This is a genomic window from Novosphingobium sp. NFX11, assembly GCF_057376415.1.
Genome location: NZ_CP080386.1, coordinates 171000 through 227991 on the forward strand (window position 1 = coordinate 171000; position 56992 = coordinate 227991).

The 56992-nt window shown below is 64.4% G+C and carries 56 protein-coding genes and 5 pseudogenes (2 of these 61 only partly in view); 23 read left to right on the top strand and 38 right to left on the bottom strand.

Features of this window, described 5'->3' with window-relative positions; translation table 11 throughout:
- The 3 genes in view from KZO24_RS27340 to KZO24_RS27350 are tightly spaced (at most 35 nt apart) and all read right to left on the bottom strand, a layout consistent with a single transcriptional unit that may run on beyond the window.
- Positions 1-129, bottom strand: the 5' end (the start) of a protein-coding gene (locus tag KZO24_RS27340) for a DUF2255 family protein (protein WP_486488217.1). The gene continues 243 nt to the left of window position 1, outside the view; the window shows 129 of its 372 coding nt (coding positions 1-129); its start codon is at positions 127-129; its stop codon lies off the left edge, out of view.
- A 35-nt stretch (positions 130-164) separates the two neighbouring features.
- A complete protein-coding gene (locus KZO24_RS27345) occupies positions 165-770 on the bottom strand; it encodes an enolase C-terminal domain-like protein (RefSeq protein ID WP_486488218.1) in 606 nt (201 codons plus the stop codon).
- Positions 767-1297: an enolase-like domain-containing protein gene (locus KZO24_RS27350; protein ID WP_486488219.1), complete on the bottom strand. Its 531-nt coding sequence runs from the start codon at positions 1295-1297 to the stop codon at positions 767-769. Before KZO24_RS27350 ends, KZO24_RS27345 begins: the two co-directional genes overlap by 4 nt.
- A 323-nt stretch (positions 1298-1620) precedes the next feature.
- Here KZO24_RS27350 and KZO24_RS27355 point away from each other — a divergent pair, with 323 nt between their 5' ends.
- From KZO24_RS27355 to KZO24_RS27365, 3 genes are all read left to right on the top strand, one after another.
- A complete protein-coding gene (locus KZO24_RS27355; protein WP_486488220.1) occupies positions 1621-2148 on the top strand; it encodes a Dps family protein in 528 nt (175 codons plus the stop codon).
- Between the two features lie 67 nt (positions 2149-2215).
- A complete protein-coding gene (locus tag KZO24_RS27360) occupies positions 2216-3928 on the top strand; it encodes a thiamine pyrophosphate-dependent enzyme (protein WP_486488419.1) in 1713 nt (570 codons plus the stop codon).
- A 133-nt stretch (positions 3929-4061) separates the two neighbouring features.
- Positions 4062-5363, top strand: coding sequence for an Nramp family divalent metal transporter (locus KZO24_RS27365; protein WP_486488420.1), 1302 nt, complete (start codon positions 4062-4064; stop codon positions 5361-5363).
- 51 nt (positions 5364-5414) lie between these two features.
- On the opposite strand, the gene KZO24_RS27370 is transcribed toward KZO24_RS27365, so the two are convergent.
- The 10 genes from KZO24_RS27370 to KZO24_RS27415 form a co-directional block, all read right to left on the bottom strand.
- Positions 5415-6671 (bottom strand): sensor histidine kinase, encoded by a 1257-nt coding sequence (locus KZO24_RS27370; RefSeq protein WP_486488221.1) that lies wholly within the window; start codon positions 6669-6671, stop codon positions 5415-5417.
- Complete coding sequence (locus tag KZO24_RS27375; RefSeq protein ID WP_486488222.1) at positions 6644-7144, bottom strand: PAS domain-containing protein; 501 nt, start codon at positions 7142-7144, stop codon at positions 6644-6646. Before KZO24_RS27375 ends, KZO24_RS27370 begins: the two co-directional genes overlap by 28 nt.
- A 187-nt stretch (positions 7145-7331) precedes the next feature.
- Positions 7332-8693, bottom strand: coding sequence for an efflux transporter outer membrane subunit (locus tag KZO24_RS27380; RefSeq protein WP_486488223.1), 1362 nt, complete (start codon positions 8691-8693; stop codon positions 7332-7334).
- The gene (locus KZO24_RS27385; RefSeq protein ID WP_486488224.1) at positions 8690-9820 is read right to left on the bottom strand and encodes an HlyD family secretion protein; all 1131 of its coding nucleotides are present in this window, start codon (positions 9818-9820) and stop codon (positions 8690-8692) included. The genes KZO24_RS27380 and KZO24_RS27385 overlap by 4 nt, the downstream gene beginning before the upstream one ends.
- On the bottom strand, positions 9817-11331 hold the full coding sequence (locus tag KZO24_RS27390; RefSeq protein ID WP_486488225.1) for an MFS transporter: 1515 nt from the start codon (positions 11329-11331) through the stop codon (positions 9817-9819). The genes KZO24_RS27385 and KZO24_RS27390 overlap by 4 nt, the downstream gene beginning before the upstream one ends.
- Positions 11332-11610: 279 nt before the next feature.
- Entirely contained in the window at positions 11611-12195 is a 585-nt protein-coding gene (locus KZO24_RS27395; RefSeq protein ID WP_486488226.1) for an outer membrane protein, read from the bottom strand.
- A gap of 424 nt (positions 12196-12619) precedes the next feature.
- Positions 12620-13132, bottom strand: coding sequence for an OsmC family protein (locus KZO24_RS27400; protein ID WP_486488227.1), 513 nt, complete (start codon positions 13130-13132; stop codon positions 12620-12622).
- Positions 13133-13158: 26 nt separating this feature from the next.
- Positions 13159-13929: a sensor histidine kinase gene (locus tag KZO24_RS27405; protein WP_486488228.1), complete on the bottom strand. Its 771-nt coding sequence runs from the start codon at positions 13927-13929 to the stop codon at positions 13159-13161.
- 161 nt (positions 13930-14090) lie between these two features.
- Positions 14091-15716 (bottom strand): FAD-dependent oxidoreductase, encoded by a 1626-nt coding sequence (locus tag KZO24_RS27410; protein ID WP_486488229.1) that lies wholly within the window; start codon positions 15714-15716, stop codon positions 14091-14093.
- A 46-nt stretch (positions 15717-15762) separates the two neighbouring features.
- Positions 15763-16140, bottom strand: a complete 378-nt coding sequence (locus KZO24_RS27415; protein WP_486488230.1) for a response regulator transcription factor — start codon at positions 16138-16140, stop codon at positions 15763-15765.
- Positions 16141-16355: 215 nt separating this feature from the next.
- Between KZO24_RS27415 and KZO24_RS27420 the strand changes: the two genes are divergently transcribed.
- From KZO24_RS27420 to KZO24_RS27430, 3 genes are all read left to right on the top strand, one after another.
- Positions 16356-16712: a response regulator gene (locus KZO24_RS27420; RefSeq protein WP_486488231.1), complete on the top strand. Its 357-nt coding sequence runs from the start codon at positions 16356-16358 to the stop codon at positions 16710-16712.
- A complete protein-coding gene (locus KZO24_RS27425) occupies positions 16709-18214 on the top strand; it encodes a PAS domain-containing sensor histidine kinase (protein WP_486488232.1) in 1506 nt (501 codons plus the stop codon). Before KZO24_RS27420 ends, KZO24_RS27425 begins: the two co-directional genes overlap by 4 nt.
- A 104-nt stretch (positions 18215-18318) precedes the next feature.
- Positions 18319-20436, top strand: a complete 2118-nt coding sequence (locus KZO24_RS27430) for a TonB-dependent receptor (RefSeq protein ID WP_486488233.1) — start codon at positions 18319-18321, stop codon at positions 20434-20436.
- Here KZO24_RS27430 and KZO24_RS27435 read toward each other — a convergent pair.
- From KZO24_RS27435 to KZO24_RS27445, 3 genes are all read right to left on the bottom strand, one after another.
- The gene (locus KZO24_RS27435; protein ID WP_486488234.1) at positions 20348-21661 is read right to left on the bottom strand and encodes an MFS transporter; all 1314 of its coding nucleotides are present in this window, start codon (positions 21659-21661) and stop codon (positions 20348-20350) included. The two genes, KZO24_RS27430 and KZO24_RS27435, sit on opposite strands and share 89 nt — an antisense overlap.
- A 92-nt stretch (positions 21662-21753) precedes the next feature.
- Complete coding sequence (locus tag KZO24_RS27440) at positions 21754-21939, bottom strand: hypothetical protein (protein ID WP_486488235.1); 186 nt, start codon at positions 21937-21939, stop codon at positions 21754-21756.
- A 4-nt stretch (positions 21940-21943) separates the two neighbouring features.
- Positions 21944-22492, bottom strand: a complete 549-nt coding sequence (locus KZO24_RS27445) for a carboxymuconolactone decarboxylase family protein (RefSeq protein ID WP_486488236.1) — start codon at positions 22490-22492, stop codon at positions 21944-21946.
- Positions 22493-22610: 118 nt separating this feature from the next.
- Between KZO24_RS27445 and KZO24_RS27450 the strand changes: the two genes are divergently transcribed.
- Entirely contained in the window at positions 22611-23543 is a 933-nt protein-coding gene (locus tag KZO24_RS27450; RefSeq protein ID WP_486488237.1) for a LysR family transcriptional regulator, read from the top strand.
- Between the two features lie 17 nt (positions 23544-23560).
- On the opposite strand, the gene KZO24_RS27455 is transcribed toward KZO24_RS27450, so the two are convergent.
- The 4 genes and pseudogenes from KZO24_RS27455 to KZO24_RS27470 all read right to left on the bottom strand — a co-directional run.
- On the bottom strand, positions 23561-24391 hold the full coding sequence (locus KZO24_RS27455; RefSeq protein ID WP_486488238.1) for an SDR family oxidoreductase: 831 nt from the start codon (positions 24389-24391) through the stop codon (positions 23561-23563).
- A 107-nt stretch (positions 24392-24498) separates the two neighbouring features.
- Positions 24499-25512 (bottom strand): zinc-binding alcohol dehydrogenase family protein, encoded by a 1014-nt coding sequence (locus KZO24_RS27460; RefSeq protein WP_486488239.1) that lies wholly within the window; start codon positions 25510-25512, stop codon positions 24499-24501.
- 542 nt (positions 25513-26054) lie between these two features.
- Complete coding sequence (locus KZO24_RS27465; protein ID WP_486488421.1) at positions 26055-26729, bottom strand: LysR substrate-binding domain-containing protein; 675 nt, start codon at positions 26727-26729, stop codon at positions 26055-26057.
- Between the two features lie 63 nt (positions 26730-26792).
- Positions 26793-26957: pseudogene (locus tag KZO24_RS27470) on the bottom strand (helix-turn-helix domain-containing protein); the annotation flags it as partial.
- A gap of 225 nt (positions 26958-27182) precedes the next feature.
- On the opposite strand from KZO24_RS27470, the pseudogene KZO24_RS27475 reads away from it, so the two are divergent.
- A pseudogene (locus KZO24_RS27475) lies at positions 27183-28051 on the top strand (SDR family NAD(P)-dependent oxidoreductase).
- A 59-nt stretch (positions 28052-28110) separates the two neighbouring features.
- Here the strand turns inward: KZO24_RS27475 and KZO24_RS27480 are convergent.
- From KZO24_RS27480 to KZO24_RS27515, 8 genes are all read right to left on the bottom strand, one after another.
- A complete protein-coding gene (locus KZO24_RS27480) occupies positions 28111-28353 on the bottom strand; it encodes a glutathione S-transferase C-terminal domain-containing protein (protein WP_486488422.1) in 243 nt (80 codons plus the stop codon).
- Positions 28354-28468: 115 nt separating this feature from the next.
- Positions 28469-28603, bottom strand: a complete 135-nt coding sequence (locus KZO24_RS27485; RefSeq protein WP_486488240.1) for a thioredoxin domain-containing protein — start codon at positions 28601-28603, stop codon at positions 28469-28471.
- A 126-nt stretch (positions 28604-28729) separates the two neighbouring features.
- The gene (locus KZO24_RS27490) at positions 28730-30139 is read right to left on the bottom strand and encodes an aldehyde dehydrogenase family protein (RefSeq protein WP_486488241.1); all 1410 of its coding nucleotides are present in this window, start codon (positions 30137-30139) and stop codon (positions 28730-28732) included.
- Positions 30140-30232: 93 nt separating this feature from the next.
- Entirely contained in the window at positions 30233-31078 is an 846-nt protein-coding gene (locus KZO24_RS27495) for an aldo/keto reductase (protein WP_486488242.1), read from the bottom strand.
- 10 nt (positions 31079-31088) lie between these two features.
- On the bottom strand, positions 31089-32444 hold the full coding sequence (locus tag KZO24_RS27500; RefSeq protein ID WP_486488243.1) for an aldehyde dehydrogenase family protein: 1356 nt from the start codon (positions 32442-32444) through the stop codon (positions 31089-31091).
- Between the two features lie 47 nt (positions 32445-32491).
- Positions 32492-32845: an alpha/beta fold hydrolase gene (locus tag KZO24_RS27505; RefSeq protein WP_486488244.1), complete on the bottom strand. Its 354-nt coding sequence runs from the start codon at positions 32843-32845 to the stop codon at positions 32492-32494.
- Positions 32846-32850: 5 nt separating this feature from the next.
- The gene (locus tag KZO24_RS27510; RefSeq protein WP_486488245.1) at positions 32851-33483 is read right to left on the bottom strand and encodes a glutathione S-transferase N-terminal domain-containing protein; all 633 of its coding nucleotides are present in this window, start codon (positions 33481-33483) and stop codon (positions 32851-32853) included.
- An 11-nt stretch (positions 33484-33494) separates the two neighbouring features.
- The gene (locus tag KZO24_RS27515) at positions 33495-34589 is read right to left on the bottom strand and encodes a Zn-dependent alcohol dehydrogenase (RefSeq protein WP_486488246.1); all 1095 of its coding nucleotides are present in this window, start codon (positions 34587-34589) and stop codon (positions 33495-33497) included.
- Between the two features lie 223 nt (positions 34590-34812).
- Between KZO24_RS27515 and KZO24_RS27520 the strand changes: the two genes are divergently transcribed.
- The 6 genes and pseudogenes from KZO24_RS27520 (at position 34813) to KZO24_RS27545 (ending at position 40797) form a co-directional block, all read left to right on the top strand.
- Positions 34813-35469 carry a response regulator transcription factor gene (locus tag KZO24_RS27520; RefSeq protein WP_486488247.1) on the top strand — a complete coding sequence of 219 codons (657 nt, stop codon included), beginning with the start codon at positions 34813-34815 and terminating at the stop codon, positions 35467-35469.
- 139 nt (positions 35470-35608) lie between these two features.
- Positions 35609-36064: a (2Fe-2S)-binding protein gene (locus KZO24_RS27525; protein WP_486488248.1), complete on the top strand. Its 456-nt coding sequence runs from the start codon at positions 35609-35611 to the stop codon at positions 36062-36064.
- Positions 36057-38213 carry a xanthine dehydrogenase family protein molybdopterin-binding subunit gene (locus KZO24_RS27530; RefSeq protein ID WP_486488249.1) on the top strand — a complete coding sequence of 719 codons (2157 nt, stop codon included), beginning with the start codon at positions 36057-36059 and terminating at the stop codon, positions 38211-38213. Before KZO24_RS27525 ends, KZO24_RS27530 begins: the two co-directional genes overlap by 8 nt.
- Positions 38210-39544, top strand: a complete 1335-nt coding sequence (locus tag KZO24_RS27535) for a c-type cytochrome (protein WP_486488250.1) — start codon at positions 38210-38212, stop codon at positions 39542-39544. The genes KZO24_RS27530 and KZO24_RS27535 overlap by 4 nt, the downstream gene beginning before the upstream one ends.
- A gap of 23 nt (positions 39545-39567) precedes the next feature.
- The gene (locus tag KZO24_RS27540; RefSeq protein ID WP_486488251.1) at positions 39568-39915 is read left to right on the top strand and encodes a carboxymuconolactone decarboxylase family protein; all 348 of its coding nucleotides are present in this window, start codon (positions 39568-39570) and stop codon (positions 39913-39915) included.
- Between the two features lie 14 nt (positions 39916-39929).
- Positions 39930-40797 (top strand): annotated as a pseudogene (locus KZO24_RS27545) (SDR family NAD(P)-dependent oxidoreductase).
- 288 nt (positions 40798-41085) lie between these two features.
- Here KZO24_RS27545 and KZO24_RS27550 read toward each other — a convergent pair.
- The 7 genes from KZO24_RS27550 to KZO24_RS27580 form a co-directional block, all read right to left on the bottom strand.
- Positions 41086-41424: a cupin domain-containing protein gene (locus tag KZO24_RS27550; protein ID WP_486488252.1), complete on the bottom strand. Its 339-nt coding sequence runs from the start codon at positions 41422-41424 to the stop codon at positions 41086-41088.
- 202 nt (positions 41425-41626) lie between these two features.
- Complete coding sequence (locus tag KZO24_RS27555; RefSeq protein ID WP_486488253.1) at positions 41627-41929, bottom strand: putative quinol monooxygenase; 303 nt, start codon at positions 41927-41929, stop codon at positions 41627-41629.
- Between the two features lie 7 nt (positions 41930-41936).
- Entirely contained in the window at positions 41937-43070 is a 1134-nt protein-coding gene (locus tag KZO24_RS27560; protein WP_486488254.1) for an L-dopachrome tautomerase-related protein, read from the bottom strand.
- Between the two features lie 47 nt (positions 43071-43117).
- Positions 43118-43663: an ester cyclase gene (locus KZO24_RS27565; RefSeq protein ID WP_486488255.1), complete on the bottom strand. Its 546-nt coding sequence runs from the start codon at positions 43661-43663 to the stop codon at positions 43118-43120.
- A 432-nt stretch (positions 43664-44095) separates the two neighbouring features.
- Positions 44096-44866 (bottom strand): SDR family oxidoreductase, encoded by a 771-nt coding sequence (locus tag KZO24_RS27570; RefSeq protein WP_486488256.1) that lies wholly within the window; start codon positions 44864-44866, stop codon positions 44096-44098.
- Positions 44867-44889: 23 nt separating this feature from the next.
- Complete coding sequence (locus KZO24_RS27575; protein WP_486488257.1) at positions 44890-45744, bottom strand: alpha/beta fold hydrolase; 855 nt, start codon at positions 45742-45744, stop codon at positions 44890-44892.
- Positions 45741-46535: an SDR family NAD(P)-dependent oxidoreductase gene (locus tag KZO24_RS27580; protein WP_486488258.1), complete on the bottom strand. Its 795-nt coding sequence runs from the start codon at positions 46533-46535 to the stop codon at positions 45741-45743. The genes KZO24_RS27575 and KZO24_RS27580 overlap by 4 nt, the downstream gene beginning before the upstream one ends.
- Before the next feature lie 109 nt (positions 46536-46644).
- On the opposite strand from KZO24_RS27580, the gene KZO24_RS27585 reads away from it, so the two are divergent.
- From KZO24_RS27585 to KZO24_RS27595, 3 genes are all read left to right on the top strand, one after another.
- On the top strand, positions 46645-47598 hold the full coding sequence (locus tag KZO24_RS27585) for a GlxA family transcriptional regulator (protein WP_486488259.1): 954 nt from the start codon (positions 46645-46647) through the stop codon (positions 47596-47598).
- 380 nt (positions 47599-47978) lie between these two features.
- Positions 47979-49070, top strand: a complete 1092-nt coding sequence (locus tag KZO24_RS27590; RefSeq protein WP_486488260.1) for an L-dopachrome tautomerase-related protein — start codon at positions 47979-47981, stop codon at positions 49068-49070.
- Entirely contained in the window at positions 49067-49798 is a 732-nt protein-coding gene (locus tag KZO24_RS27595; RefSeq protein WP_486488261.1) for a glycine betaine ABC transporter substrate-binding protein, read from the top strand. Before KZO24_RS27590 ends, KZO24_RS27595 begins: the two co-directional genes overlap by 4 nt.
- Here KZO24_RS27595 and KZO24_RS27600 read toward each other — a convergent pair.
- Positions 49795-50628 carry an alpha/beta fold hydrolase gene (locus tag KZO24_RS27600; RefSeq protein WP_486488262.1) on the bottom strand — a complete coding sequence of 278 codons (834 nt, stop codon included), beginning with the start codon at positions 50626-50628 and terminating at the stop codon, positions 49795-49797. The genes KZO24_RS27595 and KZO24_RS27600 overlap by 4 nt on opposite strands.
- A gap of 362 nt (positions 50629-50990) precedes the next feature.
- Here KZO24_RS27600 and KZO24_RS27605 point away from each other — a divergent pair.
- The 6 genes and pseudogenes from KZO24_RS27605 to KZO24_RS27630 form a co-directional block, all read left to right on the top strand.
- Positions 50991-51812 (top strand): annotated as a pseudogene (locus KZO24_RS27605) (PAS domain-containing protein); the annotation flags it as partial.
- 197 nt (positions 51813-52009) lie between these two features.
- Positions 52010-53152, top strand: a complete 1143-nt coding sequence (locus KZO24_RS27610; protein WP_486488263.1) for a PAS domain-containing protein — start codon at positions 52010-52012, stop codon at positions 53150-53152.
- A gap of 13 nt (positions 53153-53165) precedes the next feature.
- Entirely contained in the window at positions 53166-53519 is a 354-nt protein-coding gene (locus tag KZO24_RS27615) for a sensor histidine kinase (protein ID WP_486488264.1), read from the top strand.
- Positions 53520-53617: 98 nt separating this feature from the next.
- A complete protein-coding gene (locus KZO24_RS27620) occupies positions 53618-54211 on the top strand; it encodes a cysteine hydrolase family protein (RefSeq protein ID WP_486488265.1) in 594 nt (197 codons plus the stop codon).
- Positions 54212-54478: 267 nt separating this feature from the next.
- Positions 54479-55308 (top strand): annotated as a pseudogene (locus KZO24_RS27625) (alpha/beta fold hydrolase).
- 257 nt (positions 55309-55565) lie between these two features.
- Positions 55566-55988 (top strand): hypothetical protein, encoded by a 423-nt coding sequence (locus tag KZO24_RS27630; RefSeq protein ID WP_486488266.1) that lies wholly within the window; start codon positions 55566-55568, stop codon positions 55986-55988.
- Here KZO24_RS27630 and KZO24_RS27635 read toward each other — a convergent pair.
- Positions 55976-56272 carry an ATP-binding protein gene (locus KZO24_RS27635; protein ID WP_486488423.1) on the bottom strand — a complete coding sequence of 99 codons (297 nt, stop codon included), beginning with the start codon at positions 56270-56272 and terminating at the stop codon, positions 55976-55978. The genes KZO24_RS27630 and KZO24_RS27635 overlap by 13 nt on opposite strands.
- A 199-nt stretch (positions 56273-56471) precedes the next feature.
- Positions 56472-56992, bottom strand: partial view of a TonB-dependent receptor gene (locus KZO24_RS27640; RefSeq protein WP_486488267.1) — the 3' end only. 1693 nt of this gene lie beyond the right edge of the window; only the last 521 of its 2214 coding nucleotides appear in the window; its start codon lies beyond the right edge, outside the window — the gene reads right to left on this strand; its stop codon occupies positions 56472-56474.

Below are 56992 nucleotides of genomic sequence, written 5' to 3' on the forward strand. Positions count from 1 at the left end.
TTCGCCATCGACCTGGACGCACCAGATCCACGTCGGTGTCCCGAAGGTCTTGCCGTCATCCCGAAGCGGGGCGACCTTCAGGTCGTCCGCTTCCACGATCCTGTCGAGGGTGCGTGCGGGCCAGTTCATCTCGGGTTCTCCTTGGTTTGCTGTGCCTGTGCCCATCAGAGCGAGGCCGTGATCTCGTATTTTGCGATGGCCGCCTCATCCCAGTTCACGTCGGTCCCCGGGCGACCGGACGCCGTCAGGTGGCCGTTCGCCGGGACGATCGGATCGGACAAGATCGGCAGCGCCCAATCGACCCACTCCAGCCAGTGGGCGGTGGGCGTGACACGCAGGACGTGCGCGGAAATCTCGGGATAGAGGTGGTTCGAGAGCTGCACCCCCGCGCTGTCGGCTATCGCGGCCGCACGCATCCACCCGGTCACGCCGCCAATGCGCATCAGGTCCGCCATCGCGTAGTGGACCGCCCCCGCCTGGACGAAGGTGAAGAAATCGCGCGGGCCGTAGAAGTTCTCGCCCACCTGGAGTGGCGTCCGGACCTTCGCCGCGAGGTCCACATATCCCCGGAGGTTGTCGTAAGCGATCGGCTCCTCGAGCCAGTAGAGACCAAGCGCGTCGAGGTCGCGGCACCGCCGGATCGCGTCACCGAGCCCGAGGGCCTGGTTGAAGTCTACCATCAGGTCGATGTCCGAACCCACGCCCTGCCGGACGGCGTCAATCGCGGCCAGATCGTCTGCGAGCTGCTCGTTGCCGAGACGCAGCTTCATCGCGCGGAAGCCCCCTCCGCAGCCAGGTCCGCCGCCTCTGCGCCCAGCGTTGACACCTCGTGGCGCCAGAGGCCGTTACTGTTGTAGGCGCGCACGGCGCCGACGCTGCCGCCGAGCAGGACCGCTAGCGGTTTGCCCGCCTCCTTGGCCAGGGCGTCCCAGATCGCCATGTCGATCGCGGCGATCGCGATGAGGGATATTCCGCCCACCCCGACGACGTTGAGCGCCTTTGCCTGGGTGAGGTAGCGGTCGTGCGGTGCCGCACTAGCTCCAGACAGGGTCGAGCCCAGATCGCAGATCTCGGCGAGGACCGCTCCGACCGACCCGGCTCGATACGGCGCGACATACCCCTGCCCTACCGTCCCGCCGCGCAGCGTCACGTCGACCAGCACAAGCGGCCATTCGTCAAAGCGGCCGATGCCGGCGATGACCGGGCGGCGTAACGGAACCGAGACCGCCCGAACGCGGACGCTCTCGATGACGGGCGGCGTCCGCACGGAATGTTCGGAAGTGGCGGCATGAAGCATGGGAGTAATATTCCTGCGACGGGCCATCTCTCGGACTGGATGACCTTGACCGGATTTGTGCCTCGTCGGCTCGATTACCGCATGCTGGACGCTGGTAGGGGCCGGATAGACCAGGGGCGAGGACATCCTCGGCGAGATGAACCCCGCGGCCCGGAGACTTTGGTCGGTCCCGGCCACACCTCAGTATGATACCGCCGCGACCGTCCCACAGGTTAAGTCTGCTTCAGCCCGAATGCCGGGAGACCACCCTTCCCGCGCTCAACGGACCACCCAAAGGCCTGCGCTCCGGTTTCTGGACGGCGCACGGATGAGGAGCACAACAGGTGACGAAGCAGACTTCCGGCGAGATTGAGGCAGCCCGGTTCCTCGGAACTCCCAGCGATCTCGGCGAGGACGCCACGCGCGACATCTCCGGTGCGCTTGGTGCCCTGCTCGCCGACGTGTTCGCGCTCTACCTCAAGACCAAGAATTTCCACTGGCACATGAGCGGCCCAAATTTCCGCGACTACCACCTGCTCCTCGATGAGCAAGCCGCCGAGATCTTCGCGATGACCGATCCCATCGCAGAACGCGCGCGAAAGATCGGTGGCCAGACTATCCGATCGATCTCCGACATCGCCGGTCGCCAGCGCCTCCTCGATAACAACGAACGGTTCGTGGATCCCCAGGACATGCTGGCCGAGCTGCATGGCGACAACAAGCAGGTCGTGACGGAGATGCGCCGCGTCCACGAACTGTGCGACGAGCATGCCGACATAGCGACCGCCAGCCTGGTTGAAGTGTGGATCGACGAGAGCGAGCGTCGTGGCTGGTTTCTCTGGGAATGCGCGCGGAGCCGTCAGAGCGTCTGAAGGGCGATCGTCGGAACACAGCCGCGCAGGACGCGTATCCTTTCAATTCCCGCTTTCAGGAGTTCCTATGTCCAGAACCGTAGCAGACGTGATCGTCGAGACGCTCGAGCAGGCCGGCGTCAAACGCTGCTACGGCGTGCCGGGTGACACTCTGAACCATGTGACCGACTCGATCCGTCGGAGCGATATCCGCTGGGTGCACGTCCGGCACGAGGAAGCCGGTGGCTTCGCGGCTGGCGCTGAAGCAATGCTCACCGGCGAACTCACCGCATGTGCGGGATCCTGCGGACCGGGCAGCCTCCATTTCATCAACGGTCTTTATGAAAGCCATCGGAACCGTGCGCCGGTCGTGCTGATCGCGAGCCAGATCGTGCGCGATGAACTGGGGTTTGATTTCCCGCAAGAAGTCGACTTCAAGCAGGTCTATGCGGGCTGCAGCGTGTTCTGCGAGGAGATCCGCACGCCCGAACAGGCGCGGCGCATGACGGCGATGGCCGCACAGGCGGCGCTGGCCAAGCGCGGTGTCGCGGTCCTCATCGTGCCTGCGGACGTTTCCTCGTCGAAGGCACCGGACGAACCCGCCTTCGCCGTCCATCGCACGTCTCCGCGGATCCTTCCGTCGATCGCCGAGCTGCAATCGGCAGCGGAACTGATCAACGCGGGTGAGCATGTCGCGATCTACGGTGGCTCGGGATGCGAGGAGGCGCATAAGCAGGTGATCGCCCTGGCGAAGAAGCTGCAGGCCCCGATCGCGCACACCTCCCGCGCCAAGGACTTCCTGGAGCACGACAACCCCTATGTGGTCGGCATGACCGGCGTTTTCGGATCCGAGGCCGGTTTTCACACGCTGATGGAATGCGACACGCTCATCCTGCTAGGCTGCGATTTCGCCTGGCGGCAGTTCTACCCGTCGGCCGCAAAGATCATCCAGGTCGACATCGAGGGCACGCATCTGGGGCGGCGCCATCCCGTCGACCTCGGCCTGGTCGGGACCGTGCGGGACACGCTCGACGCGCTCCTGCCTTTGATCGAAGAGCGCGACGACACCGAGTTCCTCGACGAGTGCCTTGATCACCACGAGCGGGCGGTCGAGGCACAGGGCAAGCATGCACGCCTCGACGACCGCAACCTGATCCATCCGCAGTATCTCACCGAGGTCATCGCCGCCAACGCCGAGCCGGATGCAGTCTTCACAGCCGATGGCGGTTCCCCGATGGTCTGGCTTCTGAGGCACGTCCCGTCGACTGGCCGGAACCGGACGGTCATCTCGCTCACTCATGGCACGATGGCGAACGCCATGCCGCAGGCGTTGGGCGCTAAGGCCGCCTTCCCCGAGCGGCAGGTCGTTTCGCTGTCCGGCGATGGCGGTATCGCGATGATGATCGGCGACCTGCTCACGGCCGTGCAGGAGAAGCTCGCGATCAAGGTCTGCATCTTCAACAACAGCTCGCTGGGCTTCGTCGAACTGGAGCAGAAGGTCGAAGGTCTCCTCGACAGCTTCACCGACCTTCACAATCCCGACTTCGCCGACGTGGCTCGCGCCATGGGCCTTTGGTCCCGCCGGGTCGAGAAGAGCAGTGATCTCGATGGAGCGGTGCGCCAATGGCTCGCCGAGCCGGGTCCGGCTCTGCTGGACGTCGTCACGGATCGCTACGAGCTGGTCATGCCGCCCAAGATCGAGGCCAAGCAGATCTTCGGGACGGCACTCTACTCGGCAAAGGCGATACTCGCCGGTCGGGGGGAAGAGGTCGTGGGACTGATCAAGAACGCAGTGACCTGAGCGGCACGTGGATCATGTCGCCCCCGGCATCCAGCAGGCCGCCGGCGCGCCGGAACCACCTGTGCCGATCCCATCCGATCGTCCGCACGCCCCCGACCTGAACGGGAGCTATGCGGATGATCGGTCCGAGCCCCTGCGCGACGACGTCTCCCTGCCCGAAGCCTTCCGCTCGATCCCCGTCCCCAAGGGCGCGATCGGGGTGCGGCGTCTTGCGGCCTTCATCGGCCCGGGCTTCCTCGTCGCCGTCGGCTACATGGATCCGGGGAACTGGGCGACGGACATCGCCGGTGGTTCGGCCTTCGGCTACTCCCTCCTGAGCGTCATTCTGCTTTCGAACCTCATGGCTATCGTCCTCCAGGCGCTCTCCGCACGCCTCGGGATCGCGACCGGACGAGATCTCGCCGCGGCCTGCCGCGAAGCCTATGGCCCCAGGGCCGCCATACCGTTGTGGCTGCTCTGCGAAGCCGCCATCGTCGCGTGCGATCTCGCCGAGGTGATTGGCACCGCCATCGGGCTTCAGCTGCTGTTCGGGATACCGCTGGTGTGGGGCGTCTGCCTCACAGCCCTGGACGTCCTCGTGATCCTGGCGCTCCAGCAGCGTGGGTTCCGGAAACTCGAAGCGGTCGTTATTTCACTCATCGGACTGATCGCCGTCTGCTTCGTCTACGAACTCGCGGCGTCGCGTCCGTCGATGACCGGCATTCTCGGTGGCTTCGTGCCACAAGCCGAAATCCTGTCGAACCCGGCCATGCTCTACATCGCGATCGGCATCATCGGGGCGACGGTCATGCCCCACAACCTCTACCTCCACTCGGCAGTCGTCCAGACGCGCGACTACGCGCGGGACGGCACCGGGCGCCGCGAGGCGGCGCGCTGGGCGACCATCGACAGCACCATCGCACTGTGCCTGGCGCTCTTCATCAACGCGGCGATCCTGATCTTCGCGGCCTCGGCGTTCCACACCACGGGACGAAACGACGTCGCCGAGATCCAGGACGCCTACAAGCTGCTTTCCCCGACGCTCGGCGCCGCGGCCGCCAGCACGCTCTTCGCAATCGCCCTCCTCGCGTCCGGCCAGAATTCGACGATCACAGGCACGCTGGCGGGTCAGATCGTGATGGAGGGCTTCGTTCGGATCAGGCTGGCCCCGTGGCTGCGGCGCCTCATAACCCGTGGGCTGGCGATCGTGCCGGCAGTGATCGTCGCCGGCATATACGGGGAGAGCGGAACGGCGCGCCTGCTGGTGCTCAGTCAGGTGGTCCTCTCGCTCCAGCTTCCGTTCGCCGTGGTCCCGCTGATCCAGTTCACCTCGGACCGCACGAAGATGGGTGACCTCGTCAGCCCGACGTGGCTCAAGCGCCTGGCGTGGCTCATCGCCGCGCTGATCATCGCGCTGAACGTAACGCTGCTGGTCGGAGTGTCCGGGCTGGCCTGATCGTGCAGCCGGCAGAGCCACCCACCGATCCGAACAGGAACACGCATCCGGTCAGTTGGCGGGCGTTCGTGGAGTTTGCGCCCGTGGCAGCCTGAACGAGATCTTCGCGCCGCCGAGCGCGGACGTGCCGTCGAGCGTCAGCGTTCCCTGATGGAGCGCGACGATGGACCTGCTGACCGTCAGGCCGAAGCCGGCACGACCGGCGGCGCCGGGGACCAGTTCGGTGAAGGCGTTGGCGACGTCGGACGCCGCTATGCCCGGGCCGCTGTCGCTGACCGAACACTCCACGCATCCATCGTCCACGAGGATGTCGACGGCGACCTCCCGCACGACGCAGGCCGAGCGATCGACGGCCTCGATGGCGTTCATGAGGAGGTTGACGACGACCTGCCCGATCTGCGCCCGGTCCATCGAGACGCAGTCGTCACATCCCACCAGCCTGGTCGCAATACTCACGCCCGCAGCCTTCGCGTCGCCTTCGACCAGCTGGATGGCGGCGTTGACCACCTCACGCATCCGCTGCGGCGCGAGGACCGGTGCATGGCTCATCGCCATGCTCCTCATGCGTTCGATGATGCCGCGTGACCGCACGGCCGAGGAGAGGATGCGGTCGAAAGCGTGCCGCGCCTCTTCGATCTGGGGTGCATCCTTGTCCAACCACCGCACACCGGTCATCGCCATAGCGGCGATCGCGACGAGCGGCTGACTGATCTCGTGGGCGAACCAGCTCGACAGCTCGGTCAGGAGCGAGAGCCTATAGGATTGTGCGAACTGCGCCTGGAGGCGGATGAGGTCGGTCTGGGCGGCGACGCGATCGCCGATATCGACCATCCCGATGATCGACGCCCGCCGTCCGTCCTCGCGCACGGAGGCGCTGGCGAGGATCACATCCCGCCTGCCACCGTCCAGCATGTCCAGCTCCGTCTCGCACTCGTGGTTGATCGCCTGCATCCCGGCGATCAACGTCTTGATGAAGACGTCGGGTCGGCTCCGCCAGGCGAACGCAACCGATCCTCCCACCAGCTCGGCTGCCGAACCGGCTCCCAGTATCCGCACCGCCTCGGGGTTGACGTCCTCGATGATGCAGAGATCCGCAGCGCGTTCGAGCAGCCCCGGGTTCTCTTCGAAGAAGGCGGCGAGATCCGTGTCGGAATCCACGCCGAGTTCCGCGTAGAAGGGCGACAACCGGTCACCGTTCACCCTGCAGAGGCCGAGAGGAAGATTCCGGAAAAGAGTGCGCTGCAAGGCGACGGTGTCCGCCGCCGCATCCTTGGCAGGCGTCAGCCCGCGCAGATCTGTGCATTGCACCGCGACGCGCACCTGCGACCCAACCCTCTGGGAGGCGCGCGCGGTGAAGATGACCGGAAAAGGGTCGCCGTCGATCCGACGCAGCCGACCCTCTCGCCGCACGACGCCGTCGCTTCCCCGGCTGCCGAGACGACATCGAGGAATAGATCGCGATCCGCATCCGGACAGATGGCCAGCGGGGTGAGACCGCGCACGGCGGCCTCCGGCCAGCCTATCAGCTCCAGAGCCGCCCGGTTGACCGAGACGAGGCGGGTGATGCCGAGAAACCACGCAGGATCACGGGCATCGGGATCGAGCCTCGGCGATCCGGCGAACTCCAGCAGTTCGGTGACGTCCAGCTCCATCGCGCAGACCGCCATACCGTCGTCAGACACGCGCGGCCCGACACGCTTGGTTCCCGATGCCCTGGCGGCAACGAGCGAAGTCACCGAAGGAGCACGTGGCGGCACGTCGGTTGAGAGCACCTGCGTCATGCCGTCCACGTCGTTCCCCGCAAGTATTCATTGAAGTCGGCGCACAGCCGCATCGTGTTCCTCACCTTGCCTCCACCTCTGCGGTCGGCGGAATCCCGTCACGAAGTCGGAAGCAGTGTATTCGGAGTGCAGGCCCGCGTCGTCCCATACACCGGTATGGGCGCGGAAGTTTCTTGACCTGACGCGTCTAATGGACCCAGCCACCTCCAAGGCTCCTGTAGAGCGCGATCACCGCCGTCACACGCGCAGACCGGTTCGAGAGCGCCTGCAGCCGGACCTCCAGCAAGGAGCGCTCGGCATCCAGCTGTTCGAGATAGGATGCGTATCCCGATCGGTAGCGACGTCGTGCCAGATCAAGGGCGGTTCTGGTCGCGACGACCTGCCGATCGAGGGCATCCTGCTCCTCGGATAGCCGGTCCACTCCCGTCATCGCGTTCTCGACTTCCTCGAAGGCCTTCAGGACGACGCCGCGATACGCGAAGGCCGCCGCGTCCCGGCGCGCCGCCGCCGCGTCAGATTGCGCACGGAGCTCTCCACCCTGAAAGAGCGGCGCCAGGATGGAACCGCCGAGTGAGAACAGGCTGATGGGATCGCCGAGGAGCGTGGACACCACGCCCCCGCCCGCCCCGCTGATCTGGAGTGTCGGGAGGAACCGGGCGCGCGCCGCGTCGAGACTCCGGTCGGTCGACGCCAGCCGCATCTCGGCCTCCGCAATGTCCGGTCGCCGCCTGACGAGTTCGGAAGGCAGCGCGCTCGGGATCGCGACGTCCAGCATAGCTTCCAGCTTCTCGCCCCGGGGTATGTCGCCTGGTATGTCCCCCACCAGCACGCTCAGCGCGTTCTCCTGCTGGGATATCGCCCGCTTGGTGGAAGGCACGAGACGTGCCGCCGCCTCGAGGGCAGATTGGGCCTGCGCCAGTTCCAGCTTCGAACCGTATCCCGCGTCGGTCCGCCGGCGGATCACTGCGAGCTCGAGCTCCCGCGACTTCACCGTCTCCTCGACGAGGAGCAGTTGCTCGTCCAGACCGCGAAGCAGCGCGTAACCGGAGACGACTGTCGCGATCAGCGAGATGCGCGTTGCGTCACGAGCGAACTCGCTCGCCTGGAACGCCTTGCGGCTCGCGTCGGACGTCGCGGAAATGCGTCCGAAGAGATCGACCTCGTAGGAGATCGTCAGCTCGCCCGTCGCCTGAGTCTGGTCCACGTCGACCCCGAACGGGTTGACGCTGCGAGATCTGCCTCCCCTTCCGTCGACACCGATCGAAGGCGCGAGGCGGCTTGCTGCGGATCTGAACTGGGCGCGTGCCTCGGCCACCTTCGTGCCGGCGAGCAGCAGGTCGGTGTTCCGCTCCAGCGTCCTGGCGACGAGACCGTCGAGCACGGGATTATGGAACTGCTTCCACCAATCGACATCGATCGCGGTCGGCACGCCGCCGCCACCGCGCCATGCCTCGGGAGCATCCACCCTCGACAGCGGAGGCATGGCCGGTCGAGGCCCGGCGCACGCCGCGAGGACCGAAGCGATGCAGAGCGCTCCGAAAGCCTTCATGGCGTGACCGAAAGTTCGACCCGCGCGTCCACTGACATGCCCGGCCTCAGCCGTGCAGCCAGTTGCTGGCCAGGATCGATGCGGATGAGGATCCCGAGCCTCTGCGGCACCTTCACGAAGTTGCCGGTGGCATTGTCGGGCTTCAGAATGGCGAACTCCCAACCTGTCGCCGGTGCGATGTGCGACACCCGGCCTGAAAGACGGCGGCCACCAAGGGCGTCCACCGCGATCGTGGCCCGCTGGCCGATCGCGATCCGGTCGGTCTGGCCCTCCTTGAACTGGGCGATCACCCACCGTTCCGGGGGCACGATCTCCAGCAGCGCGGTGCCGTTCGTCACGAACTGGCCGCGCCGCACGTGGATCTCCCCGAGCTGCCCGGCCTCGGGCGCCCGGATGATCGTGTGAAGGAGATCGATGCGGGCCAGCCGCAACTGGGCCTGTGCGACCTTCACCTGCGCTTCGAGGCCGCCCCGGCCAACGTCGACCGTCTTCAGATCCTGCCGCGCAATCTCCGACTTGGCGGTCGCCTGCCGCAGGCCAGCTTCCGCCTGCGCGAGCGCCGCAGCCGTCTGGTCGCGCTCCCGGATGGAGATCGAACCGTCGCCTACGAGATCCGTCGCGCGGGCCATGTCCGCCTTCGCGCGGAGAAGCTGCGCCGACGCATCCGCCGCAGCGGCCTCCTCGCCGGCTATGCCCGACGCCCGCGCCGCATGCGCCTGCCGGCTGTTGGCGAGCGCGGCGATCTGGACATCGAGGTTCGCCTCCGCCTGCTCGACGCGTGCGCGATAGATGTCGTCGTCGATGAGCGCGAGGACCTGCCCTGCCGCGACGGTGTCATAGTCACGGACCAGCACTCTGTTCACGTAGCCACTGACTTGTGGAGCCATGATGACGGTCCTGCCCCGGACCAGGGCGTTGTCCGTCATCTGGGAGTTCCCGGAGAAGGGCCCGATGCCCCAGACCTGAAGCACGATCGCGACCGCCAGCAACAGAGCGAGCGCCAGCAGGATCGTCACGACCGGCTTCTGCCGCGGCGGATGCCAGGGTCCGGTCGTGCCGGACGTATCCGGTTCGGGAGATGGAGCGCCCGACGCGGCCGCCACAGCTGGTTGCGGAACGTCCGTCATGCCGGGACCTGCGAGGCAGCAGTGCGGTTCCGAAGCCGATCGCGCAGGGTCACCCCGGCGATGAAGATGCCGATCCCGAAGGCGATCACTGTGACGACCCAGAAGGCGTCGTTCAACGCCAGGACGCTCGCCTGGCCGTTCAGCGCCTGTCCGAGCAAGGCGTTCGCCTGCTGAGATCGGGTGACCGGATCACCGATGCGCGGTGCGAGATGCTGGGCATAGCCGCCGACGCGCTCGATGAAGGCCGGGTCTCCGGTGGACAGAGCTTCGGCCAGACGTTCGGAATGAACTCTCGTGCGCATGACCTGGATGCTGCCGAGCAGCGCGGATCCCGCCAGTCCACCGACGTTCTGCGTGGTGCTGAACAGGACGACGAAGCTGACGAGGTAGTTCGGGCCGCGCTTGATGATGTGGCCGATCCCGAACATGAGCGCCGGACCCAGGAACAGCGTCGTGCCGAACCCGAGCAGCGCCTGGCTGAGATACAGCTCCGGAGGCCGGGTGAGGCTCGTGGAATGCGTGTCCAACCATGCACCCAGGCCGATGATGAAGGCGGCCGCCATGATCATCGTGACGATGCGCTCCGCCTTCAGCGTCAGCGCGACCGTGGCGATCCCCGCCGCCATCGCCACGAACACCGTCGCGAAGAGGGGGTGGAGCTGGTCGCTGGTGAGACCGCCGAGCGAAAGGAGCCCCACCGCGGCATAGGTCTGCTCGCTGAGACCGAGCCGAACGACGACGGCGATGAGCATGAAGAAAAGGATGTCGCTGGTGCCATACCAACGCACCCAGAGGAGAGGCCTGGCGCGCTTGTCCTCGATCAGAAGCGCGAGGCCGAGCAATGGGATCGAGGCCGCCAACGCCCAGCCGAGCCAGGCTGCATCGGTCCACCAGTAGAACCGGCCGAGGGAGAGCACGGAGCAGATCAGCAGCATCGCCGTGATCACCAGAACGGCGGTGACCGCATCCAGCGGCTCGAACGCCTTCCCGCGCTCCACCGGGGGCAACGGGATCAAATTGAGCATCGCCCAAGCGCCCAGCGCCATGGCGAACTCGATCATGTGAAGCCCCTGCCATCCCATCGGCGCGATGGCCGACAGCGGAAACATCCGGGCGAGCGGCACGGCCAGCTGCGGGAGGCTGAAGCCCACGACCGCCGCGATAGGACGCATCTTCACCGGGAATACCTGGAAGATGTTGTAGAGGGACAGCGTCGTGAGGCCGCCGGCGGCAATCCCGCTGATCGCACGCGCGAGGATGGCCGTGCCCAACGAGGGATGGAGGATCTGGCTAATCTGGGCCAGCATTAGAGCACCGAGGACCACGTGCATCGTCGCCGTGATGCCGAACTGCATCCTCGCCTTCACCAGCATCAGGTTCGCGGTGGCGTTGAAGGCGACGTAGACCGCCAGCAGGAGATTGGCTTCGGCGACGTAGAGACCCATGTCGCCAGAGATCGACGTCAGATTGGCCGTGATCATGCCGTTGCCGAGGCCGCTACCGAGCGCCATCACACCAGCCGAGGCGGCGTAGAGGACCCGATTTCGACGCGTGTGCCTCGCGGAGTAGGGAGCACCGGGGAAAAGAGGCTTCTCCTCCGGTGAAAAGCGATATTCGGAACGTGCGGCAGTCATGGACGTGGCCCCTCACACCTTTCGCACCGCCCGATGGACCAGGCGCTTCTATCGCGAAGGTCGACAGATTCCGGACGCGGACCGATATCGGCAATCTAGACGACGGTATGTCGGGGCCGGCACTTCGGACGGTGCCGCAGGCCGACCCCGGCCCGATCAGAAGCGGAAGCCGACGCCGCCGATCACCTGGTTGCGCGAGAAGTCGTCGGAATAGTTCGAGTAGCGATATTCGCCGGTGACGAAGAAGTTCTGGGTCAGCGCGTATTCGACGCCCGCGCCGAGCCGGAAGCCCGAACGGTTGTCGCGGCGGTCGAACGCGGCTGCGGCGCTACCCGTCGCGGGGGTGAAGCGATCGGTGAAGCGGGCGTTCGTGTAGCCCGCCTTGCCGTAGAGAAGGACGCTCGGCGTCACGACATAGCCGATGCGGCCACCGGCATAGAAATCGCGATCCGCACGCTCGCAGCGACGTCCAGCCCTCTCAGCGTAGCACGATTTCTGCGTGGTTCCCGTCACTTCGACCTCGGGGGCCAGGCGCACGTTCCCGATCGCCACGTCGTAACCGGCATTGCCGCCATAAACGAAACCCGAACCATTCTCGCCGTCATGATCGATGCGGTCCCAGCCGCCGATGACCGTGATGCGCGGACCGACGAACGGCTCGTCGGCCTGCTGTGCGAACGCCGGGGCGCTGAAGCCGAGGACGGACACCGCAGCCACGGCAACGAAAATCTTCTGATACATGGGAGACTCCTAGATGTGCCGAACGCCGGCCACTGGAATCAGATTAGCAAGTTGATCGACGGGATATTACAATACCAAGGTAATGGATATAACAAGTAACGCAGACAAACAGCGATCCTCCGTGAACAAAAGACTTCAGAACGGCTATGTACACATTTTCATATACCGAGGTAGCAACTCAGGAAACATTGGGATGTCACCGGACCACTACTCCGGCGGGCCAACTAATACGACGGTATGATGGCCAGCGCTGGTCTGACGCCGCATATCTGTCGTGCTCCTTCCCCTAGGAGCATCCTCTCCAAGACTAGGGGCGGCCCTCACAGGCCGCCCCATTTTTCCGTCGGATGCAAGATCGGGATCGCGACTTGGTGTCCGACCGAAATCCAGCACCGCGAACGGCTGCGCCTGCATCGCTGGCGGCTCAGGCAGTCTCGGTGAAGTCGAACGACCCCCGGCCGACGGCGATCAGCGCCTCCATGTCCGCCATGTGCTGGGTAGCGGGGGCGGCGGTGGGCATGTCGGCGTCCGTCGTCAGCACCCAGGCGCCTTTCGTCAGCGTGCGGTGCACGGGACAGCGGTCCGCGATCTCCAGAAGACGGCTCCGCTGCGCAGGCTCCACCTCGCCTTCGAATTCGATCCTGCGGGTGAACACGTCGGGCGGATCGCATACCTCGTCCCGGCGGTGCCCGACCGCCGTGCAGCGCACCTTCACGTCCCACCCCTTTCGCTCGATGTAGAGGAGCAGGGTCATGGTGGTGCACGCGGCTAGTGCGGACGCGAGAAGCTGATAGGGGCTGGGACCGGACCCTAGACCACCTGCGGCCACCGGCTCATCAGCCAGAAACTCAGCCCCTCCCGCCGAGACGGCGAGCTGGAACCGGCCCTCCGCCGTCTTCTCCGCGATGGCCTCGTCCAGACGCTGGTCGATCTTCATGCAAGCTCCCTTCGCAAGATCGCGGGTCATCCGCGGTCGCAGACCTGACCCATGATAGTAATCGCCGTCGACGAAAACGCGGTAGTCGGGCGTTCACCGGTCCACATTGTGAAGCGGGTGCCAGGGCTGGCGCTCTCCCAGGCATGCTGACCACCGAGCTTGCGCGACACGGCCTGGATGATGTGCGAGCCGAGCCCATGCGTCCCGCCGTGATGATGTCCGATGCCGACGCCGTCGTCCTCGACGGCCAGCATCCAGTCTCCGGAAGGGGCAACGTCGAAGATGACGCGGATCTCTCCAGGGACGTCGACCTTGTAGGCGTGCTTGCAGGCATTGCCGACCAGCTCCGTCACGAGGATGGCGAAGGCCGCCGCGTGCTCGTTCGGAAGGTCGAAGTCGTCGGCCCTCACCGAGATCGTTCGGCAGTCGCGGCTGTCGGTCACCAGTGCGCGAAGGGACTCCGCGAGATCATCCAGGAACACGCCCAGATTGATCGTCTCGAGTTCGACCTCCCGATAGAGGCGCCGATGGACGCTCGCCACGGCCTGGATGCGGCGCTGGGTCGCAGCGAGCACGCCGGCGGCGACCGGATCGTCCACACACCGGCTGTCGAGTTCGACGATTGCCGCGATCAGCGCCAGATTGTTGGCGATGCGATGGTTCATCTCGGACACCGCCAGGACGTCTTCGGCAAGGTGCAACGGGCGCGGGTTCATTGTCGTCACTCCACTCAGCCCGATCAGCAGTGGCCATCCGGGCGCGGGAAACCAGCGGACCCGATCCGCGTCGGGCGTCACCTCCTCGCACCTGTGGACTGGCGCCCCCGAAAGGCATTAGCTCACAGTGACTTCGATAGCGCGTCGGCGCCGAGGGGTGCACCGGAACACCGGCGTGGCCCCTCCATACATTGGTATGGCGTCGGGAACCCGGTTCGCCCGCAGCAAATAGGCGGGTGGACTTATCTGCCGATGTTAGGGTTCAGATAGTCCCAGACCTGCGAGATCACCACGGAGCCCTCGCCAACCGAGGATGCGACCCGCTTCACCGAGCGTGCGCGAACGTCGCCCACGGCGAAGATACCCGGACAGGACGTCGCGAACGAGGACGCCCCCTGCGCCGCCTCCCCGGTCACCACGAAGCCCTTGTCGTCGAGCTGGACGAGATCGGCCAACCAGTCCGTGTTCGGAGCGGCGCCGACCATGATGAACAACGAGCAGGCGTCGATGCTGCGCTCGGCACCGTCATCTGCATTGCGCACGGTCACTCGGTGCAAGCGCTCCTCCCCTTCCAGGGCCACGACCTCGGCTCCGTATTCGATCGTGATCGCCGGATCGGCCTCGAGCCTGCTGGACAGGTAGCTCGACATCGATGCCGCCAAGCTCCGTCCGCGGACGAGCAGCGTCACGTGACGGGCCGAACGGCTGAGATACATGGCGGCCTGGCCGGCGGAGTTTCCGCCGCCGATCACCACGACTGACCCGTCATGGCAACTGCGCGCCTCGTTCTCGGTCGCGGCGTAGTAGACGCCCGCGCCTTCGAGTTGCGCGAGCCCCTGGATCGGAAGGCGCCGATACTGCACCCCCGTCGCGACCACGACGGCCCGCGCTCGGACCCGCTGGCCGTTGTCGAACGTGGCGCAATAGTCTCCGTCGTCCAGCCATTCGAGCACGCTGACGCGCCGTGGCACGACGAACCTCGTGCCGAACTTCATCGCCTGCACTTCGCCGCGCCAGACTAGATCCGCCCCGGAGATGCCGGTCGGGAATCCCATGTAGTTTTCGATCCTGCTCGACGTCCCGGCCTGACCGCCAACAGCGGTATCCTCGACCACGAGAGCGCTGAGACCCTCGGCACCGGCATACACGCCGGCCGCCACCCCTGCCGGACCGCCGCCGATGATTACGACGTCGAATACCTCGTCATCGACAAGGTCACGCCCGAGCCCGAGCAGACGGGCGATGGCCTTGGGGGTCGGATCCTCGACGACCGTCCGGCCGAATATGACCATAGGGCCGGATGCCTCAATCGCGCAACTGCGGGCAGCGTGAGCCGCCTCCTCGCTACCTGCTGGGAGCGAGGCGAAGGGGATCCGGTTGCGGCTCGCGAAATCCTCGATGCGCCCGATCAGCCGATCCTCGCCCGCGCCGATCAGGATGAGCACGCTGTCCCTGGTGTCGAGCTGACGTCTGCGCCTGGCCGCGAACACCGTGATGATGATGTCCGACATCTCCGGGATGTGTGCCATCAGTCGCAGCATCTTGGCACGATCGACCTCGATGACCTGTGTGGGCTTCGAGGTCCGGAGCAGCATCGTCCAGTTGCCGCCGTCCAGGAAGGCGATCTCGCCCATGAACTGGGCGGGGCCCAACGTGGATGCGAGGTGCCGCTCCTCGGTGAGCGGATTGACGACCTCGATCTCGCCATCGATCACGTAGATGAAGCGATCGGCCGGCTCGCCCGGCCGCGCGAGGAACACGCCAGCGGGATATTCACGAACGGAGCCGGCTTCCCGCAGGGCATCGACGTGCGAAGGCAGCAGCGGGGTCCGCTGCATCTCCTGAAGATCTCGGCCTATCGTCTCCATTCAACCGTGCTCCCGGATGCAAGCCATTGGACGGAGCGGCATTGGACTATGCCTCCAACACATGCTCGATGCAGTCGATCAGCTCGTCCGGATCGAACGGCTTGCGAATGAAGCACCAGACGCCGTGCAGATGCGCCTGGCGCTCGATCTCGACGCTTGGAAATGCGGTTATCAGGATGATCGGAAGGCCCTCGGCCATAAGATGCTTCGCCAGATCGATTCCGCTTCTACCTGGCATTTGCACGTCGCTGATGACCAGGTCGAAGTCGCCCTTTCGATCCGAAAGAAACAGATCGGCCGACGCGAAAAGGGTCGCCTCGATCCCCATGCTCTCCACCAGGCTGCCAAGCGCCGACGCCACATCCTCATCGTCGTCCACGATCGCTATTTTTTGCGACCGGGCGCGCAGTAACGCTTCACTCAAAAGACGGTCTCCTTCGACCCTCGACCATCTCTGCAGATCGAATCACATGAAACACACCATCGGGCAGGCCCGACCGGATAACTCACGTCCTACAGTGCCGAACTCACCGACCCGACCCATACCGTGGTATTGGTTGTCGAGACATACGGCCGGGCTTACTGTATGCCATTGACCGTCCGGTCTTCCCTCTGCCTGGAGCCGCGATGTCACCATCCATGCGCATAGCCGTTATCGACGATGACGAAGAGATGAGACTCGCGCTCGACGACCTCCTCTCCAGCTTCTCCCATGTGGTGAAGTGCTACGTAGACAGGGCCTCGTTCCTCGATCGCTGTCGGGAGTTCCAACCAGACATGATAGTAACCGACTATCACATGCCGGGGCTGACGGGCATCGAGACGATCAGGAGGCTGCGCGCGAGCGGATCATCGACACCGGCCATCCTGATCACCGCGTTCGCGAACGAGGCCGCCCGCAAGGCCGCGATCGATGCCGGCTGCCTCGCGTTGCTGAAGAAGCCTTTCGATCCGGACGAACTCATGGATCTGATCGAAAAGGCGGCAGGCCGATGATCGCGCAGATGCGTCAGGACCCTGATCGGGAAGTGGGCGATCAGTCGAGCAGACGGATTGAGGGCCCAACTTGGCCCATGCTCCACGATGCGATGATCATATCCACGACTGACGGAGTGATCTCAATGTGGGACGCGGGCGCCGAACGGATCTTCGGCATTCCTGCGCAGCTCGCAATCGGTCGCAACCGTGACGAGATGCTCACATCGATCTTCAAGGACCCAGTCGCACAGGTCGAGGAGGATCTGGCCACAGACGGGAGGTGGGTCGGCGACGTAGTCTACGAGACCGCCGGCAGTGCGGCCCTCCAGGTGCGCAGCACCATGCGCCTAGTCCAGGACGGCGAGCAACGGATCCTCGTCGAAGGCCTGCTCATCCTGTCCAGCCGCCATCGAGCGCAGGCCGAGCGACGCAGGAACGAGATCGGATATCTTGAGGAGGCCCAACGACTCGCGAAGACGGGCGTGTTCAGCTGGAACATGGTCTCGGGCGAGATTTACTGGTCTGAGGAGACGTATCGCACGTGCGGGATTGCACCCGGCACGCCGCTGAGCATTCCCCTCATCGCTGAGAATGTGCATCCGGAGGACCTGCCGCAATTCCGGACTGCGGTGCGATCGATGATGGCCGACTGCGGAGGCATCGACAGCCAGCACCGCATGGTTCACCCCGATGGCACTATACGTTACATCCACATGATTGGCCACTTTCTCGCCCAGCAGCCGACACAGTTCGTGGGAGCCGTAATCGATGTGACCGAGCGCGAGGCCGCGCAGGAGGAACTCGAAAGGCTTCGGGCGGAATTCGCGCACGCCTCCCGGATCGCCACGCTTGGTGAATTGGCCGCTTCCATCGCGCACGAGGTGGACCAGCCTCTGGCCGCGATCGCCACAAATGCGGCCGCGGCTCGCCGGTTTCTCAGTAGCCCCGAACCAGACCGGGATCGCCTGAGGGGCTTGAACGAGCGCATCGGGCTGAATGCGAGCCGAGCTTCCGAAATCGTGTCGCGCATTAGGCGGATGGCGCGGCGCGGCGAGACGGATCTGGAGACCTTAGAGTTTGGAGTGGTCATACGCGAGGCGATCGCCTTCGTCAGTCACGATCTCTCAAACCATCAGGTCGCCCTGCGCCTGGACATCCCCGACGCGAAAACCTTGGTGGTGGGAGACCGCGTCCAGATCCAGCAGGTGATCGTGAACCTACTGATGAACGCTTCACAAGCCCTCGGCGGCGTTGAGGATGTACCAAAAGCGATAACCGTGGACTGCCAGTTCGATGACGGGATGCTCACCGTCGCCATCAGTGACAATGGTCCGGGGATAGCCGCAGACAATCTCGAGCGGCTGTTCGACGGCTTCTTTACGACCAAGAAGGCTGGGCTCGGCATCGGCCTCTCGATCTGCCGGACGATCGTGGAAGCGCATGGCGGGACAATTGTAGCCCGCAACCAGCCCGGTGGCGGCGCCCGCTTCGAGTTCACCTTACCGGTGAGCAACGGTTGATGGGCGCGCCAGGACGTCTGACGATCCGGTGCTGGCTTGCTGCATTTATCCTGGGTACAAGCAGCGCGTCCAACGCTCAAGAAACCAGCGACGGAGCCATAACGGTGACCGCACAGCGGCGCACCCAGCGCCTCATTGAAGTTCCGGTCGCGGTGAGCCTCGTCGACAATGACGCGATCCGTGACCAGGGGCTCCGTGAGATCTCGGACATCACCTCGAGAACACCCGGTCTTACGGGCGAAGCGACCGGCTTGACCGTGCCGACCTTCGCGATCCGTGGGGTCAGCACAGCTTCGCTCGGCGTCGGCGGGGAAGCGAGCGTTGGCGTATTCCAAGACGGCCAGTATCTCGGCCGGATTGAGAGCAGCAACGTCCCCTTTTTCGACATCGCTCACATCGAGGTGCTGAAGGGTCCGCAGAGCACACTTTTCGGTCGCAACGCATCGGCGGGGGCCATCTCCATCACGTCGCGCCGCCCCGGCTCGACGTTCTCGACGGACGCCGCGGTGCTCGCCGCGGATCCACGATGGACGGAAGGCAGGCTCGCCTTCGATTTGCCACTGTCTGACAGCGTGCATACGCGGTTTGCCTACCTCCACCGATCGATCAGGGGCACAGAGTTCAACATGGTCAACGCGCGGCACGAGGGCGGCGACGTCGTCGACGCAGTCCGCGGGACGGTGGTCGCGCAGGCCGGACCGCTAACGGCGACGTTCATCGGAAACTACGTCTCGGACAATGGCGGCGGCTTCCCTTCCGAGACGCTGGCGCCAACGCTCTCCGCGATCGGATCGCTCCCCGCCGACCCATTCGACGGCCGGCACGCGACTGACGCGCCGACCTACGAGCGTCGCAGGATCAGCACCGCCAACCTCCAACTGGCACTGCGGTTTGGGTCGTCGCTGACACTGGAGACCATCACCGCCTATCAGCGCACCAAGCTCAACCGCCAATTCGACATAGACGGGTCCTTGCTTCCGCTGTTCACCGCCCGCTACCGGGGATATCGGGACGAGAATATCGAGCAACAGGTGCGTCTACAGATCACCACGCCGTTGGTGACGGGTTTCGTCGGTGGGAGCTGGTCCCGAGAGTCAGTCCATAGGGGCACTGACGTGATGTTCTCCGACGAGGCGCTCCTCGCCGGAGTGACCTTCCCAGCCGATAGCATCTATCCGGGTCAATCGGCTTTCGCCGCTTGCGACGTCCCCGCATCCGAGGCGGTCCTCGGCCAGCCCTGCAATCCAGACGCTAAGGAAACGAGCGTCGCCAACGGAAAATACGACACGCTATCGGCAATGGGCGACCTTCGATGGAGGGTAACGGATCGAATCGGTCTTACGACCGGGGGCAGGCTGTCCCTGGATCGTAAACGCTATGCCTACGAGACGATGATCGGCTCCAGCGTCGCAGCCCTGCTCTACGGCGGCAGCGTGTTCGTTTCGCCGACCAACGGCATCAGGCGGTATCACCGGGAATGGACCGCGTTCCAACCGAGGTTCGTGCTCGATTACCGTCTTGATGGCGGACTGATCTACGCCTCGGCGTCCAAGGGCTTCAAGGCAGGCGGGTTCGACTCCGCCCGCGACCCCACCCGTGTGCCGTTCGCGCCGGAAACGACATGGTCTTTCGAGGCAGGGTATCGCCACCACTCGCCCACCCTCACCTACAGCTTCGCCGGTTACCTCGCTACGATCGACGGATATCAGATGCAGGTCGTCAAGAATGGCATCACGGCGACGCTGAGCACCGGCAAGGTGCGCTCGCGTGGTGTCGAGGGAGAATTCCAATGGCGCCCGATCAGCCGCCTGGAAGTGTCCGGCGCGGCATCCTGGAACACCGCCGAGTTCCGCGACCTCGTGACCGACGCCGGCGACCTGAGTGGTAACCGCCTCCCCTATGCGCCCGGTCTGACAATCTCCGGGACCCTCAAGAGCACGTTGATTGAACGGCACGCTTGGAAGCTGTCCGCGCTCGCGTCGGTCCGGAGCTACTCCCGGCAATACTTCACGATGGCCAACGACCGGAACGAGGGACAGGCCGCCCATGCGGTCGTGGATGCCGGCATCATCGTCGATACCGACGACGTCCGCCTTCGCATATTTGCGCGCAACCTGCTTGATCGGCGATACATCATCTACGCGATCGATCAAGGCTTCGGGATCGTCGCGAACCGTGGAGCGCCAAGGACGATCGGCGCTGAGCTCTCAGCCAGCTTTTAGCGTTCAACTCGACTCCCCCTGGAATGATGATCGGCAACACGCTGACCGCCAAGCCCATTATCGCCACCGCGCTCCATCCGAAATGGGTCCAGATGACAGGCGTCAGGAACGACAGCATCCCGCCACCGATGAACGTGCCCGCCGAGTAGACAGCGTTCAATCGCATCCGGATATCAGGCGACAGACCGTATAGCGCAGTCCGGAGGGTGACATCGGTCCCGATCGCGCTGATCCCGACGAGCACCATGCCGGCGATGATCCCGACGTAGCTGTGCGGAAGGATCAGGAGGGCGAGCCAGCCGAGAGCCGCGATGACGAAGGACATGCGGACCGCCCGCTCCATCGGCATGCGGTCGGCCAGACGGCCAACGAACGGCGCCGCCATCGCGGACGTCACCGCCACCAGAGCCATTGTCCCGATCGCACGTGTATCCAGACCGAAGGGTGGCTGCTGCAGATGCAGGGTCAAGCCGACCCAGAAAGCGTTGAAGCCGCCGAACGCCAATGCCTGCATCAAGGTGGTGCGCCGGAGCAGCCGGTTCTCTCGCAACAGCCTCCACAGCGAGCCGAGTAGCACGTCATAGCGCTCGTCCCTGAGCCCCGGCGTCGGGGGCATGGACCGCTTCATCGCGGCCGCCATCATGAAGGTGACGAGCGCAGCGACGGCATACACCGCGCGCCATCCAACCTCGTAACCTGCGATCCCAGCTATCGAACGCCCAAGCATGATGCCGGTGAGAATCCCGGTTGCGAGCGTCCCGGTGACCGCGCCGCGTCTCGCGGCAGGGACAAGTCGCGTGGCATATGCGGGAAGGAGGTAGGTCACGATGCCGCACAACCCTGCGATCAGGCAGGCGATCATGAATAGCGTCCGGTCGGTCGTGGCCGCCATCGTCGCCATCGCGAGCGACTGGATCATGAGGAGAAGGACCACGATCCTGCGGTTGTCGATTCTGTCACCAAGGGGCAGCAGGAACACCATCCCCGCCGCGATCCCGATCTGCGTGATCGTGGGCACGAGGCCCGAGAGGGAGCGCGGCATCCCGAGATCTCGCGCGATGTCGATCAGAAGGGGCTGGCTGTAGTAGTTGTTCGCGACGCAGACCGCGCAGGTGATGCCGATGAGCGCGAGGACGGCGCCCCCGAGCCCCCGGCGGCGGACGAGGGTGTGCAGCCCACCTTGCCAGCCGCCGTCGAGGAAGCGACAGTCATGTCGCCGCCCCAAGGTTTACCGGGGCGACGAGCGGCGCGTAGCTGCCCGCCTTGATCGGGTAGATCTTGAGGCACATGCTGGGTCTCCTTTGGAAAAGCGAATTGTCAGCGTGCGAAAGCGAAGCGCATGCGGATGTCGAAGAGGACGGCTCTGGCCATCAGCGGGTCGATCCCGATCCAGTCCATTGCCACGGCTTCTACCGTCAGGAGGAGCCGGACGATGGTCGGGGACCAGCGATACGTTGATACGGTGTTCGACTGCGCCATGGGCTCGTCCAGCTGCGACGGCATCGGATCAGGCCGCCTGCATCGGTAATTCGATCGTCGGGAAGTCGACGTCGGTGCGCGCCACGTTATTAATAAGATTGGTGAAGAAGTTCTCCGCGACCACCGCGACGATCTCCACGATCCGGGCGTCGTCGAAGCCTGCGGCACGGACGGCATCGATGTCGGCGTCGTCCACCTTGCCACGCGTCTCCGCGACCTTCCTAGCGAATGCAACAGCGGCGGCGGCCTTGGGCTCGCCCGCCTTGCCAGTGCGCGCCAGCGCGATCTCGTCGGGGCTCAGATGGGCGTAGTTGTAGCCGGTGTAGCTATGGGCGGCGTTGCAGTATTCGCATCCGTTGACCGCCGCCACGGTGAGCGCGATCCGTTCGCGCGTCTTTACGTCCAGCACCTTGCCGAACGCCTGTCCCATCGCCCCGTGCGCAGCCAGAACCGCCGGGCTCGTTGCGATGGCGCGGAAGAAATTGGGAACTCGGCCGAGTTGCGCGTTGACCGCGTCGAGCGTCGGCTTAGCGGCTGCGGGGGCCTCGTCGCGGGTCGGGATGTTGATGCGGGACATGTTGTTCTCCTGTCGTCTAAGAGCCGTGCTGGCCTCGACAGGATTAGAAATACGCCTTGCCATTTGATGGAGTAAGATACCGCTTTCATGATGCAGCTTTCCATTTTATGGAAAGATCATGGATCGACTGGAAGCCATGTCCCTGCTCATCGAAACCGTGGAGTGCGGCAGCATGTCCGCGGCAGGCCGCAAACTTGGGGCGCCGGTGGCCACGCTTAGCCGAAAGCTGTCCGATCTCGAAGCCCATCTGGGGGTGAGGCTGCTCACGAGATCGACCCGCAAGTTGGAACTAACCGAGGCTGGGCTCGCCTATCTGGCGGCGAGTCGACGCATCCTTGAGCAGGTGGGAGAGGCGGAGAAAGAGGCTGCCGGCGAGTATCTGGTCCCCCGAGGGGAGCTGCTTCTTACCGCGCCGCTGTCGTTCGGTCGCCGTCACGTTCTTCCCGTCGCCAACGAGTTCCTCGCGCAGCATCCGGACATAACGGTCCGTCTGGCGCTCTCCGACGAACATCTCGACCTAGTGGGCCAGCATGTCGATCTCGCGGTGCGTCTCGGTGAACTGACCGATAGCCAGCTGATCGCCCGCAAAGTCGGCGCCATGCCCTGGGCGATCGTCGCTAGTCCTCAGTTTCTGGCGGCACACGGCAAACCCAAGACACCAGACGAACTCACGGGGATGCCATGCGTGGGCGTCGACTTCATAAATCTCGCGACCTGGTGGCGATTCCGCGTGCCGGGCGCGAGCACGGACCATAACGTCGGCGTGAAATGCAGGCTCGCCGTAAACACCGGCGAAGGCGCGGTCGATGCCGCGATCGCCGGCGTCGGTCTGACGCAGATCCTGCTCTACCAGGCAGCGCCCGCCATCGCGGCGGGTCAGCTCAAGGTCGTCCTGGCCGACTACGAGGCGGTTCCCCTTCCCGTCTCCATTGTCTATACCGGACGCGGCAAGATGCCACTGAAGACGAGGAGCTTTCTCGACTTCGCAGCACCCCGTCTCAAGCGTCAGATCGACCAGCTGGACCGACTGAGCGGCTTCGTCAGCGCCTGAGGCGCCACAAACCCGGCTCAGGAGGCGTCGGTCTTCGCGGCACTCTCCTTCTGCGCCTCGACATCGGCGAGCCGCTTCGCAAGCGTGTTAGTCAGGATCGTATGCGCGTCGCTCCCCAACACTAGACGAAGCGGGGCCGGTTCGTCCGTCGCGCTTGCGACGATGGCCTCGGCCATCTTCGCCGGATCACCAGGAGGCACGGCGGCCGGGTTGGCGAGATAGGCGCGCAACCCGCCGATCGGCGTCCCGCCATAGGCCTCGACGTCCGAGCCGAGCCGATCGCCTGCCGTCTTCCGGAAGCCAGTGCGGGCACCGCCGGGTTCGACGATGGTGACGCCGATGCCGAAGCTGGCGACTTCCTGTGCGAGGGAATCGAAGAAGCCCTCAACGCCCCACTTGCTCGCATGGTAGAGTGACGCGCCCGGGTGGGTCGCCTGTCCGCCATAGGATGAGATCACGACGATCCTGCCACCCCTTTGCTCGCGCAGATGCGGCAGCGCCGCGCGCGTGACCTCGATGGGGCCGATGAGATTGGTGTCGACCTGGTGGCGGATCTGCTCGTTTGAAAGTCCCTCGACCGCGCCGAAAAGACCGTAACCCGCATTGTTGACCACCACGTCGACGCGCCCGAATACCGCGAACGCTTCGTCCACGACCTTCGGTATCGACGCGAAGTCGGTCACGTCGAGGATGGCACCGCGAAAATCATCCGCGTAGCGCCCGGCCAACTCCTCGGCGTCGGCCGGCTTGCGAGTGGTCCCAACGACGCGGTCACCCTTCGCCAGGGCGGCTTCGGCAATGGCGCGACCAAGGCCGCTGCCCACGCCCGTGATGAACCAGGTCTGCATCTGTCCTATCCTTCTCGGAGCCCACCGGGCCCGTGCTGGGGACGTGGGCAAATTGATTTTCAAGTCGCGTGGCGGAGCGCATCAGCGCCCCGCGCGCCGGCCAATGATCAGAAGCCCTCGATCACGGTCTTGCCGATGGCCTTCCCGCTCTCGACAATGCCATGCACCTCCTTGAGGTTGGCAGCGTTGATCGGCGACAGGGTGCTGGTCAGAGTTGTCTGGAGAACGCCAACGTCGACCAGGTGCGAGACCTCCTCGAGGAGCTTATGCTGCTCGATCATGTCGGGTGTTCTGAACATCGACCGCGTGAACATCAATTCCCAGGCAACTGTGATCGCCTTGCGCTTCAGGGGCACGATGTCGAAGTGCGCGGGATCGTCGATCAGGGCGATATGACCCTGCGCCGCCACGATCTTCGGGAACAGCGGGAGATAGCGATCGCTGGCGGTGAGACCGGCGACATATTCCACCTCGGGATGGCCGATGCGCGCTAGTTCCTCGTCGAGCGGCTTGTGGTGGTCGATCACATGATGTGCGCCCATCTTCTTCACCCAATCGATCGTCTCGGGCCTGGAGGCGGTAGCGATCACGTTCAAACCGGTCAGTCGACGTGCGATCTGGATCAGGATCGAGCCGACGCCGCCGGCGCCGTTGATCACGAGGATCGACCCGCCCGACTTCTTGCTGCCATAGGGCGCCCGCAGGCGATCGAAGAGCAGCTCCCAGGCCGTGATGGCGGTCAGCGGCAGCGCCGCAGCCTCCGCCCAGTTCAGGCTCTTCGGCTTGTGCCCCACGATGCGCTCATCGACGACGTGAAGCTCAGAATTCGTCCCCTGCCGGGTTATATCGCCGGCATAGAATACCTCGTCGCCCACGTTGAACAGCGAGACATCCGAGCCGACCGCCTCGACGACACCGGAAGCGTCGAAACCGAGGATCTTTGGCGCGGTGTCCGAGCGCGCGCTTGAAGTGCGCACCTTGACATCGACGGGGTTCACTGACACTGCCTTAACCCTGACGAGAAGGTCGCGCGGACCTGGCTCGGGTGGTGCGATCTCCAGGTCGAGTAGGGAATCGGCGCGCTCGATCGCACCGGCCTCATTATATCCGACGGCTTTCATATCGTAATCTCCATCATCTTCGTTCCCAGCTCAAATCGGGGCTGACCGAGCTGTGCGCCACCGCCAATATCGAACGCCCACCGTTCAGTTTCGCATGACCTATGGTCGCCCACACTCTCGATGAGCGCCTCCAACTGATCCTCCGACCAGCCGGCCATGAGGAACCGCCCGACCTCAGCGCTGGGAATCCCCAGCCGCATCGACCTGCGATGCACGCCGTATGACGAAGCGTGTCGAGACACGGACTCTCCAGTTCCTCGCCGCTGACCAGTCCGACAAGAGCCTGGCCGAAGGGTGAGCAGGCCAGCGGGAGCGATCCCGGCCGTGAACCCATGGCGATGACGAGCCACTGGAGCGGCTGGAACGGCGAAGCACCCGACGGGGCATTCGACATGGCGGCTGCGGCTTTGATATCGATCATCATGTCGGCTCTCCGATGGAAAGGACCTATCTTTGCGGCCTCTTCATCGTGCCCGGTGATTACGGACCAAACCATTCTACGGAAGGTGACTGCGCCCCTACTTCAGTATGGCGCGCAGCCATCAGATCTCCGCTGGCAGTTGTTCCGTCAGATGCTCGATAAGCACCCTCAGCCGCCTCAGGCGGCGCAGATCCTCGTGATAACCGAGCCAGAGTTCGCGGGACGGCGGCGCGTCTCCGCCAAGTTCAACCAGGTCCAGCCTGTCCGCGATCACCCGGGGCAGAACCGCTACCCCGGCGCCCGCCACGCACGCTGCCGCCTGGGCCTCCCGGCTGTTGCTACGGAACGCCAGTCCGGCATCGGCCCAGCGCGCTCGGAGCCAGGTCACATCCGGCTGTCTATCCAGCGCGGAGTTCATAGTGACCAGCTGATGTCCGGTCCCCGTCTCGGTCCCAGTTGGATCACCCCGAAGTTCGAGATACCCCCGCGACGCGTAGAGTCCGTAGCTGATCGTCACCAGCCGACGCTGGACGACGTCGGCACCACTGAAACGCGAGAAACGGAATGCCAGGTCGGTTTCGCGACGCTGGAGATCCAGCATCCTGGAATCGGCCACGAGTTCGATCGTCAAACCGGGGTGCTCGGCCGTCAGTGATCCCAACGGCGCGGCAAGCACCTTGGAGGAGACCCAGTCGGAAGCCGAAATGCGCACCCCCTCGAGGCCGCGGGCGCCGCCTGCGAGTTTGCGTTCGAGGACGTTCGCCTCCTCGGACATGTGCTCCGCATGCAGAAGCATCGCCTCACCTTCGTCCGTCAGAAGGAAGCCAGAGGCCGTCCTTTGGAACAAGGACGAACCCACCGCCTCCTCCAGCGCACGGAGTCGGCGACCGGCAGTCGGCTGGCTTAACTTTAGCTGACGCGCAGCCGACGTCAGCGTGCCCGCCCGTGCGATCTCTAGGAATAGCCGGACATCGTCCCAGTTGATTCTGTTTACGGAAAGTCGACCTGCCATTTCGCCATTCATTCATGCATGGCCGGTCACATGCAAGCGGAGTCTGCACCATCGGAACGCATACCATCGCTCAGGTTGGCGCGCTCACCACCTCACGCGATATCCAAAATTCGAAGCCGCCAGGAGATCAAGATGGAACACGCAGACCACGAGCGTCCGGTCGACGAAAAGGCGCAGCGGGACGCAGCGCTCGACGAGGCACTAGAAGAGACGTTCCCGACTAGCGACGCCATTCAGCTGAGCGCCCACACCGAGGAGTCAGTTGTCGGATCTTCTTCCGAGCGCACATGGTTTGTGACGGGCGGTGCGAGGGGGCTCGGCCGAGAAATTGTGCTGGCCGCGCTCCAAGCAGGCGATCAGGTCGTGGCGACCGCCCGCGACATCTCGGCATTGGCAGATCTAGAAAAAAGTATCCGGACAAGATCCTCGCCGTCGGACTTGACGTGACGGACGAGACAATGGCGATCGATGCGGTGAAGCGCGCAGTCATTGCATTCGGAGGGATCGACGTGCTCGTGAACAACGCCGGCTATGCCGATGTCGCGTCCGTCGAGGACATGGCGTCGAACGACTTCAGGCGCCAGATCGAGACGAACTTCTTCGGCGTTGTCAACGTGACCCGCGCCATCCTTCCGGTCATGCGCGAGCAGGGCTCCGGCCACATTCTCCAGATCGCATCGGTTGGAGCCCGCCTCGCTGTCGCGGGCCTTTCGGCCTACCAAAGTGCGAAGTTCGCTGTCAGGGGCTTCTCGCTAGTCCTTGCGCAGGAGGTGGCACCGCTTGGCATCAAGGTCACTGTTGTGCAGCCAGGTGGCATCCGCACCGACTGGGCGGCTTCATCGATGAAGCCGCCGACACCGAGCAAACCCTATGAGGCGACGGTGTGCCGCCGGGCGGAGATGCTCCGCGCCAACAGCGGCAACGAGACGTCCGACCCGGCTCGCATCGCGCAGGTGCTCTTGGATATCGCGGGAGCCGATGATGCTCCGGTGGAGCTGCTTCTCGGCAGCGACGCGCTGGAATATTCCGCGAAGGCGGCCGAGGCAGTCGCCGCGTCCGATTTGAAGTGGGCGGACATGACGCGCAGCGCCGACTTCGTGGGCTGACGGCACCGGCGGGGCGTGGGCAGGCAACATCTCAGGTCGCTCGCCACCCACGCCGGTCATTAGGAGGAGATGAGCGAGACCAGACCCGGCCCCTCGGCCGCGAGCGCATCCATCACGGACGTTCTGCGGGCGAGATAGGCCCTCAGCGTCGGCGTCCCTTCGAGATCGATCCCGAAGAAGAGCGCCCATCTCGCGATCACGAACATGTAGGCGTCGGCCGCAGTGAAACGGTCGCCCGTCAGGAAGTCTCTGTCACCGAGCGCGTTGTCCAGTTCCGACGCGATCCAGCTCCGCCACTCCATCACCCGGTAGCGCTCAACCGAACCTTTAAGGGGGCATCAGATCGGCGCGTCCCGCCGCATCGCAGATGACGTGGGCTATTACGGTGTTCTCGGTGATCGTCTTACCGTCGGCCAGTTACCGCAACGGCACAAGGCCCCGACCCGCTTCCGCGCCATACCCCGAGCCGTCCTGCCGCACCTTGGCCTGCACATTGACCATCTCGATCTCGAACGGCAGTCCTGCCTCCCGCAGGAGGATGTGAACGGACATCGAGCTCGTCCCGGGATGTGCGAACAGCTTCAAATGTTTGCTCCGCCACACGACGACCGAAGCACCGACGAAAGGTTACCCTTCGCCGATGCCGCAGCGGGTCGTGGGAGCGTTACGACCCTGAGATCAGGCGGCCTTCTTCACGTTGAGAACGCGGCGCTGGGTGAAATCTTCAATGCCCTCGATGCCGTTCTGGACGCCGATGCCGGACTGCTTGGCGCCACCGAACGGAACGTCCTTGGGCAGGACCAGATGGCGGTTGACCCAGATCGTGCCTGTCTGGATCCGCGATGCCACCTCGGCGCCGCGCTCGACGTCACCGGTCCAGATGATACCGCCGAGACCATATTCCATCTCGTTTGCCCACTGAACGGCCTCGTCGATACTGTCATACGGCAGGATCGGCAGCACCGGACCGAACTGCTCCTCGCGGACCAGGCGCGCGTCGTGCGACAGACCCGTCACGATCGTCGGGCGGATGAAGTAGCCATCGCCTTCCATGGCCTCGCCACCCGCAAGGAAGGTGCCACCTTCGTCCTTCGCGGACTGGATGAAGCCCAGCACCTTGTCATACTGCATCTTGTTCTGGATCGGGCCAATCGTCGTGCCCTGCTCCAAGCCATCGCCCACGACAGCCTCGTTCGCCAGCTTTGCAAGGGCGGCGGAAAGCGCGTCGACCATCGCCCGGGGCGCATAGACACGCTTGGTCGCGAAGCAGACCTGGCCGGCGTTAATGAACGCGGCGAAGAAAATCTTCGGAGCCATCGTCTCGATGTCGATGTCGTCGAGGACGATCGCCGCGTCGTTACCACCCAGTTCGAGCGTAAACCGCTTCAAAGTGTCAGCCGCCGAGGCGAGTACCTTCTTGCCCGTCGGCGTCGATCCGGTGAAGCTGACATGAGCGATGTCGGGATGGCTGGTCAGGAGTGGCCCGAGATCGTTCTGATCGACGAGGGTCTGGAAGACGCCGGCCGGGAAGATGTTGGCGGCGATCTCACCCAGGAGCAGCGTCGTCAGAGGCGTGGTCGGTGCCGGCTTGGAGATCACCGAATTGCCCGCCACCAGAGCGGCGCCGATCTTGTAGGACAGCAGCGCCAGCGGGAAGTTCCACGGCGTGATCGCAGCCACTACACCCTGGGGATAGCGCTGCTCGACGATGAGCTCTTCGTCGTTGTCGTGCAGAACCTTCGGGGCGAGATCCTGCTTTGCGAAGAACCGCAGGGCATCCACTGTCTCTGCGACCTCGAAACCAGCCTCGACAAGCGGCTTGCCGACCTCCTGGGTGAGGAGACGGGCGAACTCGTCCTTGCGGGACTCGATAGCTTCTGCGAGATCGGAAACCGTGGCGGCGCGATCCTTGAAGCTCAGCGACGCCCATGCGGGAAACGCGCGCGAAGCGGCGGCAATAGCCGCTAGCGCCTGGGTCTCGTCCGCACGAGACGCCGTCGCGAACGTCTTGCCGGTCGCCGGATTGATCACGTCAATGGAATGGGCACCGTCAACGAGAGCGCCGTCGATCAGAAGTCTTGCCTGCATGGTTGTCACCTTTAAATTGGACGTGGGTGCTTTGGTCCCGCGAACGATGGAGCGAACGCAGGCTCGATGGTGGTCGAGATATTTTCGTTTCAGTTAGCGGCCGGCGGCGTCGAGCTGCTCGAACTCCTCACCCGTCAGGGCGATGGCGAGGGCGCGGACGTTCTCCTCCAGATGCTTGACCGAAGTCGTTCCAGGAATGGGAAGGATGACCCGGCTTCGCTGGAGCAGCCAGGCGATCGCGATCTGGCCCGAGCCGACGCCGTGCCGCGCAGCGATCCGCTCGAGGATCGACCCCGACTCGGTGAGCCGACCAGCCGCCAGCGGAAACCACGGGATGAACCCGATGCCGTTCGCGTCGCAATAGTCGAGCACGTCCTCGCTCCCGCGATCAGCGAGATTGTAGCGGTTTTGCACCGTGGCGACCGGGAAGACCGCGCGAGCAGCCTCGATGTCATCAACGCTGACCTCGCTCAAACCCGCATGGCGGATAACGCCGGTGTCCAACAGCTGCCTAATGACGGCAAACTGCTCGTCGCGGGGCACACGCGGGTCGATGCGATGGAGCTGCCAGAGGTCGATGCGCTCGACTTCAAGCGCCTCACGGCTGCGCAGCGCCTGCGTCAGGAGATATTCGGGATCGCCTCGCGGCACCCACTGGTCCGGACCGGGGCGGGTCAGACCGGCCTTGGTCGCGATGTGCAGGCCCGAAGGATAGGGGAAAAGCGCCTCGCGGATAAGCGGCTCGGACACGCCGGGACCGTAGCTGTCGGCGGTGTCGATCAGATTGATGCCCAGTTCGGGGATGCGACGCAGAGTAGCGAGTGCCTTCTCCCGATCGGCCGGAGGTCCCCAGATCCCCGGCCCGGTGACGCGCATCGCACCGTAGCCAAGACGAGAGACATTCAGGTCACCTCCGATAGAGAAAGTCAGATTGTTCATATGCCTCTCCTCACGCAGCCAGCTTGGCATTGAGGATGCGGAGCTGCGTGAAGTCCTTCATCCCCTCCATGCCGTTCTGAAGGCCAATGCCAGACTCCTTCGCTCCGCCGAACGGCACGTCGAGCGGCAAGGCCATGTGCTGGTTCACCCAGATGGTGCCCGTCTCGATCTTACTCGCGACCTCAATCCCGCGCTTCACGTCGCCGGTCCAGATCGTGCCGCCCAGACCGTATTCGACGTCGTTGGCGCTCGCGATGGCCTCGTTCAGATCGTCGTAGACCTGGATCGGCAGCACGGGTCCGAATTGCTCCTCAAGCACCAGACGCGCGTCGTTCGGAAGCCCGGTGACAATGGCGGGCGAGATGAAGTAGCCGTTGCCGGTCGCTTCCCCGCCAGTCAGGAAGGTGCCGCCTTCCTCCCGGGCGGACGCGATGTAGCCGAGGACCTTTTCGAACTGCATCTTGTTCTGAAGCGGCCCCATCGTGGTTAATGGATCCATACCGTCGCCAAGGACAGCGGCCTGCGCGCGGCGCGTGAGGGCAGATGTCAAGGCGACGGCCAGTGCGCGGGGCAGGTAGACGCGCTTGGTCGCGTAGCAGACCTGGCCGGCGTTGATGAACGCAGCCGCGTAGATCTTGTCCGCGGCCCATTCGACATCGACGTCGTCGAGTACGATGGCCGCGTCGTTCCCGCCCAGCTCGAGCGTGAACCGCTTCAGGGTCTCAGCGGCCGAGGTCAGCACCTTCTTGCCCGTCGGCGTGGAACCGGTGAAGCTCACATGGGCCACGTCGGGATGGCCGGAGAGCAGTGATCCGAGATCGTTCGCATCGACCAGCGTCTGGAACACGCCGCGCGGGAAGATGTCAGCCGCGAGTTCACCAAGGATCAGCGTGGCAAGCGGCGTCGTCGGAGCCGGCTTCGCGATGACAGTGTTACCAGTGATCAGCGCCGGCCCCAGCTTGAACGAGAGCAGCGTCATCGGCCGGTTCCAGGGCATGATCGCGACGACGACGCCTTGCGGATAGTGCTGCTCGACGATCAGTTCGCGCTGGTTCTCGCGAATGACGCGATCCTCGAGCGTCTGGGTCGCGAAGTAACGGATGGCGTCGGTCGCACGGCCGACCTCGAAGCGGCAGTCTGCGATCGGGCCGCCGCGCTCGCGCGTCAGCGTCTCCGCAATCCGGTCGGCATTGGCCTCCATCGCGTCGGCGAAGCGCTCGAGATACGGACGGCGCCCCTCGTAACCGAGAGCTCCCCATGCGCGCTGCGCACGCCGCGCGGCGGCGATGGCCACCTCTGCCTGGGTTACGCTGGCGCGCGGGGCCTTCTCGAACGGCTGCGCCGTGGTCGGGTCGATCACGTCCATCGAGAGCGCACCCTCGACAAGGTCTCCATCGATGAGAAGACGGTGGGTCATCGGGCATTCTCCTGTGATGCGAAAGCCGACCGCGCATCGGCGACGGCCTCCGAGTTCGCTTCGGCCAGCCAGTGACCTGCGTTCGGGAAGACTGCGACGGAGACAGTCTGCGCCATCCCCTCGAGCATGAGCGGATGGGCAAAGCCTCCCGCGCCACGCAGGTCAGGCATCACGAGCCTGAACCCGACGGCGGTCAGCGGCGCGACGACCTTGCGCCGGGTGATGCCCATTTCGGGATAGCCGTGGATGAGCAGCAGCACCGGGCCATGCTCGGGTCCTGCGACGCGGAAGTTGATGCGGACGCCATCGACGTCTGCGGATGACGGATGCACCACGGAGAACTGTTCCATGGACCTCATGGCTGGGGGATCGGATCGGCCACGCTAACGAGTCCATGGCCCTCGGCCTTCAGAGCTGCTCGCACCGTCGGCCGCTGGCCTGCGAACGCGAGCAGAGCGGCGATCCGGGGATAGGGGTCGAGCGAGATCCCGAAATAGTGGGTCCAGCTGGCGATCACGAAGAAGTAGGCGTCCGCGGCCGTGAAAATGTCTCCGGTCAGATACGGCCCGGTGAGATCGCGCTCAGCGAATGCCAGCCTGCCGTTGATCCGCGCGATGACGATGTCCCGCATCTCGTCGCTGATCTGCCAATAGAGCGGCCCGAAGCTCTTGTGCAGTTCGGCCGCCACGAAGCTCTGCCACTCCATGACGCGATACCGCTCCATGGTCCCGGCGGCAGGCATGAGATCGACCCGGCCGGCGCGGTCGCACACATATTGCGCGATCGCCATGTTCTCGGTGAGATCGGGTCCGTCGCCTATCTCGATGAGCGGGACCATCCCGCGCGGAGCGACCGCGCGGTAGTCGCTCCCGTCGGGTCGGACCTTCTTGGTGACGTTGACGACCTCGAGCTCGAACGGCTCGCCGATCTCGCGGAGGAGAATGTGGACGGATAGCGAGCTGGCGCCCGGATGCGTGTAGAGCTTCATGAAGCGGCCGATCAGAACGAGGTGATGACCGAGCGGGCGATCGCGCCGTGTTTCAGGTCCTCATAGGCCTCGTTGATCTCAGAGATGTTCACTTCCCGCGAGATCAGGTCATCCAGGTTGAAACGGCCCTGGAGATAGAGGTCAGCATACATTGGGATGTCGTGCTTAATGTTGCTCGAACCCATGAACACGCCCTTCAGCTCGATCTGCCGGATGATCACGTCCAGGCCCGCGACCGGGAAGGTCTCACCGGGGCGGTGGAGACCGATGAGGTAGGCGGCGCCACCCGGACGGACGACGTTGACGGCGAGCTCCGATGTCACGGGAAGGCCGATGACCTCGAAAGCGTGGTCGGCGCCGCGCGGCAGGATCGCCTTGACCGCAGCAACCGCGTCACCCTCGCCCGAATTGATGAAGTCAGTCGCACCGAACTTGCGGGCGAGCTCCTCCTTGCCGGGCTGGTTGTCGATCGCGATGATGTGCGAGGCGCCCGCGAGCTTCGCGCCCGCGATCGCGTTTAGCCCGACACCACCGATGCCGATGACCACGACCGTGTCGCCGGTCTTGAGGTCTGCCGAGTTGATCGCGGCACCGGCACCGGTGATCACGCCGCAGCCGAGGACCGACGCCTGCGGGAAAGGCACCTCGTCCGGGATCTTCACGAGCTGGTTCTCATGGACAAGCGTTTGCTCGGCGAAAGCGGCTGTGCCCCAACCAGTATAGACGGGCGTGTCGTCGGAGGCGCGGGTGAGGCGCTGGCCGTCGCTGGCCGCTCGCATCGTCTCTTCGGGATGCTCGCACTGGTAGGTCCGGCCCGACAAGCAGGACACGCAGTGACCGCAGAACTGGACGAGCGAGCCAACGACGTGATCGCCGACCTTCAGCTCGCGGACGTCCGGACCGATCTCGCGTACGACACCTGCCAGCTCGTGACCGAGAACCGCCGGGAGCGGCGTGCCGTAATTGGCCTCGGCGAGGTGGAGGTCCGAGTGGCACAGCCCGCACGCCTTCACGTCGACCAGGACCTCGCGGCCCTTCGGCGCGTCAATGCGAACCTCCTCGATGTCGAAGCGGCCCTCGTTCGCGTTCAAAACTGCTGCTTTCATGCCCAATCATCCTCATTTGGCGATCGCCCACCGGATGGGGGCCTTGCTCGCCTAAAGATGCTGGATTGAGCTTCGACAGCCAGCCCTACCCCGGTATGGGTGCCGCCTCACTGGGTATGCACACGCGGCGGGAACTACTCGAACCCATACCGAAGTATTGTGTCGCCCGATCGACTTAGCTGGCATCTACGGTCGATGTCGGGCAAAGTGGATCGTATGTAGAATGGAGGCCGCGTTGTTGAGTGAAGCAAAGGCGGCCAATGGCGTCGGCACCGTCCAGAAACCCGTCGTCCTGGTGGTCGACGACGACCCGGACATCCGAGAGAGCCTCAGCGACATGTTCGAATCCGTCGGCATGCGGGCGGTCGTCTATGGGACGACGGCCGAGATGCTGGACGACATGCTGCCGGATTGCCCGAGCTGCCTGGTGCTCGATCTGCGGCTGCCCGGTTCGAGCGGCCTCGAACTGCAGGCGCAGCTGGCGAGCCAGGGGATCGCCATCCCAATCATCTTCATCACCGGCCATGCAGATGTGCCGACGACGGTCCGCGCTATGAAGGCCGGTGCCCTCGACTTCCTGTCCAAGCCCTTTCGCGAGCAGGAGTTGCTGGACGCGGTGTCGGATGCGCTCAAACGCGATGGCGAACGACGCCTCCAACAACGAGAGCGCGACTCTGTCCGCCTGCTCGCACAGCAACTCACGTTGCGCGAGACCGACGTGCTGCGCGGCGTAGCTCGGGGACTGCTCAACAAGCAGATCGCATACGAGCTGGGCATCACCGAGGTGACCGTGAAGATGCACCGTTCGAGCGCGGGCAAGAAGCTCAAGTCCATCTCGGTCGCCGACATGATCCGCAAGATCGAACTGCTCGACCTCTAGGTCGCCCGGCTGCGTTGCCCGCCATCCGGTCAAGTTCCAGCTCCATCCCAACCTCGCCCAATGACGCTTCTGGCCATACCAGGGTATGGCTGTGCCCAACGCCCCCTGTGCGGCAAGCTCCCCTCGCAGGGAGGACGGCATGGTCGAGATCAACATCAATGGTGAGAGACGCGAGACGAGCGTGGATGGCGACACGCCTCTGCTTTGGGTCCTTCGCGACATACTGGGGCTGACGGGCACGAAGTTCGGCTGCGGCATTGCCCAGTGCGGTGCATGCACGGTCCATGTCGACGGGGAGGCCGTGCGATCCTGCAGGCTGCCGGTTGGCGCCGTCGGCAAGCGCGCCATCACCACCATCGAAGGCATCGGTGCCACCCCGATCGGAGCGGCCGTGCAGAAGGCGTGGCTCGATCTCGAGGTCATCCAGTGCGGATACTGCCAGTCGGGGCAGATCATGGCCGCCACGGCGCTCCTCGCCTCAAACCCGAAACCCGACGACGACGCCATCGACGCAGCCATGTCCGGCAACATCTGCCGCTGCGGCACCTACGTCCGCATCCGCGAGGGCATCAAGAAGGCAGCCGTCCGTGCCTGAGGCCGCTGTCTCACGGCGTGACGCCCTCCGCTTCGCCGCCGCCGGAGGCGCGGTCTTCCTCCTCGGCGTCAACCTCCGGAGCGCCAGCATAGCCGCCGTCTCCGACACGACCACCGCCGCCTTCGCACCAGACGCGTTCATCCGCATAGCGGGCGACGGCCGTGCCACCCTCATCATGCCACAGACCGAGATGGGTCAGGGCATCTACACTGCACTCTCGATGCTGATCGCCGAGGAACTCGACCTCCCGCTCGACGGTGTGACGCTCGAAGCTGCGCCGGCGAGCGACAAGCTCTACGGCAACCCCATCTTCAAGGTGCAGGCCACCGGCGGCTCGACTTCGGTCAGAGGCTACTGGCTGCCCTTACGCAACGTGGGCGCGAGCGCGCGCGCCATGCTGGTCGCAGCGGCTGCCCGGCGCTGGCACGTCGATCCGGCAAGCTGTCGGACGGCGGACGGCGAGGTCATCCACGATGGCAGTGGCCGGCGCGCCGGCTACGGCTCCCTCGCCGCCGCCGCGATGTTCGAGACACCACCAGCACAGCCGACGCTCAAGAAACCGGAGCAGTTCCGCCTGATCGGCCGGTCGCATCGACGTCTCGACACACCGGAGAAGACGAACGGCTCGCTCAAATATGGCATCGACGCGATGCCCGAGGGCGTCAAGTTCGCAAGCCTGTCCTGCGCGCCGGTAACTGGCGGAAAAATCGCGCATGTCGACGACACCCAGGCGCGCGGGCTTCCCGGCGTCAGCCAGATCATCCTGCTCGACGATCTCGTCGCCGTCGTCGCGGACACAAGCTGGGGGGCCATGCGTGCGCTCGCCGCCATCGACATCCAGTGGAATGATGGCGAGTTCGGATCGCTGTCCACCGAGCACCTGCGGATGGCACTCGCCGAGGCTGGCAAGTCCGAGGGCACGGTGGCAGTCGACACGGGAGCCAAGCCTAAGCTCGCTGGCGAGGACGTGATCTCGCAGTTCTACGAGATTCCGCTGCTCGCGCACGCGCCCATGGAGCCGATGAACTGCACCGTCCACGTCACGCCAGGCAGTTGCGAGGTGTGGGTCGGCACGCAGGTCATGACGATGGCGCAGCGCGCAGCCGCCGAGGAGGCCGGACTGCCGCCCGAGCGGGTGACGGTCCACAACCACCTGATCGGCGGAGGCTTCGGTCGACGGCTCGAGGTGGACGGCGTCCGCAAGGCCGTCCGCATCGCCCGCCATGTCGATGGACCGGTCAAGGTCGTCTGGTCCCGCGAGGAGGACATCGCCCGCGCTCCCTATCGATCGGTCTACGGCAGCTGGATGCGTGCCCGTGTCAAGGACGGCAAGCCTGTCGCCTGGGGCCACAAGGTCGCCGGACCGACCGTGGTCGGGCGCTGGCTCCCGCCGGCATTTGACGGAAAGATCGACAGCGACGCTGTCGATGGCGCCGCCGAGACGCCCTACGATTTCCCGTCGAGCTACGTGACGTGGGTCCGCCACGAACCACGCGGGATCACCACCGCCTTCTGGCGGGGCGTCGGCCCCAACATGAACGTCTTCGCGACCGAGAGCTTCGTCGATCGCGTCGCGAGCGAGGTCGAGCGCGATCCACTCGAATTCCGCAGAAGCCTGATCGGGAAGCAGGTGCGCGCACGCGCCGTGCTCGATCTGGCCGCTGACAAGGCCGGCTGGAGATCGCCCCTACCTGATCGCCATGGACGCGGCATCAGCCTGCAATACGCCTTCGGCACCTATGTCTGCACGATCGCCGAGGTCTCGGTCGACGACGATGGCGGCGTCCGGGTTCTCCGCATGACATCGGCGGTGGATTGCGGCACGCCCGTCAACCCAGACGGCATCGTCTCCCAGATTCAGGGTGGCATCGTCTTCGGACTGTCCGCGGCGCTTCATGGTCGTATCACGATCGCCAACGGCCGGACCGAACAGAGCAACTTCCATGACTACCGGGTCGTCAGAATGGACGAGACGCCGCGGATCGAAGTCCACGTCGTCCGGAACGCGGAGGTGCCCGGCGGCATCGGGGAACCCGGAACCGTCTCGGTGCAGGCGGCGGTCGCCAACGCGATCTACGCAGCCACCGGCGTCCACCTGACCCGGATGCCCGTCGATACCGCCCTGCTGGCGAAAGGCGCACTGTCATGACCGGCCGTCGCAGAAACCTACTTATGCTCGCCGCAGCCGCCCTCCTTCTCATCCTCGTGGTGGCGTGGCGGATGCTCTTCCTGCCCGATGCCCTCGCCTTCGCCGGAGGGACGCGGGTCGCCCTTTCGGAATACACACGCGCGCCGATAACGGGCGTGCCAGCCGAACTGGCGAAAGTGGATCCGCTCACGAAGGGCCGCTACCTCGCAGAGGCAGCGGACTGCGCCGCATGCCACACCGCGAAGGGCGGCACGCCGTTCGCGGGCGGACGACCGTTCAAGCTGCCTTTCGGCACCATCTACACACCCAACATCACACCCGATCGCGAGACCGGGATCGGCGCGTGGACCGACGCCCAGTTCGTCCGCGCGGTCCACAAGGGCATCGGTCGCGACGGCGAGCGACTCTATCCCGCCTTCCCATACGCGTCCTACACCATGCTGACGGACGACGACGTGCTGTCGATACGCCGCTACCTGGCGTCGCTGCCAGCGGTCCGCCGAGCCAACCAGCCGAACACGTTCGCCTTCCCGTTCAACCAGCGCTGGCTGATGACGATCTGGGGTGCGTTCTTTAATCCGGGCAAGCGGTTCGAGCCCATCGCCGAGCGGAGCCCGCAATGGAACCGCGGGGCCTATCTGGTCGAGGCCGCCGGGCATTGCGGCGAATGCCACACGCCTCGGACGCTGATGCAGGCGATGAACACCCGAGCGAAGTTCTCCGGTGGACAGGCCGAGGGGTGGAACGCCTACAACATCACCGGAGACCGTCTGAGCGGCATCGGCGCATGGACCGACGCTGAGCTCGCCCAGTATCTCTCTAAGGGCCATGCCGAAGGGCGAGGCGTCGCGTCGGGTCCGATGGCGGAAGCCGTCGAACTGAGCACGAGCCGTCTTACCAGCTCCGACATCGCGGCGATGGTGGCCTATCTTCACACCATCCCGGCGGTGCGCACCAAGGCGTCACCCGAGATGGCCGGCCCCGCCCCCGCCATTGCGAGCGCCGGCCCCAAGGACAACGTCGCCGGAAAGCGGATCTTCCAGGGTGCGTGCGCCAGCTGCCACGCATGGAGCGGTCGCGGAGCGATTACCTCCGACCAGCAGCTCACCGGCAATCGCGCCGTGAACGACAGAACCGCCGCCAACGTCGCGATGATGATCCTCAATGGGACGGGCGGCTCACCCGAGCGACCGGGAGCATACATGCCGAGCTTCCGCGCCGCCTACACCAACGCCGAGATCGCGGACGTCGCCAACTACGTCACCGCGCGCTTCGGCTCCAAGCCGTCCCGCATCACCACCGAGGTCGTGAAGCGGATGCGCGAGGAATAGCCTCAATCCAAAGGAGAACTCACATGCACATGATGGACTGGAACGGATATCGCGACCAGGTGCTTGCCGGCGTCGGCGGCATCGGCAAGCTCACCCCTGACACCACGCGAGGCTACGCCATGCTGGGCGGTGCCGGCGCCAAGACCGGACATCTAGATCCGAAGACCCGCGAGCTGATCGCCGTGGCCTGCGCGATCACGCTTCGCTGCGACGGCTGCATCACGGTGCACACCAAGGCAGCACGTGATACGGGCGCAACCGAGGAGGAGCTCGCCGAGGCGCTGGGCGTCGCCATCGCCCTGAACGCCGGTGCAGGCCTTGTCTATTCCACCCGTGCGATGGACGCCTTCACGGCATCCGGCGAACTCTGACCGGAGCTTCCAACATGAAGAACTGGCTTGTGACCGGCAGTTCCAAAGGACTTGGCCGCGCCATCGTAGAGCGCGCTCTGGCGGCGGGAGAAAATGTCTTCGCCACGGCGCGCGACGAACGCTCGCTGAACGATCTTGCCAGCGACCATCCCGACAGGCTTCGCGTGGGTCGGCTGGATGTTACCGATGCGGCCCAGGCCCGATCCTGCGTTGCTGCGGCTGTCGACGCGTTCGGCAGGCTCGACGTGCTCGTGAACAACGCCGGCTACGGCCTCATCGCACCGTTCGAACAGACGACGGATCTCGAGCTTCCGCGATCAGATTGAGACCAACCTTTTCGGAGTGGTAAATCTCACCCGAGCGGTCCTGCCCGCCATGCGGATTCAGCGCGCCGGCCACATCATCAACGTGTCGTCAATTGGCGGGCGTGCAGGCGCGCCGGGGTTGAGCGCCTATCAGGCTGCAAAATGGGCCGTCGGCGGGTTCACGGAGTCGGTGTCCCAGGAGATCTCTGCGTTCGGTGTCCATATGGTGTCGCTGGAACCCGGCGGCATGCGAACGGACTGGGGCGCGAGCGCCAACGGTAGCGCGATTGACCTCCTGCCCGAATATGCGCCCTCCGTCGGCGCCTTTCTTGACATGATGCCCCGGTTCGTCGGCAATGAAGTCGGAGACCCCGCCAAAATCGCAAAGGTCATCTTCGATCTGACGCGCCGGAATGATCTGCCCGCCCATCTGGTGCTCGGCAGCGATGCACTGCACGTGCTGGCGATTGCCGAGGAGGCTCGCCGCAAGGCGGCCGACGAATGGGTCGCGGTCAGTCGATCGACGGATTTCGATGAAGGCGACATATCTTATCTGGAGGGCAGCCGCTTCCACTGAGACGTGACGGGCGTCGCCCAGCGCAGGTCGTGTGAACAAGCAGGTTGCTGCCTGTGACCTCTTCGGTCTCGTTCGAGCGGAAACTCCCGCCCGCGCTCGCGCCCAGACAGAGGGCTAGTCTAGCGGGGCGCGATCGATCGCGGTCGCCAAAGACGCTAGACACGGCCATCGCACTGAACGCGGGCGCCGGGCTCGTCTCCTCGACCCGCACGATGGATGCGTTCAGCGCATCGGCGGAAGCCTGACCGACGAAGGCGGCCGGAGCGCGACAGCCCCGGCCGCCAGTGCCTACTTTTGCGATGCCGCCACCGACGGCGCGCCGTCCGCCCAGTCCTGCCGACCCGGCGCGAAGAAGTCGATGTCGATCGTGTCCACCGGACAATGGAACTCGTGGGGGACGTTCGGCGGGATCACCAGAATCGTCCCCGCCGTCACCGTGAACTTGCGTCCTTGGGAAAAGACCTCGCACCTGCCCGACACGATCCAGGTGATCTGCTCGTTGACATGATGATGGAGCGGGAAGACGCCACCCGCCTTGACCGTCCACTTGACGAACGTCGACTGCGCGCCGCTGAGATACTGCCGCTGGACCAGATCCGAGATTTGCTCGATTGGCTGACGATCCAATTCGTAGAGAACCGGCAGAGCCGCGGTATGTTCGCTGACCGTAGGGATGATGCCCCGTCCAGGAGCCTCCACGACAGCCGGAGGGCCTGAGATCGAGGGGCCGGCGCCGCCTGCGCGTGCGCCGTCGCGACCGCAAGCATACCGATCAGTGCCGTCACCGCCAGCGCTGTGCCGGCACGACCGCCTTGCTTTGCCCGGCCCATCAGTCGAGGCTGCGCAGAGGCTCGAGGCGGATCGGCTCTGCGAGGAGATCGCCGAACTGGGCCGCGAGCCCCTGAAGGTTCGGGCCGGCTCCGTGGACGTCGAGCGCCATCTGGTCCGCCCAGACCTCATACATCACCACCGTCCCCGGATGTTCGCGGCTGACATGGGGCGAGTAGGCGATGCATCCCGGTTCCTTGCGGACGTCGGGAACGATTGCGAGGACGGCATCGATCAGCGCCTGCTCCCTGCCAGGTTTGGCGATGAGATAGGCGATGAGCTGGATCTGGTTTTCGTCTGTCATGACTTCCTCACTTCAAAAGGACGGGACCGTTGCCGATCCGGATGCGGAGCAGCTGGTAGGGCTGCCTGCGAAGGTCCTTGCCCTCATGGAACCCCGCCTGCCGCTGCAGCTGATTGGCGGTGAAATAGAGATATCCGTCGGTGCCCACCGACAGCGTGTCGGGCCAAAGGATGCGGGGATCCTTGGCAATCGTCGTCCACTTGCCCTCCGCAAAGCGGCGGATGGCTCCGTGCTCGTAGTCGCCGGCGTAGATGTTGCCCTCGGAATCCTCGGCGAGCCCATCGGATGGCGCCTTTGGACCAAGATCCTTGATGGCGGCGGCGATCTGCTCGTCGGTCACCGAGGGGTCGCGAAGGAGGGCGGTCGGCACGCTGTAGAAATGCCGGCTCGACAGCGCGCAGTAGTAGAGCGTCGAGCCATCCGCCGAGATCGCGATACCATCCGTCGCCACAAGCCACGGCGTCGGTTTGCCACCCGCCGGGCGGTTCATCAGCGTCTGTCCCTCGATCACCGGATTGAACCCCGGATCGGGCATGGTGGTCGAGTGGGCCGAAAGGCGGCGCAGGGCCTTGCCGGATGCCAGATCGACGACGATCAGACCGCCCGGCCCCTTGATCGAGCTGTCCGTGATGTAGGCGACGCCGGCCTCGCCCTGACGCAGATCGAAGCGCACGTCGTTAACGTAGGTGGTCGGCAGGACGACGTCGGGACTCAGCACCAGCGTCTTCACCACCTTGTTCGAGGCGAGGTCGATCGCGACGAGCTTGGCACCACCGGCGACCGGTCGGGCAAACCCCGGGGCGGCGGTGTCGAGGACCCACAGTCGGTTTGCCCCGTCGGCGACGACGCTCTGGACGCTGATGAAGTGATCCGCAGGCCCGCCCATCGCCACATTGTTGGTGACTTGGTCCGGGAACGCGGTGACCTTGCCATCCTTTAGCTCACCCACCGCAAACGGGGGCTTGTCGCCCCACTGCGGGTAGTTGAGGAAGATGCGGCCGTCCGGCGCAACGGTGACGCCCGTCGGCATGGCACCGCGAAGATTCGCCACGACCTCCACGGGGATCTGCTGGTCCTGCGCAAAGGCGGGGGCTGCGATGAGGCTCGCGACGCTCGCGAGCAATGGCACGATGCGTGACATGGATGTCCTTTCGTTCTGATGGAGGTCGACGGAGACCGGCGCGCGGATCACTTCGCGACCACGCCGATCTGCTGGAGAAAAGTGAGATTGTCCTCGAGGTGCCAATTGTCGGTGATCCGACCACGCTGGACCCGCACGATGTCGGTCGCGATGAAGTCCACGGCCTGCCCCGCCCCGGCGTGCCCAGCGAAGCTCCCGGTGAAATGTCCCGTGAACCGCAGGTGCGACACCACGCGGTCCTCGACGACCAGCCGCTGGACGACGGTCACCTTCAGATCCGGTATCGCCGCCAGAAAACCCTTGGAGGCCGCAGCCGGACCATCCGGCCCCTGGGGTCGACCTGATGGAAGGGTGTGGTCGACAAAGTCCGGACCGATCGCCTGCGCCAGCAGCTTGGCGCTGCCATTGGCCCAGAAGCCATAGAAGGCGTCCACCGGCTTCAAGAGCAACGAGAGCTGCTGGGGCGTGATGTCGCCAGCGACGATCTGCTCCTGCGGGCGGGTCGTCGCCACCGCAGCGCGGTCATCGAGTTGCTGCGCTTCGGCGGAGCCTGCCGCTAGCAGGGCCGCAGCCGAGATTGCCAAGCTCTTCATCCAAAATCTCCTCATTCGATCATCGCCTCGCAATTGACACCGCCTGGCGAACGGAGGCCGTCGGCATCACACTCATCGTCGTTAGTGACGGAAGCTGGCCATTCATTCGACGCGGCGCCACGGCCAAGGTCACATGCCCGGCATTCAGGGATGAATGGTCGCCACTCATGGTCGCACCCGGCGTCGCCCCGGCGGTCCGCTTTCCGCGAGGACACTCAACGCGAACGGCAGAACCGAGAGGCAGGCCAGGATGGCCGCGATGCAAGCATCACCTATCGACGGCCGTATCGCGGCGAACACGACGACAGCCGTGGCGACAAGGATCACCACGGACAGGAATTTGCGACCTTCGCATCGTCTCGTCATCGAACCGCATCCTTAAGTGAGGCGGGCTCCCGAGGCTCGACGCCTCGGGAGCCCGCCTCAGTTCGATCAGGCAGCCATCGGGACCGGGATCGGATTCTCGACCATCGCGGCGTTGAAGCCGTTGACCACAGCGTGCTCGCCGGCACCCGGATTGTCGCGGAATGCCTTGATGCTATCGACGATGATCTCCTCGTCGTCGGTTGCCAGCTTAGTCATGGTCTCTGCGATGAAGTCGTCGAGCGGCATCGCGCGCGGGTCGCCGCTCTTACCGACCAGGTCCGTATCTACCCAAGGCGGTGCGATCTCCTGCACCCGCACCGACGTGTCGCGCAGCATGAAGCGCTGCGAAAGCGTGTAGGTGTGGAGCGCGGCCTTGCTGGCCGAATAGACCGCGTTGGTCGCCAAGGGCACGTAGGCGAGAACCGACGTGTTGTTGATGATCACGCCGCGCGGCTGAGCCTTCAGATGCTCGATCAGCGCCGACGTCATGCGGATCGGACCAAGGAAGTTGGTGGTCAGGATCGCCTGGTTGACGGCGTCGTCGAGCACGCCCGAAGGGTCGTCGAAGGGCATGATGCCGGCATTGTTGATCAGGACGTTGAGCTTGGGAAAACGGCTCTTCAGCTCGGCGGCGGCCGCCTCGATGCTCTCGGGATCGGTGATGTCGAGCCGGATGCCGGCCATGCCGGGGTTGGCGGCGACGACCTCGTCGATCAGAGCCTGGCGACGACCGGCGACGATGACCTGGTTACCCAGCTTGTGGAACTGCTCGGCCAGTGCGCGCCCGATGCCGGACGTGGAGCCGGTGATGAAGATGGTGTTGTCAGTCAGTTGCATGTGTCTTCTCCAAGAAAAAATGTTCAGTCGAGGTCGCCGCCGCTGCTGATCCACGTCGCGACGAGGTCTGCGTATTCGGTGGCGGCGTCCTCCCAGACGAAGTGTCCGGCGTTCACGACCACGTGGCGGCAATGAAGAAGGATGCGCTCGAGAAGTTCGCCGTTGGCGGGCGGCACCAGCGAATCTGTAGCGCCCGAGATGACCAGGACCGGTGTCCCGATCTCACCTGCGAACGACTGGAGCACGGGTAGATCCCGCGGATAGGCCCGCACGTAATCCGCCGCCTCGCGATACCGTCCGTCCGCGGACGAGAGCCGGTAGTCCTCCATCACCTCGGCCGGTGGCTCGGTCGCTCCCAGCGCCTTGATGACTTCGACGACCACGCCGGCATCCTCTCCGACGTCCAGACCCTCGACCGGCCCCTCGATGAGGCCGCGCAGCCGCTCGCCGACAAGCGCCATGTCCGTTCCGCCACTCCCGACGGTGATCGTCGCGAAGAGGTCGGGCGCCTCATGGGCCGCGAACAGCATGGCGGCGGTCCCAACGTCCGGGCCGACGGCGTGGCAGCGCTCGATGCCCATCCGATCGAGCAGGCGGATGATGAAGGCACCCATTCCCGCGGGAGAGAGCGCCGCCGGATTGGCCTCCGAGCGACCGAACCCCGGCAGATCCACGGCGACCAGCGGACCGAGGTCCGCAAGCTGAGCCCAAATCTTGCGGAACGCATAGAGGCTCTGCGGCCAGGGGCTCGTCAGGAGGATTGGAATACCCGCGGTGCGTCCTCCCCGGACGATCCGCAGCGCAAAACCGCCCAATTCGATCGTCTCGGGCTCCGGCATGGCTTCCACCACACCAGCCCCCTCGCCCACGGTGCTCACGAGACCTTCGCGAGATAGCGGGCGCCGGGCTCGGCATGGGCCAGGTCACCGGCGATCCGGCGGCGGAGCGCCTCGTATTCATCCCACAGCGCACCGTCCTGAAGCGGAGGGATGGTGACCACCTCGCCCAGATCGAGACCTGCGAGTGCTGCATCGACCATCTTCTCGGCGGGCATGGCGAGCGGGCTGTCGGCATAGGCGCCGTATCCGGCGATGTCCCAGAACTCGGTTGCCGTGCCGCCCGGCAGGACCGCCTGGACCCGCACGCCCTTGTCCGCGAGCTCATGCTGCAGAGACTGGGTAAACGCCAGCACGAACGCCTTGGTGCCGCCATATACACCGTTGAGGATCTCAGGGCCGATGGCGACGATCGACGAGATGTTGACGATGGTCCCCGCGCCGCGGGCGACGAAGGCGGGCGCAGCTGCATAGCTCAGACGCATCAGGGCGGTGACGTTGACGTCGACCATGAGTTCCATCCGCTCGGCATCCGTGTCGAGGAGCGGCGTGACGCCGCCGAAGCCCGCGTTGTTCACCAGCATCGTAATCGAGGCGTTGTCGCGGAGCACCTGCTCGACGCGGAAAAGGTCGTCGCCGTCGGAAAGGTCGGCGGTGAGCACGTTGACCGCGCGGCCGGTCTCATCACTGATCCGCTGCGCGACGGTCTGCAGACGGTCGGTGTTCCGTGCGACCAGGATCAGGTCGTAGCCCCGCTTGGCGAGACGGTCGGCATAGATCGCACCGATCCCACTCGAGGCGCCGGTGACCAGCGCGGTTCCCATGTTGCTCATTGGATGTCTCCTTCTAGGCCGCCCGTTGCGGTCGAGTGATAGTTAGGCTTGAAGCGTCGCGTCCGAAATGACATAGAAACGACAATTCAAGACATTCGAAGGACACGCGATGCGCAAGGTCGGCTTCATTCTCCATCCCGGCTATTCGCCGATGAGCCTCGCGGTCTCGACGGTGTTCGAGATCGCCAATCTCCAAGCGGGCAAGCCCGTCTACGACGTGCAGATGCTCTCCGAGACCGGCGGGTCCGTCCGGACGTCCGTGGGATTCGAGGTGATGACGACGCCGTTCTCCGGCGAGCCACTCGACCTGCTCGTCGTCGGTGGGAGCATGGAAGACGCCACGTCCGAGGTCGTGGCGTTCGTCCGCACAGCGCCGAAGTTCGCCCGGCGCATCGCCGCGCCCTGCATAGGCGCACTCGTCCTCGCAGAAGCGGGCCTCCTGGATGGCAGACGCGCCACCACCCACTGGATGTATGCGCGCGGCATGGCCGAGCGGTATCCGAGGATAAAGGTGGAGGAGGATCGCATCTTCATTGCCGACGGTCCAATCTGGACCTCGGCGGGAATGACGGCCGGCATCGATCTCGCGCTCGCGCTGGTCGAGGAGGACCTCGGCATGGAGGCCGCGCGTTTCGTCGCGCGCAAACTCGTCGTCTACCATCGTCGCAGCGGCGGCCAGTCGCAATTCTCGACACTGCTCGAACTCGAGCCGAAATCGGACCGCATGCAGGCGGTGCTGACGTTCGCCCGCCGTAACCTCACCAGCCGGCTGTCGGTCGAGGATCTGGCGGACGTCGCCCACCTTTCGCCGAGGCAGTTCAGTCGCGCGTTCCAGACCGAGACCGGGCAGTCGCCCGCTAAGGCTATCGAGCACCTGCGGCTCGAGGCGGCGCGGACGCTCATGGAGGACAGCAACCATTCGATCGACATCGTCGCCCAGGAGACGGGGTTCGCGGATCGGGACCGCATGCGCAGGGCGTTCCTTCGAACCTTCGGGCAGCCGCCGCAGGTCATCCGTCGCGCGGCGCGCGGTGCGGCGGTTCAGGATCTGGTCGACGCCTGACATGTCGGCCCGGGACCTCAGAGCCTGATCAGGAGCGTGAGGAGCAGCGTGGCGATGAGCCCGGTGGAACCGATCGAGGCGCGGACCGCCGTCTGCGAAAGGTGTCTGCCGTAGATGCTCATCGTTCACCTCGCTCTAGAAGGTGCCGGGCCAGCCTGCTGCGGGGGCGATGCAGCATCAGGGGGTGGGTCTTGCTGGCCCGGTCGATGCGAATATCGCCGAAGCCCTCTCCGCCAGACAGCCGTCCGCCGGTCGGTCAGACCTGTTCTTTGGTAGGGGTCGGAGCGGATTGCGCCATGCAAAGGCGCATATCGGGCATACGGTTTCCGCCGCTCCCATGGTCCCGCACCTATCGCATAGTGTCCGGAAGGAGACTCTGCATGTCGAAGCTATTGAACATCACCACTGCCGCCGCACTATCGGCCGCCGCATTCGCCTCGCATCCAGCAGGCGCCCAGACCGCCGAGCTGAAGCGGGTCGCAACGAGCAATTCCATGATATGGAACGCCGTGGCGGTCAGTCGCGGGCGCATCTTCGTCGCCGGTCCGAGGTGGACGGGCACTCGGGGTCCGCAACTCGCGATTATCGTCGAAGGCGAGAAGCCGAAACCGTTTCCTAATGTGGCATGGAACGCCTGGAAGCCTGGCTCCGACAACGGCGCCGCGTTCATAAACATTAATGCGGTCCACATGGACACCAACGGTGGCCTGTGGGTCGTCGACACGGGATCGCCCGATTTCGGTGGTGATCCGCTACCCAAGGGCGCAAAGCTCGTCCGCATCGACCTAGTGACCGATAAGATCGACCGCGTCTTCCCTCTCGGACCGGACCTCGCCCTGCCGGGCAGCTATGTCGACGACATCCGATTCAATGGCGATCACGCCTATCTGACCGATGCCGGCCGGCCCGGCATCATCGTGCTCGACTTGGCAACCGATACTGGTCGCCGCGTGCTCGAGGGGCATCCGGCCACAACCGCCCGCGACGGGCGTACCATCGTCCTGAGCGGCCAGATCGTGAAGTCGCCCGACGGCTCGCCTCTGAAGGTCCATTCCGATCCGCTGGAGGTGAGCACTGATGGACGGTGGCTCCTGTTCGGCCCTCTGGAAGGCCCGTGGTCGCGCGTGCCGACGAGCCTGCTCGACGATCCCTCCGTGCCGGCGGCTGATCTCGCGACGGCCGTCGAACCTTGGGCCGACCTGCCTCCGGTGGGCGGAACGACGCTCGCGCCCGATGGACGGCTCTTCTTCGCCGATCTCGCCGACGACAGCATCAAGGTCCGACACCCCGATGGACGCGTCGAGACCCTAGTTACCGATCACGCGCTCCACTGGGTGGATGCGCCGTTCCTCGATGCCGATGGCAAGCTGTGGCTCCCCGTTCCCCAGATGGACAGGGTCGGTCTGTTCCACGACGGAAAATCGCAGACGCGCTGGCCGATCGCCCTCTACACGCTGGAGACGCCGCGATGACCGCCCTCCGCATCGGCCACATCGACCTGGGCTTCCACGACGCCAGCGCTCTGGAGGTCGAAGCGATCCTCCGCCGGCATGGTCACGAGATCGAGCGCTCTGCGGCTCCGCATGAGGAGATGTTCAAACGGATGGGGCGTGGCGAGGTCGATCTGCTGGTCAGCGCCTGGCTCCCGGCCAGCCACGGCGCCTATCTCGCCCCATTCGCGGACGATGTCCGGAAGATCACGGTGCTCTACGAGCCCTACTGCATCTGGGGCGTGCCCGAATATGTGCCGGACGAGATCGCGTCCGTTTCGGATCTGCTGGCCGAACACGCGCTCTCCCGGATGGATCGGCTGATCCAGGGCATCAATCCCGGCGCCGGCATCAGTCGATTCTCGCAGGCGATCGTGCAACACTACGCGCTCGGCAAGGCGGGCTACCGCTTCGAGACCGGAACGGAAGCGCAGTGCTTCGACCGGTTCGAGGAGGCGGTTTCGCGGAAGGAGTGGGTAGTGGTGCCGCTCTGGCATCCCCAATATCTCCATGCGCGCCACCGCATCCGAGAACTCGCCGAGCCGGTCGGCCTGCTGGGCGGCACCGACCAGGCGACCCTGATCGTCCGCCGCGATGCGGAGGGTCGCATCTCGCCGACGGCACTCGAAGAGCTTGCCGCGCTGCATCTTGGCAATCAGCGCGTCAGCGAACTGGAGGACCAGCTCGTGCGCTCGAAACCACCCTCCTAACCGTCGAGGAAGATGAGGGCATGTTTCAGGAAGAGTTCCGGATGTTGGAACTGCGAGGCATGCCCCGCATCCGGATAGATCACCAGCTGCGCGTCGGGGATGTGCTGCTGGAGATGGAAGGAGTTAATCGTCGGCAGCATCACGTCGAGTGTGCCGTTGACGACCAGCGTGGGGACGGTGATCGCCGCCAAATCGGCGAACCGCTCGCCGTGCGGCTCCAGCCAGTCGCGCCCCGCGAGCTGCTGGGCCATGATGCCCTCGGGCGCCGTCGGTGGATCACGATCCTCGGTTCGCTCCATGCGACGCTCCCAGAACGCCCGCCCAGCCGCCTTACCGGTCTCAGAATGCCCGAAGAACAGCCAGAGGAAGTCGTCCTGATTGGCGTTGCCTGTCGCGCGCTGGCGGACTTCCGCGAGGTATGGCGAGGGTTCACCGCCGCGCGGGCTGGTGCCGCACAGGATGAGCCGGCTGAGCCGCTGCGCATTCGCCTTGGCGAACGCCTGGGCGACCATGCCGCCAATCGAGAAGCCGAGCAGATCGAACTTGTCGAGACCGATCGCGTCTACGAACGCGAGGATGGCTGCCGCCATGCCCTCGATGGTCTGCGGCGTCTCTCCGGTAGAACCGCCGATCCCTGGGACGTCGACGAGGATGACCTCCCGCCCCTCCGCCATTCCGTTCGTCAGAAGAGGATCCCAATGATCCAGGCCACCGGTGAAGTGCTGAAGCAGCACGATCGGCCCTCCCGTTTCCTTGCCGAAACGACGGAAGGCGAAATTCGTGCTACCGACTTCTACATGGCGCGTGGGTGCTGTCTGATGACTACCCATTACGATTCTCCTCGTTCGTCTGAACTGGCGTGCCATCCGGTCAAGGGCGATACCTACGATGGTCGAGGGTGGGTTGTCGGTTGGTCGCGGACGGAGAACAGAGTGATGCGGAGCGCGAGCGGAAAAGCATGAGCGATGACTTGCTGAAATGGATTGGCCGAATATTAGCCGTTGCGATCGCAGCGGCCATCTTCACGATTGACTGCATCGCCGATTTCGATGTCTCCATCTCGATCCTCTACATCTGCACGCTCGTCGCCGTCGGCGTTCGAGGTTCGGACAGGGAGGTCGTCCACACGGCGGTCGTATGTTCGTGCCTTTCCGGCATCTCATGGTATGTGGTCCATGGCGATGCGCCCGGCATGGCCAGCAGCCTACGTCTGGGCTTCGCCTTCATCGCCATCGCTGTGACGGCCGCACTTCTTGTCAGCCGCAAGCATCTCGCCGCAGCTCGCAGACAGATCGAGGAGAGCCAGGCCGAACTTCTGAACTTTACAGATTCCGTGCCGCAGCTCCTGTGGCGTTATTCGGTCGATAAAGTCGACTTCTTCAATCGCCGCTACACCGACCTCACTGGCCATGATCGCGAGGAGGCGATCGCCAAGCAGAACTGGATCGAGTGGTATCACCCCGATGACCGGGAGCCCTTCATCGCGAAGCTGCAGAACTCAATGGCCAGCGGCGAGGATCTGCGCGCCACCTTTCGAATGCTGCATGCTGACGGTTCATATCGGTGGATGTCGCTGGTCGGACGCGCCGTCAGGTCCAAGGACGGAGAAACCACGCGGTGGTATGGCGGCTCATCCGACGTGCAAGACGAGGTGACGGCCCATCACCTGTTAGAGCAGCTCCGCGCCGAGCTCGAGGAGAGCCAGGCCGAGCTCATCAACTTCATGGATTCCGTTCCTCAGATACTGTGGAGAGCCTCGCCTGAGGCCTATGTAGATCGATACAACCGCCGCTTTGAGGATATCACCGGTCGCAATCTGGACGCAGCCATCCTCGCGCAGGACTGGTTGAGCGACTTCCATCCCGACGACCAGGAATGGTTCATGGAGCGGGTGCGGACCAAGTTTGCGGCCGGTGAGGAACTGCGCGCAACTTATCGACTCCGTCACGCAGATGGTAGCTACAGGTGGATGTCGCTGATCGGCCTGCCGTTCAAGGACGAGGAAGGGAAGGTCATCCGCTACTATGGCGGCACCTCAGACATCCATGATGAGGTGGTGGCCCGCGAGGAGCTTCAGAAAGTCCGGATTCAATTGGAGCAGAGCCAAGCCGAGGTCGAGCACTTTGCCAATTCGGTGCCTCATATCCTCTGGAGAGGAACCGCCGACGGACAGGTAACTTTTTTAATCAGCGATGGACGGAGATCACCGGCGTGGACCGGAAGGATGTTCTTGCGAGCGGTAACAACCTGGATCCAGTGCATCCGGACGATCTCCCCGGCCTCCTTGAGACGATCGGCAAGGCCGTATCAACCAATAGCGTGTCGGAGGCTCAGGTGCGGGTCAGGCATGCGGACGGAAGCTATCGCTGGATGCGCCTGTACGACAGGCCAGTGGTTTCCCCTATTACCGGGCAGGTAGAACGCTTCGGCGGGGCTGCCGACGTCCAGTATGCGGTCGATATGCAATCGAAGGTACAGGAGCTCAACGATACGCTCGAACAACGTGTCGAGGAGCGCACCGCCGCGTTGATAAAGACGGAGGCGCGATACGCTGGTCTATTCGAGGTCAGCAATATGACTTTCGCAGAGATGGACTTTAGAGCCACGGAACCGCTCTTGGATCAGCTTCGCGAGCAGGGCGTCAAGGATTTGTCGGCATATCTGAATGAATACCCCGATCAGTTCGCCCATTTGCTATCTCTGATCCGCACGACACGGGTGAACGAGGCGCTGGCGCGCCTCATGGGCTATGACAGCGTCGCCGAACTTGTCGCCAATCCGCCTGCGCAGAACGCGGATGACGGTCCCGCTGTGCTCATGCGGCAGCTCGAGATGTACTACTACGGGATCGATCATATCGACGGTCGAACTGTTCTGGTCGGCAAGGGCGGCATCAAAATTCCAGTCTACTTTACGGTCAATCGCTTGGCCGAAGGCCTCCATCTATCGAGCCACATCGATCTCACCGAACAGGAGCGTATCGCAGAACTCCGTGAAGCAGCCCAGGAAGAACTGGCGCGTGCAAATCGGATCGCCACAGTCGGCGCGTTCTCCGCGTCCATTGCACACGAGCTGAACCAGCCCATCGCGTCCATGGTAATGGATGCCCAGACCGGTCTAAGATATCTTCAGCGCGAAACTCCTGATCTTCCAGCCGCAGAGCGCATCCTCCAGAGACTCACCCGAACGGTGCAGCGCGTCGCCGGTATCGTCCAGAACACCAGAGATGCCATCCAGTCGGGACAACGCGAGATGGCCCGAGATCGACCTACGCGAGATGGTGGAAGAAACAGCAGAGCTCCTGGAGCGCGAACTTCGCCGTTCCGACGTGTCGTTCAGAATGAAGGGAAGTAAGGTGCTTCCCCTCGTGGCCGGCGATCCCGTCCTGCTCCAGCAGGTGTTGGTCAACCTCATGACCAATGCAGCCGAAGCCATGCGTGAGACCGATGGTCCGCGCTCCATCACTGTCAGTCTCACAGCGCTTGAGGATCAGATCGCCGTCTCTGTCGCTGATACCGGCCCAGGCATTCCCGAGGCGAACCTAGAAAAGCTCTTCCAGCCCTTCTTCACGACCAAAACCGAAGGCGTTGGAATGGGCCTCCAGATCTGCCGCACCGCCATCGAGAGCATGGGTGGACAGCTTAACGTGCGTAATCTCGAGAGGAGCGGCGCGGCCTTCACGTTCACCCTGCCCACCGCTGAAGCAGTCGAAGCCGGGTAGCCGCACCAACCATGGTATGGGCACGCGCCGCCCCTAGTAGAATGGCGCGCGGCGACACGCGGCCGCATCATGATCACGCAACCTGCACGAGGAGCGTCATGACCTACACCCCAGCCAACCCGGCCTATGCCGACCCGCTTGAGCCAGCGCTGCCGCCGAGCAGCTTCACGCTCGACATCGAACGGGTCGCGCTCGTCATTACCGATCCGCAGACCGACTTCCTTGGCGAGGACGGCGCAGCATACCCGGTATTCGCAGAGAGCATCGCGGAGCATGGAACCGTTCCCAATCTACGCAAACTGATGGAGGCTGCCCGGAACGCCGGGATCCCGATCATCATCTCGCCCCACTACTACTATCCCCATGACGACCGCTGGAAGTTCAACGCACCCGGCGAAGCGCTCATGCACAAGCTCGGGATGTTCAAGCGCAAGGACCCACTATCGCTCGACGGCTTCGAAGGCTCGGGCGCCGACTGGCTGCCGGCACTGAAGGACGTGATCGAGGACGGGCGGACCGTGGTCTGCTCGCCCCACAAGATCGCCGGTCCCCAGACCAACGACACGTTCTTCCAATTGCGGAAGACCGGAGCCACCCAAGTGATCCTCGCCGGCATGGCCGCAAATTTCTGCGTCGAGATCCCATCTGCGCGACTTCGTCGAGCACGGGCTGGAGGTCGTGGTCGTCCGTGACGCGACAGCAGGAAGCAAGATTCCAGAGGGCGACGCCTACGCGGCCGCCCTGCTCAACTTCCGCTGGCTCGCAAATGCTTTGTGGTCGACCGAGGAAGCCGTGGAGAAGCTGGGAACTGCCGTATGACCGCGTTCCTCGAACGCGGCTGGACGCCGGAACCCACCCGGCGCGAGTTGCTCGGCGGCATCACCGCGCTCGGCCTCGTAGCCACGCTGCCCGCAGGCGCGCAAGCCAACACCTCGCAAGACATCAAAGGAGACACCACCATGGCAACCATCACGCTCAAGGACGGAACCGAGATCTTCTACAAGGACTGGGGTCCAAAGGACGCCCAGCCGGTCGTCTTCCATCACGGCTGGCCGCTCTCGGCAGACGATTGGGACGCGCAGATGCTGTTCTTCCTCAGCAAGGGCTTTCGCGTGATCGCCCATGACCGCCGCGGTCACGGTCGCTCGACCCAGACCGACACCGGCAACGACATGGACACCTACGTCGCCGACGTCATCGAACTCACCGATAAGCTCGACCTTATGAACGCCGTCCACATCGGACACTCGACCGGCGGCGGCGAGGCAGCCCGCTACGCGGCGCGAGCCAAGCCGGGCCGTGTCGCCAAGGTCGTGCTCGCCGGCGCTGTTCCGCCGATCATGGTGAAGTCCGGCAAGAACCCCGGCGGCACGCCCATGGCGGTATTCGACGGCTTCCGCACCGCGCTCGCCGCGAACCGCGCGCAGTTCTTCATGGATGTTGCCAGTGGCCCGTTCTACGGCTTCAACCGCCCGGACGCGAAGGTCATCCCCGCGACCGTCCAGAACTGGTGGCGTCAGGGGATGATGGGCGGCGCGAAAGCGCACTATGACTGCATCAAGGCCTTCTCAGAAACCGACTTCACCGAGGACCTGAAGAAAATCGAAGTCCCGACGCTCGTCATGCATGGCGAGGACGACCAGGTCGTGCCTATCGCGGATGCCGCCCCCTCTCGATCAAGTTCCTCAAGAAGGGCGAGCTCAAGACATACAAGGGCTATCCCCACGGCATGCTCACGATCCACGCCGAGGTGCTGAACCCGGAAATCCTGGCGTTCATCAAAGCTTAAATCCGGCGCGGTCTTCCACGGACTGACTATTTGAGGCTCTCCACATCAATCGGTGCGGAGAGCCTCAATGCATTGATTTGCCTGACGGATTGTAACTGCGGTGCAAGTCAATTTAAGCTGCCTAAACTTGAGAATATTCTTCCGCAACGACGCCGCAACGCAGTTATACATCGACCATACGGATGTCGATAGGGAGTCAGTTGCTGCCGCGGTCTACTCTCCAATAACCGGTTCACTTCAGGTTGATTGGAGACATCATGATTGATCGATCACGCCCCGCGAGCTTCCTCGTCTTGGCCGCCTGCGTGGCCACCGCGACACCCTATCTCGCCTACGCCCAGCAGGTTGCCACGCGCATGGAGGACAAGCTCGTGGCAGCCGGTTTCGAGATAAAACCCGCCAACACACCAGACCGGCAAGACATGCTGTCCCGGCTGCCAGCGCACAAGTTCGTCCGTCGCGTCCAGGGAGATGATGTCGCCTACGTCTATGCCGACCCGAAGAACTGCAACTGCCTCTTCATCGGTACGCAGGATGCCTATGGCGCCTATCGCCGACAGGAGCAGGTCGAACGCCTGGCGGATGAGGAACAGGCATATGCCGATGCCCGCTGGGACTGGGGTGCATGGGGGCCTTGGGGCCGTCCATGGTCACGGTTTCGCTTCGGCTACGGCTGGTAGATCACGACATCCATAGCCTGCGCCGGGTCAGGCCAAATCTGTCGGACCGGATGAGGCGAGCGGCAGGTCAAACGTGAAACAGGCCCGCCTCCGTCCACGTTCGTCACCGTCAACTGACCGCCCATGGTTTCGACAGCCGAGCGGCATATCTGCAGCCCCGTCCCGATGCCACTCGACTTGGTCGTGAAGAACGGCTTGAACTGCCTCCGAACGCCATGCGCGTGACTGCCTTTGATCCGGGGGCGAACGAGACAAGGACCAGACCCACCAGGTAAAATATTGATATCGCTAAGTCATACCCCGCGATGCTATCGATCCAGAAGCCGCAGGCTGCCAAGATCGCAGCCAGCGCGAGCATGAAAGCGTTTTCCTTTGATCGCTCATGCCCGCTAACTTTACGTCTTGTCCCGATCGCCCCACCAAGGCCGGCCGAACATAGCCCACAAGCGCACACCGTCGCGAAATCATTGCCCCTCGAAGTCACTACCAGCGCCGCGTAAACTGCAACCCGTAGGTGCGCGGCGGTGCCAGAACACCTGAACCACGGCTGCCATCCAAGTCTCCGGTGATTGAGATGTTCGAGAAGACCCGGATGTTCGTCAGGTTGTCGACAAACGCGGCGATCTGGTCCCTGCCTCCGGGTGCCACCAGGGTAACGCGGGCCTTGAGCCACCAATAGGCTGCCTGGGTCGCGCGGGGGTCCTTGAAGGCCGAGAAGTAGATGGGATCTTGCCAGGTGGCTTCCCCTCGCGCCTTGATCGACCAATCCCCGGGAACGGCGAAGGATCGCTCGACGCCGACATTCGCCTTGAACGCCGGAGCCTGCGGCAGGGGATTTCCCGACAGATCGAGAACGCCCAGTTGCGGCGTCTTCGTGTTGACCGTCCGGTATTCGCTGAAGCGCGCGTGCAGGTAGGTTGCTGAGAGGTTGATACTCAGGTTCCGATCCGGCCGCGCGGAGACGCTCACCTCCACACCGTCGATCTTCGCCTTGGCCGCGTTTC

Bases quoted from the DNA above. Each gene is read 5' to 3' on its own strand.
- KZO24_RS27345 (WP_486488218.1), bottom strand. From the start codon at position 770: ATGAAGCTGCGTCTCGGCAACGAGCAGCTCGCAGACGATCTGGCCGCG.
- KZO24_RS27350 (WP_486488219.1), bottom strand. From the start codon at position 1,297: ATGCTTCATGCCGCCACTTCCGAACATTCCGTGCGGACGCCGCCCGTC.
- KZO24_RS27360 (WP_486488419.1), top strand. From the start codon at position 2,216: ATGTCCAGAACCGTAGCAGACGTGATCGTCGAGACGCTCGAGCAGGCC.
- KZO24_RS27375 (WP_486488222.1), bottom strand. From the start codon at position 7,144: ATGACGCAGGTGCTCTCAACCGACGTGCCGCCACGTGCTCCTTCGGTG.
- KZO24_RS27380 (WP_486488223.1), bottom strand. From the start codon at position 8,693: ATGAAGGCTTTCGGAGCGCTCTGCATCGCTTCGGTCCTCGCGGCGTGC.
- KZO24_RS27385 (WP_486488224.1), bottom strand. From the start codon at position 9,820: ATGACGGACGTTCCGCAACCAGCTGTGGCGGCCGCGTCGGGCGCTCCA.
- KZO24_RS27390 (WP_486488225.1), bottom strand. From the start codon at position 11,331: ATGGCGCTCGGTAGCGGCCTCGGCAACGGCATGATCACGGCCAATCTG.
- KZO24_RS27395 (WP_486488226.1), bottom strand. From the start codon at position 12,195: ATGTATCAGAAGATTTTCGTTGCCGTGGCTGCGGTGTCCGTCCTCGGC.
- KZO24_RS27400 (WP_486488227.1), bottom strand. From the start codon at position 13,132: ATGAAGATCGACCAGCGTCTGGACGAGGCCATCGCGGAGAAGACGGCG.
- KZO24_RS27410 (WP_486488229.1), bottom strand. From the start codon at position 15,716: ATGGAGACGATAGGCCGAGATCTTCAGGAGATGCAGCGGACCCCGCTG.
- KZO24_RS27420 (WP_486488231.1), top strand. From the start codon at position 16,356: ATGCGCATAGCCGTTATCGACGATGACGAAGAGATGAGACTCGCGCTC.
- KZO24_RS27425 (WP_486488232.1), top strand. From the start codon at position 16,709: ATGATCGCGCAGATGCGTCAGGACCCTGATCGGGAAGTGGGCGATCAG.
- KZO24_RS27440 (WP_486488235.1), bottom strand. From the start codon at position 21,939: ATGCCGTCGCAGCTGGACGAGCCCATGGCGCAGTCGAACACCGTATCA.
- KZO24_RS27445 (WP_486488236.1), bottom strand. From the start codon at position 22,492: ATGTCCCGCATCAACATCCCGACCCGCGACGAGGCCCCCGCAGCCGCT.
- KZO24_RS27450 (WP_486488237.1), top strand. From the start codon at position 22,611: ATGGATCGACTGGAAGCCATGTCCCTGCTCATCGAAACCGTGGAGTGC.
- KZO24_RS27455 (WP_486488238.1), bottom strand. From the start codon at position 24,391: ATGCAGACCTGGTTCATCACGGGCGTGGGCAGCGGCCTTGGTCGCGCC.
- KZO24_RS27460 (WP_486488239.1), bottom strand. From the start codon at position 25,512: ATGAAAGCCGTCGGATATAATGAGGCCGGTGCGATCGAGCGCGCCGAT.
- KZO24_RS27465 (WP_486488421.1), bottom strand. From the start codon at position 26,729: ATGCTTCTGCATGCGGAGCACATGTCCGAGGAGGCGAACGTCCTCGAA.
- KZO24_RS27480 (WP_486488422.1), bottom strand. From the start codon at position 28,353: ATGGAGTGGCGGAGCTGGATCGCGTCGGAACTGGACAACGCGCTCGGT.
- KZO24_RS27485 (WP_486488240.1), bottom strand. From the start codon at position 28,603: ATGTCCGTTCACATCCTCCTGCGGGAGGCAGGACTGCCGTTCGAGATC.
- KZO24_RS27490 (WP_486488241.1), bottom strand. From the start codon at position 30,139: ATGCAGGCAAGACTTCTGATCGACGGCGCTCTCGTTGACGGTGCCCAT.
- KZO24_RS27495 (WP_486488242.1), bottom strand. From the start codon at position 31,078: ATGAACAATCTGACTTTCTCTATCGGAGGTGACCTGAATGTCTCTCGT.
- KZO24_RS27500 (WP_486488243.1), bottom strand. From the start codon at position 32,444: ATGGACGTGATCGACCCGACCACGGCGCAGCCGTTCGAGAAGGCCCCG.
- KZO24_RS27505 (WP_486488244.1), bottom strand. From the start codon at position 32,845: ATGGAACAGTTCTCCGTGGTGCATCCGTCATCCGCAGACGTCGATGGC.
- KZO24_RS27510 (WP_486488245.1), bottom strand. From the start codon at position 33,483: ATGAAGCTCTACACGCATCCGGGCGCCAGCTCGCTATCCGTCCACATT.
- KZO24_RS27515 (WP_486488246.1), bottom strand. From the start codon at position 34,589: ATGAAAGCAGCAGTTTTGAACGCGAACGAGGGCCGCTTCGACATCGAG.
- KZO24_RS27520 (WP_486488247.1), top strand. From the start codon at position 34,813: ATGGAGGCCGCGTTGTTGAGTGAAGCAAAGGCGGCCAATGGCGTCGGC.
- KZO24_RS27525 (WP_486488248.1), top strand. From the start codon at position 35,609: ATGGTCGAGATCAACATCAATGGTGAGAGACGCGAGACGAGCGTGGAT.
- KZO24_RS27535 (WP_486488250.1), top strand. From the start codon at position 38,210: ATGACCGGCCGTCGCAGAAACCTACTTATGCTCGCCGCAGCCGCCCTC.
- KZO24_RS27540 (WP_486488251.1), top strand. From the start codon at position 39,568: ATGCACATGATGGACTGGAACGGATATCGCGACCAGGTGCTTGCCGGC.
- KZO24_RS27555 (WP_486488253.1), bottom strand. From the start codon at position 41,929: ATGACAGACGAAAACCAGATCCAGCTCATCGCCTATCTCATCGCCAAA.
- KZO24_RS27560 (WP_486488254.1), bottom strand. From the start codon at position 43,070: ATGTCACGCATCGTGCCATTGCTCGCGAGCGTCGCGAGCCTCATCGCA.
- KZO24_RS27565 (WP_486488255.1), bottom strand. From the start codon at position 43,663: ATGAAGAGCTTGGCAATCTCGGCTGCGGCCCTGCTAGCGGCAGGCTCC.
- KZO24_RS27570 (WP_486488256.1), bottom strand. From the start codon at position 44,866: ATGCAACTGACTGACAACACCATCTTCATCACCGGCTCCACGTCCGGC.
- KZO24_RS27580 (WP_486488258.1), bottom strand. From the start codon at position 46,535: ATGAGCAACATGGGAACCGCGCTGGTCACCGGCGCCTCGAGTGGGATC.
- KZO24_RS27585 (WP_486488259.1), top strand. From the start codon at position 46,645: ATGCGCAAGGTCGGCTTCATTCTCCATCCCGGCTATTCGCCGATGAGC.
- KZO24_RS27590 (WP_486488260.1), top strand. From the start codon at position 47,979: ATGTCGAAGCTATTGAACATCACCACTGCCGCCGCACTATCGGCCGCC.
- KZO24_RS27595 (WP_486488261.1), top strand. From the start codon at position 49,067: ATGACCGCCCTCCGCATCGGCCACATCGACCTGGGCTTCCACGACGCC.
- KZO24_RS27600 (WP_486488262.1), bottom strand. From the start codon at position 50,628: ATGGGTAGTCATCAGACAGCACCCACGCGCCATGTAGAAGTCGGTAGC.
- KZO24_RS27620 (WP_486488265.1), top strand. From the start codon at position 53,618: ATGACCTACACCCCAGCCAACCCGGCCTATGCCGACCCGCTTGAGCCA.
- KZO24_RS27630 (WP_486488266.1), top strand. From the start codon at position 55,566: ATGATTGATCGATCACGCCCCGCGAGCTTCCTCGTCTTGGCCGCCTGC.